This is a genomic window from Oceanobacillus saliphilus (assembly GCF_023522835.1).
Taxonomy (GTDB): domain Bacteria; phylum Bacillota; class Bacilli; order Bacillales; family Amphibacillaceae; genus Oceanobacillus; species Oceanobacillus saliphilus.
Genome location: NZ_JALCZU010000001.1, coordinates 1 through 57671 on the forward strand (window position 1 = coordinate 1; position 57671 = coordinate 57671).

General features: G+C 38.9%; 49 protein-coding genes, 1 rRNA gene, 2 pseudogenes and 1 riboswitch (1 of these 53 running past the window's edge). Of the genes and pseudogenes, 17 read left to right on the plus strand and 35 right to left on the minus strand.

The window, feature by feature from the left end:
- A 16S ribosomal RNA gene (locus MN204_RS00005) occupies window positions 1-63 on the minus strand; the annotation flags it as partial.
- 1946 nt (window positions 64-2009) lie between these two features.
- On the opposite strand from MN204_RS00005, the gene MN204_RS00010 reads away from it, so the two are divergent.
- A complete protein-coding gene (locus tag MN204_RS00010) occupies window positions 2010-3098 on the plus strand; it encodes an iron-containing alcohol dehydrogenase family protein (protein WP_249869024.1) in 1089 nt (362 codons plus the stop codon).
- Window positions 3099-3255: 157 nt separating this feature from the next.
- Here the strand turns inward: MN204_RS00010 and MN204_RS00015 are convergent, their stop codons facing one another.
- On the minus strand, window positions 3256-3648 hold the full coding sequence (locus MN204_RS00015; RefSeq protein ID WP_249869601.1) for an Hsp20/alpha crystallin family protein: 393 nt from the start codon (window positions 3646-3648) through the stop codon (window positions 3256-3258).
- Between the two features lie 761 nt (window positions 3649-4409).
- Between MN204_RS00015 and ahpC the strand changes: the two genes are divergently transcribed.
- Complete coding sequence (ahpC, locus tag MN204_RS00020) at window positions 4410-4979, plus strand: alkyl hydroperoxide reductase subunit C (RefSeq protein ID WP_249869025.1); 570 nt, start codon at window positions 4410-4412, stop codon at window positions 4977-4979.
- Window positions 4980-5072: 93 nt separating this feature from the next.
- A complete protein-coding gene (ahpF, locus tag MN204_RS00025; RefSeq protein WP_249869026.1) occupies window positions 5073-6602 on the plus strand; it encodes an alkyl hydroperoxide reductase subunit F in 1530 nt (509 codons plus the stop codon).
- Window positions 6603-6676: 74 nt separating this feature from the next.
- On the opposite strand, the gene acsA is transcribed toward ahpF, so the two are convergent.
- Genes acsA through MN204_RS00045 form a run of 4 tightly spaced genes read right to left on the minus strand, consistent with a single transcriptional unit; the run spans window position 6677 to window position 10956 of the window.
- Window positions 6677-8335: an acetate--CoA ligase gene (gene acsA, locus MN204_RS00030; protein ID WP_249869027.1), complete on the minus strand. Its 1659-nt coding sequence runs from the start codon at window positions 8333-8335 to the stop codon at window positions 6677-6679.
- A gap of 12 nt (window positions 8336-8347) precedes the next feature.
- Window positions 8348-9082 carry an ABC transporter ATP-binding protein gene (locus tag MN204_RS00035; protein ID WP_249869028.1) on the minus strand — a complete coding sequence of 245 codons (735 nt, stop codon included), beginning with the start codon at window positions 9080-9082 and terminating at the stop codon, window positions 8348-8350.
- An 18-nt stretch (window positions 9083-9100) separates the two neighbouring features.
- Window positions 9101-9952: an ABC transporter permease gene (locus MN204_RS00040; protein WP_306798536.1), complete on the minus strand. Its 852-nt coding sequence runs from the start codon at window positions 9950-9952 to the stop codon at window positions 9101-9103.
- Between the two features lie 23 nt (window positions 9953-9975).
- Window positions 9976-10956: an aliphatic sulfonate ABC transporter substrate-binding protein gene (locus MN204_RS00045; protein ID WP_249869029.1), complete on the minus strand. Its 981-nt coding sequence runs from the start codon at window positions 10954-10956 to the stop codon at window positions 9976-9978.
- Between the two features lie 198 nt (window positions 10957-11154).
- Window positions 11155-11266: riboswitch (SAM riboswitch) on the minus strand.
- A 509-nt stretch (window positions 11267-11775) separates the two neighbouring features.
- On the opposite strand from MN204_RS00045, the gene MN204_RS00050 reads away from it, so the two are divergent.
- Window positions 11776-12180 carry an NUDIX hydrolase gene (locus tag MN204_RS00050; protein ID WP_438804679.1) on the plus strand — a complete coding sequence of 135 codons (405 nt, stop codon included), beginning with the start codon at window positions 11776-11778 and terminating at the stop codon, window positions 12178-12180.
- A gap of 216 nt (window positions 12181-12396) precedes the next feature.
- Here MN204_RS00050 and MN204_RS00055 read toward each other — a convergent pair whose 3' ends face one another.
- From MN204_RS00055 to MN204_RS00075, 5 genes are all read right to left on the minus strand, one after another.
- Window positions 12397-13758: an FAD-binding oxidoreductase gene (locus tag MN204_RS00055; protein WP_249869031.1), complete on the minus strand. Its 1362-nt coding sequence runs from the start codon at window positions 13756-13758 to the stop codon at window positions 12397-12399.
- Between the two features lie 93 nt (window positions 13759-13851).
- Complete coding sequence (locus MN204_RS00060; RefSeq protein ID WP_249869032.1) at window positions 13852-14922, minus strand: DUF871 domain-containing protein; 1071 nt, start codon at window positions 14920-14922, stop codon at window positions 13852-13854.
- Between the two features lie 67 nt (window positions 14923-14989).
- Entirely contained in the window at window positions 14990-16369 is a 1380-nt protein-coding gene (locus tag MN204_RS00065) for a PTS transporter subunit EIIC (RefSeq protein ID WP_249869033.1), read from the minus strand.
- A 16-nt stretch (window positions 16370-16385) separates the two neighbouring features.
- Window positions 16386-17276: an N-acetylmuramic acid 6-phosphate etherase gene (gene murQ / locus MN204_RS00070; protein ID WP_249869034.1), complete on the minus strand. Its 891-nt coding sequence runs from the start codon at window positions 17274-17276 to the stop codon at window positions 16386-16388.
- A gap of 109 nt (window positions 17277-17385) precedes the next feature.
- A complete protein-coding gene (locus MN204_RS00075; protein WP_249869035.1) occupies window positions 17386-18237 on the minus strand; it encodes a MurR/RpiR family transcriptional regulator in 852 nt (283 codons plus the stop codon).
- Window positions 18238-18854: 617 nt separating this feature from the next.
- Here MN204_RS00075 and MN204_RS00080 point away from each other — a divergent pair.
- From MN204_RS00080 to MN204_RS00090, 3 genes are all read left to right on the plus strand, one after another.
- Window positions 18855-19910 carry an LLM class flavin-dependent oxidoreductase gene (locus MN204_RS00080; protein ID WP_249869036.1) on the plus strand — a complete coding sequence of 352 codons (1056 nt, stop codon included), beginning with the start codon at window positions 18855-18857 and terminating at the stop codon, window positions 19908-19910.
- A 356-nt stretch (window positions 19911-20266) separates the two neighbouring features.
- Window positions 20267-20422 (plus strand): hypothetical protein, encoded by a 156-nt coding sequence (locus MN204_RS00085; RefSeq protein ID WP_249869037.1) that lies wholly within the window; start codon window positions 20267-20269, stop codon window positions 20420-20422.
- A gap of 352 nt (window positions 20423-20774) precedes the next feature.
- Entirely contained in the window at window positions 20775-22058 is a 1284-nt protein-coding gene (locus tag MN204_RS00090) for a S8 family peptidase (RefSeq protein WP_249869038.1), read from the plus strand.
- A 319-nt stretch (window positions 22059-22377) separates the two neighbouring features.
- On the opposite strand, the gene MN204_RS00095 is transcribed toward MN204_RS00090, so the two are convergent.
- From MN204_RS00095 to MN204_RS00145, 11 genes are all read right to left on the minus strand, one after another.
- Entirely contained in the window at window positions 22378-22992 is a 615-nt protein-coding gene (locus MN204_RS00095; protein ID WP_249869039.1) for an acetate uptake transporter, read from the minus strand.
- A 1084-nt stretch (window positions 22993-24076) separates the two neighbouring features.
- Window positions 24077-26257: a glycoside hydrolase family 3 protein gene (locus tag MN204_RS00100; protein ID WP_249869040.1), complete on the minus strand. Its 2181-nt coding sequence runs from the start codon at window positions 26255-26257 to the stop codon at window positions 24077-24079.
- 388 nt (window positions 26258-26645) lie between these two features.
- On the minus strand, window positions 26646-27572 hold the full coding sequence (locus tag MN204_RS00105) for a type II secretion system F family protein (protein ID WP_249869041.1): 927 nt from the start codon (window positions 27570-27572) through the stop codon (window positions 26646-26648).
- A gap of 3 nt (window positions 27573-27575) precedes the next feature.
- Window positions 27576-28535, minus strand: coding sequence for a type II secretion system F family protein (locus MN204_RS00110; RefSeq protein ID WP_249869042.1), 960 nt, complete (start codon window positions 28533-28535; stop codon window positions 27576-27578).
- Window positions 28535-29869 (minus strand): TadA family conjugal transfer-associated ATPase, encoded by a 1335-nt coding sequence (locus MN204_RS00115; RefSeq protein ID WP_249869043.1) that lies wholly within the window; start codon window positions 29867-29869, stop codon window positions 28535-28537. Before MN204_RS00115 ends, MN204_RS00110 begins: the two co-directional genes overlap by 1 nt.
- Window positions 29869-31059 carry a CpaE/TadZ family protein gene (locus tag MN204_RS00120; protein WP_249869044.1) on the minus strand — a complete coding sequence of 397 codons (1191 nt, stop codon included), beginning with the start codon at window positions 31057-31059 and terminating at the stop codon, window positions 29869-29871. The genes MN204_RS00115 and MN204_RS00120 overlap by 1 nt, the downstream gene beginning before the upstream one ends.
- Window positions 31059-31655 (minus strand): Flp pilus assembly protein CpaB, encoded by a 597-nt coding sequence (gene cpaB, locus MN204_RS00125; protein WP_249869045.1) that lies wholly within the window; start codon window positions 31653-31655, stop codon window positions 31059-31061. Before cpaB ends, MN204_RS00120 begins: the two co-directional genes overlap by 1 nt.
- A gap of 22 nt (window positions 31656-31677) precedes the next feature.
- On the minus strand, window positions 31678-32655 hold the full coding sequence (locus MN204_RS00130) for a pilus assembly protein TadG-related protein (RefSeq protein WP_249869046.1): 978 nt from the start codon (window positions 32653-32655) through the stop codon (window positions 31678-31680).
- Window positions 32655-33038 carry a TadE family protein gene (locus MN204_RS00135; RefSeq protein WP_249869047.1) on the minus strand — a complete coding sequence of 128 codons (384 nt, stop codon included), beginning with the start codon at window positions 33036-33038 and terminating at the stop codon, window positions 32655-32657. Before MN204_RS00135 ends, MN204_RS00130 begins: the two co-directional genes overlap by 1 nt.
- Window positions 33035-33544: an A24 family peptidase gene (locus MN204_RS00140; RefSeq protein ID WP_249869048.1), complete on the minus strand. Its 510-nt coding sequence runs from the start codon at window positions 33542-33544 to the stop codon at window positions 33035-33037. Before MN204_RS00140 ends, MN204_RS00135 begins: the two co-directional genes overlap by 4 nt.
- Window positions 33545-33611: 67 nt before the next feature.
- Window positions 33612-33779: a Flp family type IVb pilin gene (locus MN204_RS00145; RefSeq protein ID WP_249869049.1), complete on the minus strand. Its 168-nt coding sequence runs from the start codon at window positions 33777-33779 to the stop codon at window positions 33612-33614.
- A gap of 230 nt (window positions 33780-34009) precedes the next feature.
- Between MN204_RS00145 and MN204_RS00150 the strand changes: the two genes are divergently transcribed.
- On the plus strand, window positions 34010-34336 hold the full coding sequence (locus MN204_RS00150; RefSeq protein WP_249869050.1) for a DUF192 domain-containing protein: 327 nt from the start codon (window positions 34010-34012) through the stop codon (window positions 34334-34336).
- Between the two features lie 142 nt (window positions 34337-34478).
- Here MN204_RS00150 and MN204_RS00155 read toward each other — a convergent pair whose 3' ends face one another.
- The gene (locus MN204_RS00155; RefSeq protein WP_249869051.1) at window positions 34479-34619 is read right to left on the minus strand and encodes a hypothetical protein; all 141 of its coding nucleotides are present in this window, start codon (window positions 34617-34619) and stop codon (window positions 34479-34481) included.
- Window positions 34620-34726: 107 nt separating this feature from the next.
- Between MN204_RS00155 and MN204_RS00160 the strand changes: the two genes are divergently transcribed.
- Both MN204_RS00160 and MN204_RS00165 read left to right on the plus strand, forming a co-directional pair.
- Window positions 34727-35824: a hypothetical protein gene (locus tag MN204_RS00160; protein WP_249869052.1), complete on the plus strand. Its 1098-nt coding sequence runs from the start codon at window positions 34727-34729 to the stop codon at window positions 35822-35824.
- Window position 35825: 1 nt separating this feature from the next.
- Entirely contained in the window at window positions 35826-37049 is a 1224-nt protein-coding gene (locus MN204_RS00165; RefSeq protein ID WP_249869053.1) for an amidohydrolase family protein, read from the plus strand.
- A 283-nt stretch (window positions 37050-37332) separates the two neighbouring features.
- Here the strand turns inward: MN204_RS00165 and MN204_RS00170 are convergent, their stop codons facing one another.
- Window positions 37333-38256, minus strand: a complete 924-nt coding sequence (locus MN204_RS00170) for an Rpn family recombination-promoting nuclease/putative transposase (protein WP_249869054.1) — start codon at window positions 38254-38256, stop codon at window positions 37333-37335.
- Between the two features lie 506 nt (window positions 38257-38762).
- Here MN204_RS00170 and MN204_RS00175 point away from each other — a divergent pair.
- On the plus strand, window positions 38763-39680 hold the full coding sequence (locus tag MN204_RS00175) for a peptidase U32 family protein (protein WP_438804680.1): 918 nt from the start codon (window positions 38763-38765) through the stop codon (window positions 39678-39680).
- A gap of 11 nt (window positions 39681-39691) precedes the next feature.
- Entirely contained in the window at window positions 39692-40966 is a 1275-nt protein-coding gene (locus MN204_RS00180; RefSeq protein ID WP_249869056.1) for a peptidase U32 family protein, read from the plus strand.
- 873 nt (window positions 40967-41839) lie between these two features.
- Here MN204_RS00180 and fabG (MN204_RS00185) read toward each other — a convergent pair.
- From fabG (MN204_RS00185) to phaQ, 3 genes are all read right to left on the minus strand, one after another.
- Window positions 41840-42580: a 3-oxoacyl-[acyl-carrier-protein] reductase gene (gene fabG, locus MN204_RS00185; protein ID WP_249869057.1), complete on the minus strand. Its 741-nt coding sequence runs from the start codon at window positions 42578-42580 to the stop codon at window positions 41840-41842.
- A 306-nt stretch (window positions 42581-42886) separates the two neighbouring features.
- Window positions 42887-43408, minus strand: a complete 522-nt coding sequence (gene phaP, locus MN204_RS00190) for a polyhydroxyalkanoic acid inclusion protein PhaP (RefSeq protein WP_249869058.1) — start codon at window positions 43406-43408, stop codon at window positions 42887-42889.
- Window positions 43409-43540: 132 nt separating this feature from the next.
- A complete protein-coding gene (phaQ, locus tag MN204_RS00195; RefSeq protein WP_249869059.1) occupies window positions 43541-43954 on the minus strand; it encodes a poly-beta-hydroxybutyrate-responsive repressor in 414 nt (137 codons plus the stop codon).
- Between the two features lie 283 nt (window positions 43955-44237).
- Here phaQ and MN204_RS00200 point away from each other — a divergent pair, with 283 nt between their 5' ends.
- The 5 genes and pseudogenes from MN204_RS00200 to MN204_RS21415 all read left to right on the plus strand — a co-directional run.
- Complete coding sequence (locus MN204_RS00200; RefSeq protein WP_249869060.1) at window positions 44238-44702, plus strand: poly(R)-hydroxyalkanoic acid synthase subunit PhaE; 465 nt, start codon at window positions 44238-44240, stop codon at window positions 44700-44702.
- A gap of 72 nt (window positions 44703-44774) precedes the next feature.
- Window positions 44775-45554 (plus strand): 3-oxoacyl-[acyl-carrier-protein] reductase, encoded by a 780-nt coding sequence (gene fabG, locus MN204_RS00205; RefSeq protein WP_249869603.1) that lies wholly within the window; start codon window positions 44775-44777, stop codon window positions 45552-45554.
- Between the two features lie 39 nt (window positions 45555-45593).
- Window positions 45594-46679 carry a class III poly(R)-hydroxyalkanoic acid synthase subunit PhaC gene (gene phaC / locus MN204_RS00210; protein ID WP_249869061.1) on the plus strand — a complete coding sequence of 362 codons (1086 nt, stop codon included), beginning with the start codon at window positions 45594-45596 and terminating at the stop codon, window positions 46677-46679.
- Between the two features lie 500 nt (window positions 46680-47179).
- Window positions 47180-48083 (plus strand): annotated as a pseudogene (locus tag MN204_RS21715) (peptidase U32 family protein); the annotation flags it as partial.
- Window positions 48084-48191: 108 nt separating this feature from the next.
- A pseudogene (locus MN204_RS21415) lies at window positions 48192-48359 on the plus strand (U32 family peptidase C-terminal domain-containing protein); the annotation flags it as partial.
- Between the two features lie 341 nt (window positions 48360-48700).
- On the opposite strand, the gene MN204_RS00220 reads toward MN204_RS21415, so the two are convergent.
- From MN204_RS00220 to MN204_RS00255, 8 genes are all read right to left on the minus strand, one after another.
- On the minus strand, window positions 48701-49396 hold the full coding sequence (locus MN204_RS00220) for a FadR/GntR family transcriptional regulator (protein WP_249869062.1): 696 nt from the start codon (window positions 49394-49396) through the stop codon (window positions 48701-48703).
- 180 nt (window positions 49397-49576) lie between these two features.
- Window positions 49577-50365, minus strand: coding sequence for an ornithine cyclodeaminase family protein (locus tag MN204_RS00225; protein ID WP_249869063.1), 789 nt, complete (start codon window positions 50363-50365; stop codon window positions 49577-49579).
- Between the two features lie 21 nt (window positions 50366-50386).
- Window positions 50387-51364 carry a 2-hydroxyacid dehydrogenase gene (locus MN204_RS00230; protein ID WP_249869064.1) on the minus strand — a complete coding sequence of 326 codons (978 nt, stop codon included), beginning with the start codon at window positions 51362-51364 and terminating at the stop codon, window positions 50387-50389.
- Between the two features lie 67 nt (window positions 51365-51431).
- Entirely contained in the window at window positions 51432-52805 is a 1374-nt protein-coding gene (gene gudD, locus MN204_RS00235) for a glucarate dehydratase (protein WP_249869065.1), read from the minus strand.
- Window positions 52806-52875: 70 nt separating this feature from the next.
- Window positions 52876-54345, minus strand: a complete 1470-nt coding sequence (gucD, locus tag MN204_RS00240) for an alpha-ketoglutaric semialdehyde dehydrogenase GucD (protein WP_249869066.1) — start codon at window positions 54343-54345, stop codon at window positions 52876-52878.
- Between the two features lie 17 nt (window positions 54346-54362).
- The gene (gene kdgD / locus MN204_RS00245) at window positions 54363-55298 is read right to left on the minus strand and encodes a 5-dehydro-4-deoxyglucarate dehydratase (RefSeq protein ID WP_249869067.1); all 936 of its coding nucleotides are present in this window, start codon (window positions 55296-55298) and stop codon (window positions 54363-54365) included.
- A 345-nt stretch (window positions 55299-55643) separates the two neighbouring features.
- On the minus strand, window positions 55644-57605 hold the full coding sequence (locus MN204_RS00250; RefSeq protein ID WP_249869068.1) for a TRAP transporter permease: 1962 nt from the start codon (window positions 57603-57605) through the stop codon (window positions 55644-55646).
- Window positions 57606-57643: 38 nt separating this feature from the next.
- Window positions 57644-57671 carry the end of a TAXI family TRAP transporter solute-binding subunit gene (locus MN204_RS00255; protein WP_249869069.1) on the minus strand. It continues 1031 nt past the right edge of the window, so the window shows 28 of its 1059 coding nt (coding positions 1032-1059); the start codon falls outside the window, past its right edge; it ends in the stop codon at window positions 57644-57646.

Below are 57671 nucleotides of genomic sequence, written 5' to 3' on the forward strand. Positions count from 1 at the left end.
GACTTGCATGTATTAGGCACGCCGCCAGCGTTCGTCCTGAGCCAAGATCAAACTCTCCATAAAAGTGTTTGAATTAGCTTAGTCAGAAGACTAGCTTCTATTTGTTACTTGCTTCGAAAGAAAACAGTGTTTTCTTTCTTGACATACTGGTTGTTTTGTTCAGTTTTCAAAGAGCAAATTTGTAAGTCGTTTTTTCAGCGACAAGAATTATATTATATAACATATAACCGATTAAGTCAACAATCTTTTTTCGTTGTTTCTTTTTAATCTGTGTTAGCTGTCTAAAGCGACAAGAACAATCATACCACACTATCAAACTAGAAGTCAACCATTATTTTTCTTGATTTTCTCTAGCTCTTGTGGCGGATATCTAATATAACATGGATGGAAAACGAAAGCAATATTATTCCGAATCCAATTATATCCAATTTTTATATTCTATTATAATCTAGAATTTATATCTTCCCCGCATTTCCACGGATCCCTAATAATATAGTTAGGATACACAAAATAATGATCATAAGATTGATATGAAATCAATGAGTCAGCTAACCAACAAGGCAGGAAAGAAACCTTAAAGGAGATTGCTTTCACTGTACATTATGAGTACGAAAATAGCATTAAAATCGAAAGCAATAAGTATAATGAAGATATTGGATTGTACGATTCGCTTATCGATGCCTTTAATCTATGTAATTCGAAGGAACAAAAAGATGCATTACTAGATGTTGAACCTGAACTGAACCGACACTCCACACCTAAGTCTGAAAAACGTTTTATGACGAATTTAATACCGTTATGATTTTTCAAAGAGATTAGACAACAGAGCTCTTACTTATAGAACAAACTGCTTGGATGTCCCTTATAGTTATTGGTTGGACATAGAACAGCAGGGACCTAATGAATAGCGTATGTGTGTCACTATACAAAAAAACATGATTCTATTACAGGATCATGTTTTTTACTTAACTCTTACTTTGCCTTTTTATATTTCAAACTTCATTGTCCTAGCATACCAATCGGATCATACTGTGGTGCATTGAATGAATAGGTACGTTCAGATTCACTGCTCTCTTTCGCAATAAGCTAAAAAAACTGCTTTTTCAGCGGGGTATTCCAACCCTGCGTCCACTATCTAAACTCTCTAAACCTCAATCCACTAGCACCTAACTTTCCCAATAATACTGACTCTCACCTGTTATGTGCAGAAAAACTTGAATATCCATATGTTTTTCTACAGAAAATCCAGCGTTTTCCTTAATATTTTCTATAGAACTATATAGGGAATCGGAATAAGACGTAATCTACCATTACTTTTAAATCGTTTAAACATTAGCAAAGGAGTTATCCAAGTTCGTTACAAGCTACTTAGTTAGTTGGATTTGCATCCACGCCACCCGCCATATTAATATAGACAGCATTTTTTGCACGGATTCTTTTGACTAGTTGAAAGAAATCCTTGACTATAAATTTTTAGAGTAATAAAATTAGTTCAACAACTAAACAAATTATTTAAAAGCGAGGGCCTTTCCATGACTGTTCATGTACATGCAATGATTAACGACATTATTATTACCAAGAGGATTTAGATACTGGTGTTTTATTCGTGATAATATAACCGAAAACTAAGTCCTCTTCGTGCCTGTATGAATGGGACATGGACGTGAGGCTCCCATTATATTTCAAAGAATGGGGGTTTTTTGGCTATGCAGTCGGCTATATCACGGGGAAACTAACAAAGGCAGAAACAGCCTCGACACTCGAAATTGGAATTAGAATTCTGGATTGGCTGCAAGTCTGGCACTTTAGCATTTTTCAACAATAACAGCACTCGTGGAATCAGCAGACACCATTGTACATACGTTATTCGGTACGATATATGCAAATCCGTGCAGAAAAAAATTTACGTGTTTCCACCGATATGCCTCTATCTGTTGATGCCAAATTTGTTTAACTAGGTAAACATATATACAAAACATGAAAACAACTAGAGAAAGAAGGAATCTTAAATGCGATTAAGTCAAGTAGTGCGCAGTGGTCCAGGGCAATATATTTGTGAAGCGGGGGCACTAAATTTTTTAGATGAAAAATTACGCTTATTTAAAAATCCAGTTATCATTACTGGTGAAAAATCTTATGAAGCTTTTCTGAACCATTATCGCGGTGAGCTTCGATTACCAATCTATCATTATGATGGTACAGCTTCGAATGAGGATATGGCACGTTTAGCGGCTGCTATAAAAGGAGCTGATTGTGTTGTCGGAATTGGTGGCGGTCGATTGCTAGATACTGCAAAAGGAACGGCTGCTCTGTTACATATCGACTATATCATGATTCCGACAGTCCTCGGAACCTGTGCAGCCTACACGCCTTTATCAGCTGTATATCATCCGGATCATACTTTTAAAGCTGTTGAGTATTATGAAAGAGCGGCATATCTTTGTTTAATGGATCTTCATTTACTCGTTGAATCTCCAAAGAGCTATTTTATGGGCGGTATTGGTGATACCCTCGCTAAATGGTATGAAGCCGAAGCAATTACACGTCATGTGGATGATAATGATTTGTCAGCGATGGTCCATGTCGGATTAAAAACTGCTAAATTAACGCAGGAAATTTTGCTGAATGATACGAAAGAAGCAATCGCGAGTCTGGAACGTCAAGAGGTAACGCCTGCCTTTGCTCGTGTTGCAGAAGCAGTTGTTGCTGTTGCCGGTACGGTCGGCGGATTTGCAGGGGAATATGGACGAATGGCAGGAGCACATGCAATCCACAACGGCATGTCACTCGTTCCTGAAACACATGAATCTGCTCATGGTGTTAAGGTTGCTTACGGTGTGCTCGTCCAATTAATGGCATCCGGCGATGAAGCTGAGGTGAAAAAATTAATTCCTTTCTTTGATGAAAATAACTTCCCACGTCGTCTGGAATCCTTTGGCGTTTCTAAAAACCTTCCCGAGGCGGCAGCGGAAATTGCAGAATTTGCCGCAAGTGAGCAGGAAACCTTTCATTTGGCAGTTCCACATATAACGAAAGAAGCTATTTTACAAGCAATGAAACGAGTTGAAAATTTAGGTCGGGTTGAAGTACTTCAATAAATCATGTTATTTTTTCACCCATTAAAGAAAGGCTGGACAATGTTCAGCCTTTCTTTGTTTTAAAAGCATAGAGCTATTGGCACGGTGCAACCCAATGTTTTCCCATGTTTTTGAACTTCCATAAGTTGCAAAGTCGATTTACTGATATCAATAGTCTTTAATCAAACGCTATATCAATTTTCTTTTTATCGTGCGGGACTTTCGCCATCTTAACTTCCAGGACACCATTTTTGTAAAAAGCGGATACTCCTTCTGAAGATACCGGGGACGGGAGTAGTACAGCCCTCTGAAAATCACCTGCAAAGCGCTCCCTCCTATGGATGTTATCCCCTTTTACTTCATTTGTTACATTTATTGAACCCGAAATTGTTAAAATATTATTCTGAACATCGATCTCCAAATCATCCTTTTTCTGTAATCCCGGAAGATCACAGAATGCCACCACCTCATTCTCAGTTTCATGGATATCTATACGTATCCCGTCAGATTGAAGTATCCCCTTTATCGAATAAGGTAAATCGGAAAAAAGGCTTCCGAAATCTTTTCTCATATTCCCCAGCTGCCTAAATGGATCGTAAGTCACAATTCATTACCTCCTCTTCAATATTTAACTAGCAATACAATCTAACCTATTATATGAAGGAAAAGGAAATGTTGGGACAGATGATGGCCTATTCGAGCTGTTAGGAGATACTTTTCAATATTCGGATATGGATTATATTTTAGGACAAAGGAATTCAAAGGAATACCGTTCTCTAAATGGGAAAGGTATTCCTTTTTGTTATCTTCTATTATCCAGCTGGTGTTTCTTCGGGTTTAGCTGTTGCTGGCCCTTCACCTGGATCCTCTTCCACTAGATTTTCACGGTGCTGGCTCTTCACCTGGGTCTTCAGGAACTTCTACTTGGCGATTCCGGTACTATGTCAATTGTAACGTCAGCATTTATAAGCAGTGATGATATTTTTAATTGGGTTTACCAGGTTGATTTCAAATTTACCTTTTTTCATTATCGATGGTGGCGGAATCCTCCCCCCGCCATATTAGCTTCCTTCTTATTACATAAATACAAAAAGGAAGCATGAGAACCGTCCCCATACTTCCTTTAAAGTTGTATATACTATTTATTAAAGGTTATATTTGTGAATAATTTCGCAAATCACCTGAATAAGGATTGACAAAGGATTTATTGTATATAATAATGAATGTTCGTTTAGAATTATTATAGTTAACCAACAACACTAATAATCGTCGTTATATCAGGTTACTATATAGTTCTAAGAAATAAATTATAACAGCAGGAGGAAGATGTATATGTCTCTAATCGGAAAAGAAATACAACCATTCAAAGCATCAGCATACAATAGCGGTAACGGTGAATTTATCGAAATTACCGATGAAAATTTAAAAGGTCAATGGAATGTTGTTTGCTTCTATCCAGCAGACTTTACTTTCGTTTGCCCAACAGAGCTTGAAGACCTTCAAAACCATTACGCAGAATTGAAAAAATTAGGTGTTGAAGTTTATTCTGTATCAACAGACACACATTTCACACATAAAGCATGGCACGATCATTCAGATGCGATCAGCAAGCTTGAATACATTATGATCGGTGACCCTTCACAAAAAATCTCCCGTAGCTTTGATGTGCTAGATGAAGAAGCAGGTCTTGCACAACGTGGTACGTTTATCATTGATCCAGACGGTGTTGTACAAGCAGCAGAAATTAACGCTGACGGTATTGGTCGTGACGCAAGCACGCTTGTTGGCAAAATCAAAGCAGCACAATACGTTCGTAACAACCCTGGTGAAGTTTGCCCAGCTAAATGGGAAGAGGGTTCTGAAACACTTAAACCAAGCCTTGATCTTGTAGGGAAAATATAATAGGTTGTTTGAAATCCTGATGAAAAGGACCTTTCGAATTTTTTCGGTTCTCTTCATCCTCTTTTTGAACATTTCATGTAAGGAGTAGAAGCAATGTTACTAGATGCGGATATTAAAGCACAATTAGCGCAATACCTCCAAATGATGGAGGGCGACGTACTACTTAAAGTTAGCACTGGGTCTGATGATATTTCTCGTGACATGCTATCATTGGTAGAAGAGTTAGCTGCCATGTCATCGAATATTAAAATCGAGCACACGGTATTGGAAAGAACACCAAGCTTTAGTGTCAACCGTATTGGTGAAGATACGGGTATCACATTTGCGGGGATCCCACTCGGACATGAGTTCACTTCCTTAGTACTGGCATTACTTCAAGTAAGTGGAAGAGCTCCAAAAATTGACGAAAAAGCAATCGATCAAATCAAAAACATCAAAGAAGATTATCACTTTGAATCTTACATCAGCTTAACTTGTCAAAACTGCCCAGAGGTTGTCCAAGCATTGAACGTGATGAGCGTCATAAACCCACACATCTCCCATACAATGATTGATGGTGCAGCTTATAAAGAAGAAGCAGAAGCGAAAAACATCATGGCAGTACCTACTGTTTTCTTAAACGGCGAGGAATTTGGCGGTGGCCGGATGACTGTGGAAGAAATACTTGCTAAATTAGGAAATGCTCCAGATGCATCCGAGTTTGCTGATAAAGATCCGTATGATGTACTTGTTGTTGGAGGCGGACCAGGTGGATCGAGCGCAGCTATTTATGCAGCACGAAAAGGTATCCGTACAGGTATTGTTGCAGAACGCTTCGGTGGTCAAATCTTGGATACGGCAAGTATCGAAAACTTTATCAGTGTAAACCGCACGGAAGGACCTAAGCTTGCAGCAAATCTAGAAGAGCATGTCAAAGAATATAATATTGATGTCATGAACTTACAGCGTGCGACTCGTTTAGAAAAGAAAGATATGATTGAAATTGAGCTTGAAAACGGTGCTGTTCTTAAGAGTAAATCCGTGATCCTTGCAACAGGAGCTCGTTGGCGTAATATTGGTGTTCCTGGCGAAGCTGAATTCAAGAACAAAGGGGTAGCATACTGCCCACATTGTGATGGTCCCTTGTTTGAAGGAAAAGATGTAGCTGTTATCGGTGGCGGTAACTCCGGTATTGAAGCAGCCATTGACCTTGCTGGGATCGTTAATCATGTAACCGTACTTGAATTTGCGTCAGAACTGAAAGCCGATTCAGTACTTCAAGACCGTCTCAACAGTCTGCCAAATGTCACTGTGATTAAAAACGCTCAAACAAAAGAAATTACCGGAACAGATAACGTAAACGGTATTTCCTATGTTGAACGTGAAACAGGTGAAGAAAAGCATATTGAACTATCCGGTGTATTCGTTCAAATCGGCCTTGTACCAAACACTGACTGGTTAGGCGATGTCGTTGAACGCAATAAATTTGGTGAAATCGTAATCGATAACCGCGGCGCTACAAACGTCCCTGGTGTATTTGCTGCTGGAGACTGTACGACAGAACCATTTAAGCAAATTATCATATCCATGGGATCCGCTGCAACAGCAGCTTTAAGTGCTTTTGATTATCTTGTAAGAAATTAATCTAGAAGAAGCATGGGGACCGTTCTTTTGCTTCCTGAAAAGGAAGCATGAGAACCGTCCCCATGCTTCTTTTCTTACCTTTTTTTCAATTCTCTCCTCAATATTTTGCCGCTTATTTTTGTTTTCGGTAGTTCATCGAGTATTTCGATTTCTCTTGGTGCTACATGGGCTGCTAGGTTTTTTTTTACGAAGACACGAATCTCTTCCAATAACTCATCAGACGCTATATATCCGCTACGGAGTGTAATAAATGCTTTTACAACTTCTCCCCGAAGAGCGTCTGGTTTTCCGATGACACCTGCTTCACCAACAGCCGGATGTTCAATTAACTTACTTTCCACTTCAAATGGGCTAATTCTTTCTCCAGAGGAATTAATGATATCATCACTCCTACTTTGGAAAAATACATAATCATCCTCATCTTGTACCGCTAAATCACCTGATAGATACCAGCCATCGTGTTTAAAGTAATTCGCAAACTTTTCTTTATTCCCCCATATTTCCTTCATTAATCCCGGCCATGGCGTTCGAACAGCAAGCTGACCGACGGAGCCGCGTGGTAATTCGTTTCCTTCCTCATCTAAAATACCGACCGTTATTCCTGGAAATGGCCTGCCCATCGAACCAGGCTTGATATTCTCTGATGGAAAATTCACAACTAAATGTCCACCGGTCTCGGTCATCCACCATGTATCATGAATCCGAACGCCTAATTTTTCCCATGCCCAATAAATAACTTCAGGATTTAAAGGTTCCCCGACACTTAATACATGCCGGACAGAAGATAAATCGTATTTTTCCACTAAATCCTTTTGAGACAGGAGCATACGGAAAGCAGTTGGAGCACTATACCATATCGTTATTTTTAACTCTTCTATTAATTGATACCAGCTTTCTGCTTTAAAACGTCCTCCTTGAATCACAATGGTAGCTCTATTTAACCATGGTGCAAATAATCCATAGACACTACCAGTAATCCAGCCTGGGTGAGAGGTACACCAATACACATCATCTTCTTTTATATCTAACACCCATTTTCCGGAAATATAATGATGAGCAACCGCACGATGCGCATGCAATACGCCTTTTGGTTTACCTGTTGAACCGCTTGTATAATGAATAATTAAACCATCTTCTGGATCGACCCATTCCACGATATTCTCAGTCTTAGTGTCAACTGGCAGATTTTCAATTTCTTCCACGAATAATATCTTTTCCAGTGAGGGAATTTCGTCTTGTGGCACTCTTTGCACCATCTCTTTATCTGTAATAAGTACCGTACCGTTGCAGTCGTTGATTCGCTCTTTCACCGCCTCACGCATAAACGCCTCAAATAAAGGTCCAGCAATTGCCCCGATTTTAATGATGGCTAGGATGGAAATATAGCAAGCCGGTGTTTTTGGCAAGAAGACAAACACTCTATCCCCTTTTTTTACACCAACTTTTTTTAGCAGCCTTGCATAATGATCCGTTTTTTCTTTTACCTCTTTAAATGTATAGGTTTGCTTTTCATCCCCATTTACATAGTGAAGCGCTATTTTATCGCCATATCCATCCTCAACATGTCGGTCAATCGTTTCATATGCGGCATTAACTTTCCCGTCTTCTCTAATAAAAATCTTTTCAATAACATCCCATGAAAATTCACCTTTTATCTGATTATAGTTAGGTAAATTGTATGAATGATTTTTTAGGGGGGAAATTCGTTTACTTGCTTGTATAATTGCTGACATCGATATCTCTCCTTAGGAAGTTTTTACATTCAAATCAAGACTTTCTAAAATCTCTGCTTTATAAGCTGCTAACTGCTTGCTTGCCCGGTTACGTGGACGAGGTTCCTTTATTTTAATTTCTTTATGCAATTCCCCCGGCTGTCCGCGTAAAATAATAATCCGATTGCATAAATACATTGCTTCATCAATGTCATGTGTCACTAAAACGATTGTGGATTGATATTCTTTCCAAACATCTAACAGCAAATCCTGTAACTGCATTTTCGTAAAGGCATCCAGGGCACTAAAAGGTTCATCTAACAAGAGGATTTCTGGAGAAGTGACGAGTGCTCTTGCAATCGCTACACGCTGAGCCATTCCACCGGATAGTTGCCTTGGATAAAGTCCCCCGCTTTCATCTAGACCAACATTCTTTAAATACACTTTGGCGCGGGCAATTTTGTCTTTTTTATCTCCCTTCAACCCAAAGGTGACATTATCCAGTACCGTTAGCCACGGAAATAATCTCGGTTCTTGAAATATAAATCCGGTTGTATCCTGTATTTCCTTTTCCACATTTCCGTTAATAGCGATATCCCCGTCATAGCCTCTATCCAGTCCAGAAATTGCTCGCAATACGGTACTTTTCCCGCTACCGCTCGTTCCCAGAATTCCGATAATTTCACCAGGTTCTGCAAAAAAAGAGATGTTGTTCACCGCTTGCTTCCCATCGAATGACCGACTAACATTTCTAACTTCCAAACTCATTTCATCTGCCTCCTATCCCTATGATTGAACAAGACTGTCCTGCCATCTTAAAGCTCGTTTTTCAACCAATTTTAATATCCAATCCGAGAGTTTTCCGATAATCGCAAACAAAATAATACTTGCAATGATAGTTTCAGGTGATAGTGTATTTTGTCCGAGCACAAGCAAGTAGCCTAATCCTTTACTCGCACCCATCAGTTCAGCCGCAACAACAAACATCCATCCTAAACCGAGACCACTGCGTAATCCAACAAGAAAAGAAGGTAAAGCAGCTGGAAGGATAACTCGTTTGATTAACTGAAATGTATTTAAACCATACATTTTACCAACTTCGATTAATTTGCGGTCCACCCCAGTAATCCCACTCACCAGATTTAAATAAACGGGGAAAAATACGCCGACTGCAATCATCGTTACTTTTGATGGTTCGCCAATACCCATCCACAGAATAAATAACGGAACCCAGGCAAGAGATGGTATTGACCGGAACGCTTGGATCATCGGATCAAATAACTGTTCAGCCCTTTTGTAAAATCCAACAAGCGAGCCTAAAATAATTGCAGCTATGGTTCCAAATACAAACCCTAAGAACACCCGAAATGTCGTTATCCCAATGTGGTTCCACAAGCTACCATCCTGCGCCATTCCCCGTATCGTTTCCAAAATCGTTGTCGGTGCTGGGAGCTGATAAGCAGGAAACACTCCGATCCTACTTAAAATCTCCCAAACGATGACAAGCGCTATTGGAATGATACTTCCTAAAATCAGCGCCTCTCCTCCTCTAAAATCCCGTTTGGTTCTTTCACCTTTCTTTTCATTTATTCGATTGGTAACTACAACTGTTGATGTGAGCTCTCCTTTATGTTTCATGATCTTCTCTCCTCCAAAGCGTATTATTCACTCCCGATTATCTCCTCTGCAAAGGATGGATCAATGAGTTCAGAAGTAAGTTCCTCTATATCCACTGCCCCATCAATTACGCCACCTTCCTGCAGAATCTTGCCAGCTTCCACTAATGCTTCATGGTGAATGTTACCAGGTATCGGTTCTGAAAAATCATTCCGTTCCAATTGTTTCTTAGCCACATCAATCTCAATACTTGCCTCTTCCGCTAAAATTTCTGCTGCTTCCTCAGGGTTCTCTTCTATCCATTCTCTTGCACGCTCATAAACCCCGATTACCCGATTGACATAGTCGGGATAATGATTTGAAAAATCCTCTCTTACATTTAAAAAACCGTACGTATTAAAATCCGGATTGCGATAAAATAATTCAGCATCAGATTCAAGTTCCAGCCTTGCCATATGCGGATCAAGCCCTGCCCATGCATCAACAGAACCAGTTGTTAATGCAGATGCCCCGTCTCCATGCTGAAGGTTTACAATTTCCACATCATCGGCTGAAATCCCTTCTTCATTTAAGGACCGAAGCAAAAAGATATAAGGGTCTGTTCCTAGCGTCGCAGCCACTTGTTTTCCTACCAAGTCCTGTACAGAATTCACATTAGAATCTGGATTCGTTACCAGTGCGGTCCATTCCGGCTTTGAAAAAATATACACATTTTTGATAGGCGCCCCATTCCCTTTTGACATTAAGGAAGCAGCACCAGCAGCTGACCCAAAATCAACACTATTGCTATTTAGAAATTCCAGAGCCTTATTACTTCCATGGCTTAAAACCCATTCAATTCCGATTCCTTCCTCACTAAACTCCTCTTCCAGCCAACCGAATTCTTTTAAAACTAAACTCGTTGGAGAATAATACGCATAATCTAGTCTAATTTTCTCCGGCTTCCCTCCCGAACTTGCCTCCGAACATCCTGCAAGCCATACAATAGCTATAATCCCAACAGCCAAATACATTAATTTTTTCACTTTCCATAACCTCCTATTATTTTTGACCAAGGGAACAGATCGTCCCTAACCTCATACAATGATACTTTAACTATGTATACGACACCCTTGTAAATCAGGGAATAGCGACACATCAAATCTTCCTCTTTTTTATCTCAATAATTTCAATAAAAAAACCCCCTTCCAATAAGAAGAGAGTTATCATCTATGTATCCACTCCTCTTATCTGCCAGGATCATCTCCTGCAGGAATTAGCACCTTACTTTGGCAAAATAGCCAAGTAGGTTGCCGGGCATCGTCGGGCCAGTCCCTCCGCCACTCTTGATAAGAAAAAACTAAAATATCTATTTATTTTTAATCTTGAGATACAGATTAACATGAAGATTTTTTATTGTCAATAACTTTTAATGGGGCGATTTCTAGCTAAGAAGCTTAAATGTTGTGTTCCTCATGAAAAATAAATTGCTGATTCTATAGCATGACAACACATACGGAAACGCTTTATTTGCTAAAAATAAGCCCCTTCCCCTATGATAAAAGAAAATCAACGGGAAGCACGGGGACGGTTCGAGACCACTGAAAAAGTCTCTCTCTAAAAAACACAAAAAATCAATTCCCAAAATCACAAGATAAATTATCATATTTGTGGGGTTTCAATGTCCAATTTAACACCAAAAGACGATTGCCTGTGGGGACTAATTAGCATTGATTTTCAAACTTTTTACTTTTTCACTGGTCTCGGACGGTTCTACTGCTTCCTGAAAAAGGAAGCATGAGAACCGTCCCCATGCTTCCGTATCTAAAAACAAGAGGGTGTTTTCATTGACAAATCCCAATAAAATGGTTGTTGCTCTTAAAGGTGTCATTGTGAATAATGGAAAGGTTTTAATCGTACAACGGGCAGAAAATGACGAAATTGGTGGAGGAACGTGGGAATGTGTTGGGGGTAAAATAGAATTTGGAGAAGATTTAGAAGCCGCACTATTGCGAGAAATTAAAGAAGAAATAGGTTTGTCTGTTACGATAGAGAAGATTTTATATGCAACTACATTCAAGACTGACCCAGCAAGACAAGTTGTTCTTTTGACCTATTTATGTAGGAGCAATAGTAAAGAAGTTATTCTATCCAAGGAACACTCTAATTACAAATGGGCAACGAAAGACCAATTGAGATTATTATTGACTCCAGAAATAATTAGAGATTTCGAGAAAAACAATGTTTTCTCGTTAGAAGTCTTAAAATGAGATGCCTTAGTTACGAACAAAATTCAGCTATCTTATATCTATATATTTCCTATATGGCCAATGGAATATAGGACAACGGATTTCAACAAACCGAACCTATCCATGACACACTTAGTTGGACTTATGCAAGCAAGAATGTTTATTTCTTAGTTGCCAAAAAAGCCGGGATTTTGAGTTCTCCCGGCTTTTTTGGGGACAAGCTTTCCCCACGTCCAACTAAAATATTTTCCCTCGGTTTAGTAGATTGTTTGGGTCGATGGCGTTTTTTATTTTTCTCATTAAATCAAGTTCAACTGGATGACGCATTTTTTCTAAATAGCCTTTCTTTATAATTCCAATGCCGTGCTCTGCAGAAGGTAATCCACCCAATTCAGCGACTTTGTCATACAAATCATCTAACAAAGCTTTACGTTTCGTCTGCCAAGTGACATCATCAAGATCTTCTTTCATTAAAACCGTATGGATATTTCCGTCTCCTGCATGTCCGAAATTAATTACCTTCAACCCATGCTTTTCTTGTAATTCTTTCGTATAGTTGATCATTTCAGCAAATTTATTAATAGGTACAACTTCATCCAGCATCTCAAACTCTGTAAACTGCATGAGCGCAACTAGAATATTATCTCGAAGGAACCATGCCTTTTCCTCTTCTTCTTGCGTAAGTAGTGGAATAATTTCTAATGCTTGATTTGTTAAGATGCTTTTTACAATATCTAGTTTACGTGAGATTGTTTCCTCTTCGTTACTATCAATTGTCATAAGTAAATACGCATCACCCTTTTGACTTTGCAAAGCAATATTCGTAAACCTTTCACTGTATTCAATTGTACTTCTTTCAAATAATTCTAAAGCCGTTGGTTCAATACTGTTTTGGAGAATCGTTAACACACCATTTGTCGCGTCCTTTAATGATTGGAAAGCCAATAAAACCGATTTCTTAAATTTGGGTAGTGGTAATACCTTTAGTTTTATTTTCGTTGTTATTCCTAACGTCCCTTCTGAACCTATAAAAAGGTTCTTCAAGTCGTACCCGGAGCTGCTTTTAATGTTTAGGCTACCTAGGGTAACTTTTTCACCGTCTGGCAGCACAACCTCCAATTCACGAACATAGTCTCTCGTTGTACCATATTTTACTGCACGCATTCCGCCTGCATTTGTAGCGATATTTCCTCCAATGGTTGAGTTTTTGGAACCTGGATCAGGTGGGTAAAAATAACCTTTACTTTCTACAAATGTTTGAATTTCATTTAATTGAACACCTGGTTCCACAGTTAATGTCATCGTCTCCTCATCTAATTCCAGAATACGATTCATATTTTGCACATCAATAATTAATTCCCCGCCATTTATCGGAACTTGGGAACCCGCCACCCCTGTCCCTGATCCACGAGCAATAATGGGAAGAGCTTCTTCATTTGCAAATTTTACTAATCCCATTACTTCTTCGGTTGTATTCGGTCGTGCAACAGCATGCACTTTGGCAACTTTTTGATAGGAGTAATCCGTTTTATATACTTCTGGGACTTCGTTATTTAGAAAAAGACGTCCTTTATCAGGAATGATATCTTGTAATTGCATTTAAAAATCCTCCTAATCTTTTCTCCAATTATAAATTTATTTAGTATTGTCATACGTCCTCGTGCGCAGACAAATAATTCTATCTCTGTATCATCACACCCACTTAATCCGAAACTTCTGTTTCCCCTTAATCCAGTAAAGCAACGGTAAATCAGCCGGAATAACGCGGCCCAGGACATTTACTCGTTCATCTGCTGGTAAATCAGTTAATGTTAGTTGGATTTCCCCTTGATAACGCATATATTTTTCATTATCTATCGTAACCGAGCCAACGGGACGTTCTACACAATTAATTGGATGAACAACTAACTTCCCATACTGTGCATAGCTTCTCGATTCAACAGAGCGTATGCAGTCCCTAGCATTATCAGCTCTGTTTGTAAAAGGTTCTGTAGATTTTCTTCGTATTTCCTTATCTGCACGTTCGTTAGGTATTGCACGGACTACGATTTCGTTTTGTTTGTAAGCACGAAATTGTTCAAGGGAAGTATCGCTAATTGCCACATCACCAACGATGATTTTATCGACGCCAGCAACTTTTTCTAATTCTAAAAAAGCAGCGAACGGAGAAAGCTGTCGATGCTGTTCCAAGGTTGGTAATCTCTCATAAAGCGGTCCTCTTAATTTCTCGTCTCCTGGGATAAATGCCATTACCGTTATTCCTGCTTCTTTTAGTTCTTTATTTTTTTGAATAAAATCACTTAATCCGAGTCCTGTTTCAGGTCGTGGGTAATAATTATGCCATGCTTCAACAGCCTTAACATTTAGACCTTTTTCTTGCATTCGAATTAATTCGTTTTTTGTAATCGTACTCGCATTTAATGCAATACGCATTTTATGAGATAAATCAATGATCGTCTGCTCATCTACGCCATAATCAATTCGTAGACCCGAAAGCCCCCAGTTTAGCAATTGATCTGCATTTTCCCAATCATAGCCAAGTGCTTCTAATGAATGGGGCGATATATCAGCCATCAATTCCATCTCAAATTCGGCAGCTACTTTTCCAAGTGCTTGAAGCTGTCCCTTATAAAGTGTTTGATCATCCTCTGGAATATGTAAGGACGTGAAGATGGACTGGAATCCTCTTTCCTTCATTTTACGAATATAGGATGTCTGCTGATCAATCGGTTCATTTCCTAAATAAATTGAAATTCCTAACACGCTTATCCCTCCAGTTATCGTGTAATAAAAGAAAGGAGGTCATAAAACCTCCTAATCTTGGAAACTATTAAATTCCATCCGCCATACTTTCTTTGAAGCCAAACGTATACGTGAAAATGAAACCAAATGTATACGAAATGACGAGACCTAAGAAGTAGGTGAAATATTGCCCATTTGTAATAAGTGGGATTAAGGATAACCCAGAAACGCCAATTCCTGAAGAAGCGGTACTCATTACTGCTTGGAATGCTCCACCAACCGAAGCCCCTAAACAAGCTGTTAAAAATGGTCGTCCTAATGGTAACGTTACACCGTACATTAACGGTTCACCAATTCCTAGGAATCCTACTGGTGTACTCCCTTTGATAATATTCCGTAAGCGTTTATTTTTTGTTTTCACATAGATTGCAATTGCTGCACCAACTTGTCCAGCTCCACCCATAGCTAAAATAGTTAATAATGCTGTTTCTCCATAAACATTGATCAATTCCAGATGGATTGGTGTTAAGCCGTGGTGTAAACCAACCATAACTAATGGTAGGAAGAATCCAGCCAGAACTGCACCAGCAATCGCTCCACCTGTGTCAATTAAGGAAGTTAGCCCTATTGTGATACCGTCTGAGAGCACTCCGGCTACTGGCATAATGGCATATAATGATGTAAATCCAACAACGAGTAATGTAATTAATGGTGTGAAGATAATATCAACTGCATCAGGCATTACTTTTCGGACATTTTTCTCCACAAAGGTCATTAACCAAGCGGCAAAGATAACACCAAATAAACCACCTCTACCTGGGATTAACGGTTCTCCATAAATGGTAATGTCTGCTAGTAACGGACTAAATAAGATCATCCCTGCAATCGCACCCAATACTGGTGTCCCACCAAATTCTTTTGCGGTATTCCAACCAACTAAGATTCCTAATGAAGCAAAGACAACGCTTCCAAATAAGAGTAAAATTTGCATCCATGTTTGCTCTCTGTCTACCCCCGCGTTTACTGCAAAGTTAGCGACTCCATTAATAATCCCTGATGCTACTAGCCCGGGAATTAATGGAATAAATATATTCCCAAGTTTACGTAAAAAGTTTTTAAATGGTGTCCTATTCTTAGATTTGATTCTATCTTTATCAAGCGCCGCCTTTTCTTCAAAAGTTAGATCTTCATCATCTAGACTTGCTTCTTCCCCGATTCCAAGCCCTGTGATTTTACTCATTTCAGCAGCAACTTTATTTACGGTACCTGGCCCAATAACAACTTGGAGTGTCTCATCATCGACTACCCCCATCACACCATCAACTTGCTTCAATCCATCCAAATTTACTTTTGAATCGTCTTTTAATGACAACCGTAACCGTGTCATACAGTGAGCGACGCGTTGAATATTTTCCTTACCGCCGATATCATTTAAAATCTCACTGGCCATTCTTTCTTCTTTCTTCATTTTAAACCCTCCCATTTTAGTTGGTTAATGCACGGCGAACAAAACCATCAGAGCTTTTGATTTTGCTCCTAGCATCTTCGTAGGAGCATTGCAATAAAATCATAACGATAGCAACCTTCACTTGATGCTTTGATTTTTCAAGATACGTGTTAGCGGTTTCATAATCGACCCCAGTAATTTCCATGATGTTACGTTTAGATCTTTCTTGTAATTTTTCATTTGTTGGTTTTAAATCTACCATAAAGTTTTGATACACTTTTCCAATCCCAACCATCGCTGCAGTAGAAATCATATTTAATACCATTTTCTGAGAAGTTCCCGCTTTTAATCTCGTAGAACCTGTTAAAACCTCTGCTCCTGTTTCTAGTTCAATAGATACCTGACTATGTTGGCTCATTGCTGCATTTTTATTACAGGATATACTCACTGTGCTGGCATTTTTTGAGTTCGCGTATTGCAATGCGCCGATGACATATGGCGTGCGCCCGCTTGCGGCAATTCCAATTACTGTATCATTATGTGACAGCTGAATGTTCTTTAAATCATTTGCGCCAAGATCCGGGTCATCTTCTGCTCCTTCCGCCGCCTCATAAAGCGCTTTTATTCCTCCCGCAATTATTCCTTGTACCATCTCTTTTGATGTACCAAATGTAGGTACACATTCAACAGCATCTAGTACTCCTAACCTGCCACTTGTACCAGCTCCTACATAAATAAGTCTTCCATTGTTCTTAAAGGATTCAATTGAATATTGGACAGCCTTTTCTATATTTGGTAATTGTTCCTGAATTGCGCTTAAAACCTTTTCATCTTCTTTGTTCATCGTTCTCAATATTTCCATGATAGACATTTCATCTAAATGCATTGTTTGTTGATTTCGCGCTTCTGTCGTTAACTTTTCTAGCATTACATCAGCTCCTCTCTTATATTTCTATCGTATCTCATTTTGAATTTAAAAGTCAATGTAATATTCATTTTTAATGAAATTTAATTTCATTTATGACAAAAAAAAGAACTTATCTTCTTAATTCCACTACATGATCCCTCGCTTCTTGAAATTCATCTAGAACATTCTCACCGATGATGTTAAAAATACTAATATATAAGCTGTCCACAATTGTCAATTGCGTCATTCTTGAAGTGATGCTTCCAATGCGAAAGTCCTGTTCCACATTTGGTGTCGCTAATCGAATATCTGCTTTTTTATAGAGTGGTGATTTATTCATATTTGTAATGGCTATGACCTTTGCTCCTTTTTCTTGAGATAATTTAGCTAAATCTAGGATATCTTTCGTTCGCCCAGACATACTAATAGCTACAAAAACATCCTCGCTATTTAAATGTGGAACCCTTGACAGCATGTAATGAAAATCCAAATTAAATTCAACCTGAAACCCTAGCTTTGTAAATTTGTATAGCGCATCCATGGCAGCTATGGCAGAACCCCCAACTCCATAGAATACAATTTTTCTAGCGTTTTTAAGAGCAGTGACAGCTTCTTCCAACTCTTTTTTGTCTACGGATTCCATTGTTGACTCTATTGCATTTTTATTTACATGAACTACCTTCTGAAACATTTCATACGGTGAATCCTTTTTTTGTAAAATCGAAAAGTCTGTAATATACTCCTCTTTTACTGCTAATTCCTGTGCTAAAACAATTTTAAATGTTTTAAAGCTACCAATTCCGATTTTTTTTGGAAACCGGATAACACTTGCTTCACTAACATCTGCTTTGTTCGCTAATTCCTTTGTTGTCATGTTCGGAATTAACTCTGCATGATTTAAAATATAGGTAGAGATCTTCTTCTCTGTTTTGGAAAATTGATTTATTTGCTCGTTTATTCTGGCTAGTAATGTGCTTGCCATATCGATCTCCCCTGTCCTTTTGAATCATTTCCCTCACTCCTTCATTAGTATAGCAAAAATGAAAGGAGGGTACTATTTTTAAACAGAAGTAACATGTTAAACAGCGGGGGGAAGGGCTCCTATAAGGACAGGAAGAAGTTTCGACCCATTGGAATCCATAAAGATAAACTAGGAGAATACAAGATTGATAGCAACTTGATCCACTACCAAAGACTTATTTCTATTTAAGCGATCTCCTTAAGATTTCCAAAGCAAAGCCTGGATAGTCCCAAATTCAACATGTGGTTTTAACTCCATATGGTATCTTTGCCAATGAAACGAATAAATATCTAGCAATCATAGGCATATAAATGAGAAGTTCTATACCCATTACATGAATGTTTGTAGATTTATCAAACCTATTTTGTTAACATTCCACCATATTCGTATTGATGGGTTTAGGAACGTGTTTGCTAATTCCTTAAAAAACATGTGAAGTTAAGTGAGTTATATTACCTAATGCAATGTTAGTCCTGCCATGGCAATATTCACGAAACGCTTTATTTGCCAAAAATAAGCTCCTTCCCCTATGATAAAAGAAATCAATAGATATGGATTTCACATTGGAGGAGACCAACATGGAAATTGGCATTACTACATTTGTAGAAACAACACCACATATAGATACAGGGAAAGTAACCAGTCATGCAGAACGAATTCGTGAGGTAGTAGACGAAATTGTCTTGGCAGACCAGGTTGGGTTGGATGTATTCGGGGTCGGGGAGCATCACAGGAAAGACTATGCTTCCTCAGCACCGGCTGTAATTCTTGCAGCTGCTGCATCCAAGACAAAACGAATCCGATTGACTAGCGCCGTTACAGTTTTATCGTCTGATGATCCGGTGCGTGTATTTCAGGATTTTTCAACCGTTGATGCGATTTCAAATGGACGTGCAGAAATTATGGCAGGACGCGGTTCGTTTATTGAATCATTTCCGTTATTCGGATACGACCTCCAAGACTATCATGAGCTTTATGACGAAAAACTGGATTTGTTATTAAACATATGTAAGTCGGAAATCGTCACTTGGAATGGAAAGCATCGTCCAAGTATCGATGGCCGCGGTGTGTATCCTAGACCCGTTCAGGATCCGCTTCCGGTCTGGATTGCCAGCGGAGGTACACCGGAATCAGTGGCTAGGGCCGGAGTTCTCGGGCTCCCGCTTGTACTCGCAATCATTGGCGGAAGCCCGCTCCAGTTTGCCCCGCTCGTTGAATTGTATAAACGGACGGCAAAACGGAATGGACACGATCCAACCAAATTGACGGTTGCCTCCCATTCACATGGTTTTGTCGCAAAAAGTACAGACGAGGCAATAGAGAAATTTTTCCCGTCAACTCAAGCAGCAATGAATGTGATTGGAAAAGAGCGAGGTTGGGGACCGTATACACGCTCGACCTTTGATCATGCACGCAGCCTGGAAGGTGCTCTTTACACTGGGGATGTAGAAACAGTAGCTGAAAAAATTATCTTTTTAAGAAAAAATGTCGGTATTACAAGGTTTATGCTTCATGTTCCAGTTGGTTCCATGCCGCATAAAGACGTCATGAAATCCATTGAATTATTAGGGAAAGAAGTCGCACCGATTGTTCGTGCGGAAGTTGCAAAATGGGAAGAGCAGGAGAATATATAAATCATCGTAATCGTCCACATCTTAGGTGTGGACTTTTTACGTTTGCAAGAAGTGTTTGTAATGATGAGTCCAGGCTATAGAGACAGGTTAACTTTCTATACTTTAAAAATGGACCAAGGAACCTGTCCTTGAGATCCTGTTTTCAATAGAGCAAACGAATGAAATTCTAACCAATACGTTTTACCTATTTATGATAGTTCAAAATACTTGCCTTATCTCTATATAAAGTTCAAATTAGTCTAATAGTATTAAGAATGATTTGACTATTTTCAGTATTTAAACAATAAATTTATATTAACTTAATAAAACTATTTTATAATAAAAGAGTAACAAATATGTTAGAAGAGGTGATTGTGTTGACGTTTAAAAAATTAACATTATCCATGATGATCGCTATCCTTTCTGCTGGATTATTGGTCGGATGTGGATCTGATGAAGAAAGCCCAGAGGAACCAGCAACCGAAGATTCAACTGAACAACCTGCAGAGACAGAGGAAGAAGAGCAAGAATAAACATAGTGTGTGGATTAAGGGGACAGGTTTACTGGCCAAACTATGAGGCAGTGTCTTTTCCCTGGTCCCTCTCCACTTAGCAAGCTGAATGACATATCATTTATCGTTTGGAGCCTTGCTGTTTTGGCATCGCTTTTTTTGTTTGTCTTTGATACAAGGTACTTTTATAGAAATTTCTAAACTACTAAACTATAATAATTCAGGTCTCCAATCCAATAACTAGAAGAAATACTTCAAGTTATCCAAGAAAAGCATAGTTATCTACCTCTTTTTATGTTTACTATACGATTTAACTACTCTCCTTTCTGACAGTTTACGTACAATAACGTAAATCTATGAAAGGAGGAATTTGATGTTAAATTTTTCAATGATTGAATTGGTCCGGCGCAATGGAAAGAAAATGGACAAAAAAATATGGCAAGAAATGATTAACTTTTATCGACCATTTCGTTACGTTCCGTGTTTTCTGCAAAGCCCGATAGAACGAATGAGGAAGAAGACGAAGAAACTACCGGTTGTCATCAAGTTTAAGCCAGGTTCCTTTGCTGATGGTTTAAATGAGGTTAAGAAAACAAAATGCAAGTCACTTCGCGAATTTCCTTCGATTTCATGTTGTTCAGGAAAATTATCTGTAGAAGATATCGAGCATTTAGTGAAAAACTGCAACCACATCCAAAAAATCTATTATGATAGAAAGATGACAACTTTACTTGATACTGCATCTCCAGCAATAAAATCAGATGTATTACAAGATCATGGATTAACAGGAAAAGGCGTCACGATTGCAGTGATTGATACTGGTATACATCCGCACGAGGATTTACAAGGTCGTATCATTGGTTTTGTAGATTTTATTAATGGTAGAAATGATTCATATGATGATAATGGGCATGGTACCCATTGTGCTGGGGATGCAGCAGGTAATGGTTTATTATCTAGCGGAAAATACCAAGGTCCAGCACCTGATGCTAACTTAGTTGGTGTTAAAGTTCTAAATAAAATGGGTTTCGGTTCATTATCAACTGTTATGGAAGGTATTGATTGGTGCATCCAACATCAGTCAGAATATAATATTAATATCCTCTCCCTTTCACTTGGTTCCGATGCTATAGAATCTGCAGCAGATGATCCTGTAGTGAATGCTGTTGAAATGGCGTGGGATAACGGAATGGTTGTTTGTGTAGCTGCTGGTAACTCAGGTCCTTCAGAGCAAACCATTGCAAGTCCTGGTATAAGCCCTAAAGTCATTACAGTTGGTGCAACAGACGATAATAATACTGTCGACCGTTCTGATGATTACGTAGCTGATTTTTCAAGCAGAGGTCCGACCATTGACGGTCTAACGAAACCAGATGTAGTAACGCCAGGGGTAGCTATTATTTCTTTACGGTCACCCAGATCTTTCCTCGATAAAACCAATAAAGCTGCACGCGTCGATGAACACTATATGTCCTTATCCGGAACTTCCATGGCTACACCGATATGTGCAGGAGTAGTTGCACAGTTACTTCAACGTACTTCTAATCTTACCCCTGACCAAGTAAAAGAACAGCTTATGAACGCATGTGAAGATTTGGGACAATCCCCTTATGCCCAAGGTGCTGGGTATTTGAATGCTGCTAATTTGATTCGTTAATACAAAATTATTAAATGATTCTGTGGAGAAAGCTAGTGAGGAATTTGTCATTTGTTTGTTGTATTCATAGATTATCTGTATGGATTTTGAAATGTCACTAAGTCTTATTACGTACGTATTTATATTAATTTATATTAGGAAAGTTGCCAATCTATAAATAGAAAATCCACCAAGTAGCTGTATAATCCTCATAAGCTTTTACTCGGTGGATTTTTGGTATGGCTGTCTATCATGTTCTTTCTGCACTGTTAAAGACCGCATTAAGGAATTGACAATGACAAGAAGTATAATGCCCCCAACTAGTGGAGGACACGCAAACTTACTTAAATATGCCGAATGGTTTTCCTACTGGTAAAACAACTTTTCCAAAATGTACGTTTAACACAGCAGCTGCTGCACCATAAAATGATAGTAAAGCAATAAGCAATTCTGAGATTGCTGCTAGCATATGCGAAAATTCGTACATAATGCCAAATGAACTTAAGGACAATCCGATAAATAAGAAATCAATAAACACGAAGATGAAAAATAATACTTTATGGGTTTCCATTGCTCCAACTGTCATAAATAAGCTAAAGATTAAGTAGCCGACGAATGCGACACCTAACTGTTTAGGATCTGCGTTCACAAGCAAGGTCTCACCAAATGCTCCCATTTGGATCATCCACGTCGTTCCAACACCTAACCAAAATAGACCAAATCCTCCGAATGCCGTTGTGCCAAATACATTATTATGCTTTGAATCTAAAAAACTCGCATATAATTGGCCTAGACCACCTAAAAAGAAAGCCCATGGCAATATTAATGAAGTTCCGTCTGTGAAGCCTAATTTTTCTGATGATGCTACTAACGTAACCATTGCTAAACCAAACAACCCTATTGCAGATGGATCAGCTGTCACGATTTTTACTGATTTATGATCTTGATTATTCATTGATGTTATTTCCTCCTTGATGACATACCTATTTAGGATACATAAGTTAGTCTCATTTGTCTATGGGAATTCGACAATTTTGGCAAGAAATATTAGGAAATGGATAGGTTTCTGGATTCGACTTGAAGTGGCACTATACCTTATCCCCTTTACTTAGCATGCTGAACATATTTTTTATATACCTGTTGTGTTTGGTAACTTTCTTTGTGATTGCGTTTTGCTCTTCATCGCCTTGATGAAGTTCATTTACACGGTTTGTCATGCTTACTTTGATCTTCATTGTCTGGATGAAGGTCATTTACACGGCTTATCCTGCTTACTTTGACCTTCATCGCCTTGTTGAAGTTCATTTCCACGGCTTTTCCTGATTACTTTGATCTTCATTGCCTTGATGAAGGTCATTTCCATGGATTGTCATGCTTACTTTGATCTTCATTGTCTGGATGAAGGTCATTTACACGGCTTTTCCTGCTTACTTTGACCTTCATCGCCTTGATGAAGGTCATTTACACGGTTTGTCATGCTTACTTTGATCTTCATTGCCTTGATGAAGTTCATTTACATAGCTTGTCCTGATTACTTTGATCTTCATTGCGTGGATGAAGTTCATTTACATGGCTTGTCCTGCTTACTTTGATCTTCATTGCCTTGATGAAGTTCGTTTCTACGGCTTGTCCTGCTTACTTTGATCTTCATTACCTTTTTGAAGTTCATTTCCACGGCTTATCCTGCTTAATTTGATCTTCATTGCCTTGATGAAGTTCATTTCTACGGCTTCAATGCGCTTTGACCTTCATCGCCTTGATGAACGCGCAACCGTCTATCAAACTTTTATTATAACCTTTTATTTCAAGCAAAAAAAATAGACCAAGTGCTGCCAACACACTTCGTCTAACCTACCAAAAACCAGCCCGCGTCACCTGTATATAGGGTTCTTGCAGCAAGTCTGATCCCACGAAATAAATATAATAAAGTAAAACTTCAATCCGTCAAAAAAAAGATGATTCCAGTTTAGTACCGAAATCATCTTTTCTCTTTATTTATTTGTCAACATTAGTGATACGACTCAAGTTTTCAATATTTATTAGTTTGCTGCATGTGCAGGCTTTCCAGGTTTCCCTGCGTGATCGGGTTTTCCTTTTCCTTTATCGTAAGACAGACCGAAATCATATCCATAAGCATCTCCATGTTTATTTACATAAACATAAGACGGATCCTCATCGTATCCAGGAACATCTCCCGCTTCATTTTCAACAGCTTCCATATTTGCTGGAATTGTAAATGGCATTTTACCAGTTGGATTATACTTGCCACGAATAACATCCACGATAGCCTCTGGTTTGACATTAAATGTGCTGATTACAGCTGCTGCGTTTGGCTCAATATCTTCAATAATCCATGGGCTTGTCATGTTTATCGCAAGAATGGTTGGAACAGCATCTTGAATCGCATTGATTCGTTCTACATCATTAATTCCTGTTTCTGGCCCAACTTTAATTTGTGGGGAAGCAGTTGATGTTCTAGGACGCACCCATAGAAAAGCGTGTGTTGCTTCTTCCAGGTTATCGGTAATTGTTATTTTGTGATCGTATTCTGTGATTGTCTTTTTAAGTCCGTTTGTAATGTTTTCGGCATTACTAGCAGCGAAAACCTCTACATAAAGCTTCACATCTTTAATTTCCTTATTTTCTAAAGGTAATAGGTTATCATCGTTACGCATTAGAACAACAGACTGACGGTGTGCTTCATCCGCTTTTTTCTGTGTTTTTTGATCATTTACTACTTCAATCGCTTTCTCAGGGTCTACATAAGGATTTTCAAATAAACCAAGCTGCATCATTTCCGTTAAGAGGTAGTCAATCGATTCGTTGACACTTTCCTCTTCTACTAATCCATTATTCACCGCATTAACAAGATAAGTTGGATCTGGTTCACCAGAGAAAATATTTACCCCAGCATTTATTCCATATGCAATTCTTTCTTCTCTCGTTAGATCCTCTACACCCCAAGGCATAGCTGTCGTAATACCAGTATCCGTATTGATATACCCTTTAAATCCTAACTCACCGCGTAAATAGTCGGTTATAAGCGCGCGGTTGTATGCAAAACCAACTTCTTCAAACTGTTCTGTTTCGCTATACCATGGTAATCCTTGATCAACGCTAAACTCATTGCTTGGATATGCATAGTAAGGCATTATCGACGACGTACCAGCCTCTATCGCAGCCAAAAATGGTGGGATATGATATTTCTCAAGACTTCCTTCTGTCGGATATGGATTGAAGTTTCCATCTAAATAGTGCGGATCTTTTCCATCATCGCGAGCTCCACCACCTGGAAAATGCTTCGTTGTTAAGGAAACACTATTTTCACTAAGTTCATCCCCTTGGAACCCTTTTACAATTGCATAGATCATTTCTGCAGCAAGGTCAGGGTGTTCGCCGAATGTCCCACTCGTTCTTCCCCAAAGTGGATCGGTTATAATATCAGCCATATACATATAGCCCTTATGAATACCAGTCGCTCGCCATTCTTTCGCTGCGATTTCTGCATATTCTTTTACCATTTCCGCATCACGGGATGCCGCAAAACCTAATTCTCCTGGCCACGCAGAAAATACCCCTGATGACTCCGAAAATCCGAAAGCCAAATTATCATTAATATGATTTCTTGGATTGGAAGTAATCACAGCTGGAATACCCAATCTAGAGCTTTCTGCCACTTCTTGAATTTGATTTAACCAAATTGCAAGCTCATCCGCTTGTGGATTTTCACGTAAGATGAAGTGACGTAAATTACGGTCCAATATTCCTTCTGTAGTGCCTGATGCATCAAGGACAGGTGCATCGAATTCATAGTTTGGATCACCAGGCTGTGCCCACCTATTCGTTGTATCCCATACATCTGATTCACATAATTTATCATACTGTTCATTGAATTCCGTACAACTTGCCCGATTTGCACTGTAATGAGAGGAAATAAACATCAAACCGGCCTTTTCCTCTAACGTCATCTGCGATATTAAGTCATCTACACGTTCTTCAACGGGCAATCTCCAGTCTTCATAGGCATCCAATATTCCGTTATTATTTAAATCTCTAAATTCATAATTATCGACAACTAAAATTCCATTTATTTTAGATTCTACTTCCGGTGGATTCTTGATTTTCTTTTCTGCAGCGAATACAGGTTGCAATACTAATGGTATGGCTAATATTAATGCTAATGATATAAACATAATTTTTCTAAAACGTTTTTGAATCATCTTAATTTCTGCCTCCCTAATTAGATTAAACGCTTACAAACATTTTTAAAAATCAACTTTCTCTCCCTTCTATATATGGATATTCCTAATTTGTTTACTGAACAAACTAAGAATATAAAACAATTATAGCAACAAAATAAAGCGTTTACAATATATTTATCTGATAATTAGGAAAATGGATAATAGTATCTATATTTTACCTGGTTATAGTACATAGAAATAGGACCGATGTCTCAGCCCTATTAACCTAGCACATGTGAGCGTAACTTTTAATGACTAGATTTTACCAACCTAAACATCCACAATGAAAATCCCTCCTATTAACAATCCCAACAACGATTCGACGAAATTCTTGGAGTGACAGTTCACTGTTCGGTCCTCTCCATGACTAAATTGTCTCAAGCAAATAGATTACTAGTGGTCCCAGTAAGACGATAAACATGGATGGGAAAATAAATAATAACATGGGAAAGACCATTTTTACAGGTGCTTTCATCGCTTGTTCGCGTGCCAATTGTGTGCGCTGCTCTCGGATTCTTTCGGTTAGGGAACGAATAACCTTGGCCATTCCGACACCTAATAGATCTGCTTGAATAAGTGAGGTGATGATACTTTGAAACTGGTGAACGGGAACACGACTTCTTAAATCGGAGAATGCTTCTCTTCTTGATTTTCCTAACTTCATGTCCTCAAGCGTTTGGAGGAATTCCTCCGATAATGCTCCCTTCGATTGTTTGCAAACTTTCAGCAATGATGCATCAAGTCCCATTCCAGCCTCAATGGATAGATTGACCATATCAAAAAAATCCGGCATGCTTTTTAAAATTTCCTGTCTTCGTTTTTTAATGATGACACTTAAGTAAAAGGAGGGGAAATACATACCAAGGACACTGACAACGCCAGCCAGAAATATGCTGGATAGGAAGCCTGTATCGCCATTTCCTACTAACGTATACATGCCAATCATGATAATGAGTCCAATTAAGATTTGGAGAAACCGAAAATCAATCGGTGACATGTTAAGCGGATAGCCTGCTTCACGCAATCGCTGTTCTAATTCCTTCTTTTTGGAAGTAGGCATTCGCTGACCGACAAAATACTTTCCTTGATCACTCATTTTTTTCAATAACGTAAAATGAGGTGTCGTCTTTCTTCTTTGCTTTTTTTCGCGCTTTATCTTTTCTTCATCGATACCAAAATAATCCATCGTTCTAGCGGAAATCACCAGCTGCTTTTTGAAAATCTGGATTAGGATTGCTCCCGTTATTAATGTGAAAAAAAGCATACTAAATAAAAGATAGTATAATGAAATCATCTGTTACACCTCAATTTGTACAATTTTTCGAATGAAGAGCCATCCGAGAATAATGTTGATGGATCCGAAAATGACCATCGCCCAGCCTAATGGGTGAGAAAAGAGCATTTGAAAATATTCTGGGTTTACAAGTTGAACATAAAATGCCAAAGCAATCGGTAATAGGGTAATGATGACTGAAGACATCTTCCCCTGGGCGGTTAACGATTTCACTTCCCCCTTCACCCGAGAACGATCGATAATTGTTTCCTGCATCGTTTCAAGTAAAAAGGCAAGATTCCCACCGCTGGAACGTTGGATGATCAGTGTGTTTAACACAATTTCAAGTTCTTTATCTGGTAATCGCTCCAATAAACGTTCGAATGCATCTTCAACGGATACACCGTAATTAATTTCCTGTAATGCTTTTAAAAATTCTGGACCTAATGGGGCTTCAATTTCTTTTGCAACCATCTGCATCGCTTGCATAAAACTAAAGCCAGCCCGTAGTGCATTCGCCATTGTACCAAGGGCTTCCCCAAGCTGCTCCGAGCATTTTGCCAAACGCACTTTCCTTTTGTTTCTTATATAAAAAAGAGGTAACTGATAACCAATAATTCCAATCAGAATCAGCCATACGACATGTAAGCCATAGAAGTACCCAATTGTTATAAGTAATAATGCTACTACCAATCTACCGATAAATAATTCCCCAACGGTGAGCTCTACACCAGATTGGATCAGAACCTGTTGATGCTTTTTTAAATGAAAAGCCGATTCAATGGCTTTGCTCACATTTGTCAGAAGGGGACTTTTTTGTTTTTCTCGCTTTTCATCCTTTTTTTGTACTGGAGTAATGACGACGTATTTTTTCAAGCGTTTTTCATATTTTCCTTTATTTATAATGGAAGTGATTAGTAACTTGAAAATGATCGTTATGAGAATAAAGGTACCGATCAGAAGATAAAGCTGTGTTGATGTCATTACCATTCCTCCCTAAACAGTTCGTTAACATCTTGCCCAGCTAACTCGAGCTTTTCGACACAATGAGGGCGGATCCCGGTTGCTTGGAAGGAGCCCGTTGCTTTTCCTGTGGCTATGTTTTTTTGCTCTTTATATACGAAAATATCTTGAAGAACAATCGTATCTCCTTCAAGACCTAGTACCTCTGTAACTCTCGTGATCTTTCTGGAACCATCCTTCAGACGAGCTTGCTGCACAATGATATCAAGTGCACTTGCGATTTGTTCACGGATTGCCCGTACAGGTAAATCAAATCCGGCCATCAGGACCATCGTTTCGAGCCGCGCCAATAAATCTCTTGGTGAATTCGCATGCCCTGTCCCAAGACTGCCATCGTGGCCGGTATTCATCGCTTGCAGCATATCAAGTGCCTCAGCGCTACGAACCTCCCCGACAATAATACGATCAGGACGCATCCTTAAGGCATTCCGGACCAAATCCCGAATCGTAATTTCCCCTTGTCCTTCTACATTCTGTGGTCGCGATTCCAATGAAACGATATGCTCCTGGGATAATTTAAGCTCTGCAGCATCCTCAATCGTCACAATTCTCTCTTTGCGTGGAATAAAAGAGGACAATACATTCAGTGTGCTCGTCTTCCCTGAACCTGTTCCACCACTAATAAATACATTGAGTTTCGATTCAACAGCCGCTTTTAAAAAATTTGCCATATTTTTGTTTAAGGTTCCCATGCGTAATAAATCATAAATGGTGAACGGTGTCTCCGAAAATTTCCGAATTGTAATTGTTGGTCCATTTAGTGCAAGTGGAGGGATAATCGCATTAACACGAGATCCATCAGGTAACCTTGCATCAACCATCGGTACACTTTCATCAATTCTCCTTCCAAGTGGGGAAACGATTTTTTCGATGACACGAAGTACATGTAAATTATCCCGAAAAGTAACCCCTGTTTTTTCAATTTTTCCATCAATCTCCATGTAAACAGCTGTTGGACCATTCACCATGACCTCGGTAACGTTTGGATTAGCAAGAAGGGGTGAAATCGGTCCATACCCTGTTAACTCATTGGTCGTATCATGAATAATTTGCTTTTTTTCCTCGAATGTAAGGTTTCTGCCTTCAACTTCAAAAAAATCCTCAGCAATTTTCTCAATAAGCGGTTCGATTTCTCTGTTTTGATTAACAGGCCTTTTAAGTTCCTCCACAAGTAAATTGTGTAACTTGATTTCCAAATCAGTATCTGTCGATTTTTTAATAGTGTCCAAAGCCTTTATTGCTGGTGCTGTCCCGTCTTCTTGTTTTTCTCCTCCAAGGCGAGCCAATAATGACATTATGCATGCCCCCCTACATCAGCCAGCTTTTTCAGTTGTTGCTTATTTTTCTTTGCATTTTTCTTTGTCATGGGCTGTCCTGTCTGGTGCAATGCTTCAGCCATTTTAAAAATTCCCTTGGAAAATTTTGTTCTCGGGTTGGAATAGGTGATTGGCTGCCCTTCATTGACAGATGTAATCAATAACTTATCCATTGCTGGTAGGGACGTGAATATTTCCTGACCAAGTACTTTTTCAGCTGTTTCATTCTTCATTCCTTTTACTTTCATTTGCCGATTTAAAATAAGCTTTACTTTGGATTCCATTTCTAAAGAAACGAAGGTATCCATTAATAGTTTTGTGTTTTTTAATGTTGGCAAATCCAGATATGTCATCACTAAAATATCATCGGAACTTTCTAAAGCGACAATTATTTTTTCATCCATCGTAACGGACGCGTCAATGACAACGATGTCATAATGTTTCTTGAGTGAATCAATTGCTTTTTGAACATGGCTTCCAGTAATGACCTCAGCAAATTCTGGCCGTTGTGGTGCTGCCAAAACGGAAATGCCATCTTTATAAGTTGTCATAAAGTTTTCAATTTGTGTTCCTGTATGGTCCTCTTTGATCCAATCATAAATAGTTCGCTTCGGCTTCATATCGAGGAATAATGCCACATCTCCAAACTGTAAATCCAAGTCAACAATCGCAACTTTTTGCAGTTTCTTTCCAAAGGATGCAGCGATATTTACTGCAATCGTTGTTTTACCAATCCCACCTTTTGTACTTGCAACGGTGATGACCTTCGCATCTTTCGTAGAACCTGATTGTGTCTGTTCGTACATTTTTTTCTCACTGTTTTCGATGGCCAAGTGAATATCTTCTTTAATTCTAGAAGAGGGAGCTGACAAAAAGATAACATCGCCAGCACCTGCTCTAATTACCTTTTTCATATTTACGTCTGCTTCATCTTCGAAAAATAATAGAACGCTTGCTTTTGGAAATTCCTGTATGATCGTTGTACATAGACTGTAGATGTCATAGGAAGAAGAATCCGGTAATAGAACTACACTATGCTTTTCTGGTTGCAGTTTGTCCTTAAGTGTAGAAACAGCTGAAACCCAGTTGATTTGATAGGCTTCATTTACCGCCTTTTCTAACGTGGATGTGAATCTATCATTATCTGCTATGGAATATAAGCTTAACATTAGCGAAACACCCCTTCGTGTAAATCGTCTTCATGGACATGTGTATGATCGGGCTCAAGCAAATCATCGCCTTCTTCACGCAGCAAGAGATACAGTTCATGTTTGGTTGCAAAACCTAAAGAAAGGCCTTCTTTCGGTGTCACTTCGATGGTTACCATCTGATAACGCTTCATTGTTTCTTCATCATCTGCAGCATGGCCAATTGCTAGTACTTTTACATTTTGCAGTAGAAGGGTAGCGGAATCATGTTGGGTCTCTGCATGTTCTTCTGGTACTTGCATAATTGCAACAATATCGACAAACGAACCTGGATCGATAAATCCTGCCACTCCTTGGTTATCTGTAACTGCAACGGTTATTGCCCGGTTCCCTTCTGTAATGGGTAATAATTCATTGCTGAACTTCTCGACGGGTTCCGTTGCCGCTTCGGCTGCGGTGGTCGATTCCACCTCTTGTTCCTCAACTCCTTCTTCCGGTTCGGTCGTAGTTGCTTGTCCGACTGTTTCGTTTTGATCACTTACGACCATTACATACATTAGCCCTGCAGCAATGATTCCGAAGAGCATAGCTGTAAACCATATTTTTCTTGTATTCATGCTTTCACCTTCTTCTAAAATTTTAGTTTACGAGTTTTACTCCCGATATTCCGAAATCTTTTCCACCTTCAGCGAATTCTCCACCTCGGACAAAGTCGATGAATTTACCTATGATCCGCCTATCATTTCCATCATCGATTACTTTTTCTACATAAAAGGCTGCAAATCCGATTATCTTTACAGTTGATTTCCCTTCCACTTCTTCATAAGTTTCAATGATTGGTACCGTAATTACTCTACTACATGAATTATCAGCTGTTACACTTCCATCTTCATTCGGTTGACAGTGATCTTTATCCTTATCTGCTTTGACCCGATCATCGAAGCCCTTACTTACTTGCCCCCAAGAAAATCCTGTCTTCGTTAATACTTCATCTGTGTGCAGTGTGACACCATTTTCAATATCGTCACGTAGATTTTTCCCATTACTTTCAACATCCAGGAATCCAAAGTTGCCTTTAACGGAATTTTTCCCCGGTTGAAAGTGCATTGTATAAGACTCTCCAGCTACATATTCCCATCTTTCACAATCTTCCTCTTCTTCAGCTTCTTCTCCTTCAATACATGCTCCTTGTTCAATACCAATTGGAACAATATCATCCCCTGAATCTAGTGAGTTCATAATTTCAGCGCGAGCAGTAGCTGCCACAGCCGCATCATTAAACCCTAATACTCTAGCAAATGTCAGATCTTTATTTACCGTTTTATGTATCTGAATAAAGGTACTGCCAGTTTCTACCTCATCTAGTGACACCGGAAAGTCGTTTTTCGTAGCAAGTTCCACTGCAACTTCTTCTGCTTTGGCCTCAGATATCGTTAATACTTGCGCCCCACCAAGAACGGCTGCATCGAGTGCCTTCTGCAAACGACTTTTTTCAAAATATAACCCGCCAGCATCAACAACGATAGCCGTAAATCCTACAAAAATAAAAAGGCATAGTGCAACAAGTATCATCGCAACACCATCCTGATCTCTAACAATCGCTTTTCTTTTCCTCATCATTCCACCCTCATTACCGTTGTATTTTCCAAATCAAATTCGTCCACTACCCAACCTACAAATGGTGTTAAAAATTCAACAGGATAGGTCAAGGTAATTGTCACATCACTTCCGCTTGGTCGATTTTCCTTACCAACAGGCAAAATAGTAATATTTAGTTCTTCTTCAATCAGTCCACTCGTTGCCTCTCTAATTTTCGTTTTAATTAAATTATCCTCGGCCCCTACCGTTGCGACCCGAGCAGCTTCTCTCCCAGCATGATCCAATGTCAAATAGGCATGAAAGATCCTACCAAAATCCGTTATTCCAAATATAATCATTAAAAGAATAGGAAGAATTAATGCCGTTTCAACTAAAGACTGTCCTTTTTCTCCTTTTTTCATAGAAAACGCTCCATGACAAAGGTTAAGAGTGTGCCAAGTGCGATTGGAATCGCGTATGGAATAGATACGGACTGATCATCGTTACTGGAAATCTGTAAGGATCCTTTTGTTCCTTTTAAAAAGAATAAAGAAAAGAGCATACTTTTAATTGTTAATCCAAGCTGTTTTTTCTTGATTAGAATGACAAGTGCTATCAGTCCACCGATGATTGCGGCATAGATTCCGGTATAAAGTATAAACATCGTTCCTTTCCAAGCTCCAATAGCTGCTAACAGTTTTACATCTCCTGCCCCAATGCCACCCATGATAAATGGGATGAACAATAATCCAAGACCGACCAAAAATCCGAGTCCACTGAAAGCGAAACCTTCAAAACCAGCTGTGAGGCAATGATAGATGAGTGCAACTACAATTGCTGGTAGTGTTATAATGTTTAAGATTTTTCGTGACTTTAGATCGGTTATGACGGAGATGGTAAGGATGAGGATGAGTGCTAGGTTTGTCATTGTGATTTTCCTTTCTTAGGTAAAGTTTAGCCCTGCAGGTGCAGGGCTAAAAAGTGATTGATATTTTTTAAATCTTAGCAAGTTCGTCTTTAATAGTTGTAAAAACTGCTTCTAATTCATCACCAACTAGAACTAACGCACCGATAACCGCAACTGCTATCAACCCTACCAACAACCCATACTCCGTCATTGCTTGTCCTTCTTCTTCTTTTAAAAGTCTAACTAAATGATTCATTCTAATTCCTCCTGATTTTTTAATTTTATTTGTTCTCGATTAAGAACTTAAGTGAAGTATATATCGAACCGAATTAATTGAAAAGTCCCATATTAGGCGATTTGACCTATATAAAGGGCAAATTACTTCAAAAACCTTTCTTTTTCATGCATTATCTTAAAATATTGTTTTTTATTTAGAACATAAAATACTTTATAATGAACACAACAATTAAAGGAGGGGGGAAGCTAATGGCTAAAGAAATTAACCTGCTATTGAAGATTAGATTTGCAAATACATATTGGACGCGGTTTAAGGGGCTTTTGTTTCACAAGCATCCAATAGTAGAGGAAGGACTGCTAATTACACCATGTAATTCGGTTCATATGTTTTTCATGCGATTTCCAATTGATGTCGTCTTTCTAGATCAATCCAATACGATTGTAAAAGTAGTAGAGGAATTAAAACCTTGGAAATTGGTGGCACCTGTCCATGGAGCAATGAAAGCATTAGAACTGCCTGTTGGAACGATCTCTAACAGTAAGATGTTCGTTGGGGATACGATTAATATTGTTTAATTGCCAGGAAGAAGCATGGTGACGCTTCTCATGCTTCCTTTTTGTCTCAGATTGCTAATAATTCAATTCAGAAAGCAAAAAATTCCCGTTATTGTATGTACGGGATTTTTTTATAGCTAATATTTATAGTTCATGACTGCTCTCATTCACCAGATTGTTTTTCAATATACTCTTCCACTTTCTCATTTAAATTTAAACAGGTATCAAAAATTCCACTAATAAAATTGAATTCTACTAAATTAAATTCCATTCGCACAACCATTTTTAAAAATTCATTGTTCACTTCTACCTTCTCTTCTTCGCTATACCTCATTTTAATCCAATCAAACTAGGCATACACACATTTTTTATCTCCATCATAATATATATAAAATTCCTGGAGGAGAGCTGATGGATAAAGAACAAAAGACAGGTTCACAAGTTCCGAACAACCGCTCAAAATGGCACTTGTTTGAAGTCATAGGTGTCTTGATTGTTATTTTTTCACTCACCGTACTTTTTCTTGCCCCTGACTCGCTATCACAACTATTCGATACCATCATCAAAGAAGTAAAACCTGTAGTTGTAGACACCTTTTTAACAAGCGAGGTTGGTATTGCTGTCATCGTCAGTGTAATCGTTGGTCGAATTTTGGAACGCTTCGGGTTTACAGATGGCTTAATCCGTCTTTTCGTACCAATCATGCGTTGGTTTAAAATCAATCCGTCTGTCATCATTCCCAGTGCATATAACATACTGGGGGATATTAATGCAGCCGGAAGAATTGCAGGTCCTATCCTTTTAAAAGCAAAAGCAACTAAAGCGGAACAAAAGATAGCAGTCGCTACCATGATTCAATCACCACAGTCTTTCGCCACATTTGTACTCGGCCTAATCGCCTTATCAATCTTTGGTATAAACGCATTTCCACTCATACTTTTATCGATATTTGCACCATTAATCGTTGTTCCACTCTTCTTATCTAAGACAATTTATCATGATACTAAAAAAGTTACCCTTGATGTATTACCACGTTTCACACCTAATACAAGGCTGTTAAATACGATTTTTTCTTCTGCTAAAGAAGGAACGGAATTACTCTTTTTAACCATTATTCCAGCTGTAACAGTTGTATTTATTCTAATAGGAATATTAAAATTCGCAGGAATATGGGATTCAATTGAAGCAAGTATGGCTTCCATCCTTACTTTAATCAGCATTGAACCTAATACGGGGATTGTTTCTTTTCTGGTTGCACCTACTCTCGCTGTAGCTCAACTTGCTGATTTAGCCGCTACCATTGATCCACGTTTAATTGTTGGCTCCTTTGTCCTCGCAAACTCCGGTCTTCCTATATACGTTATCGTCGGTCAGATTCCCGCCATCTGGGCTGAATCAACTGACTTACGTGAGAAAGAAGTCATTATCGCGGCTCTAATTGGCATGATTATCAGGATTGCAACAGCTTGCATTCTTGCATATTTTTTAACTCCGTTTTTGGTGGTGTAAAATGAATAACAATTTTTTAGTTCGAGCAGGCAAAATAGTAACTGTAAGCAGCTTAGGTACTATTTACGAAGGAGCGATGATCATAAAGGATGGAAGAATAGCTGAGGTTGGGAATTGGAATACGTTACAAAGCCAGTTCCACTCCTTGCCTGTCATCGACTATTCCGATTATGTCATTACACCTTCCTTGGTAGACTGCCATACGCACCTGCTGGAATTTGCTCCATCATCGTTATATCCAGTTACACCAGCAACCCATTTACTGACAGGAAAATCAATCCTTCTTCATGCACTAAGATCGGGTATCACAGCACTTGGTGAACAGATATGCGGGCATCCGAACAGTGACTTTTCTATTACTGATTATCGTCATGCTGTGAAGGATATTCCGCTTGATATTTCATTCGCTACCACAAGTATCTCAATTGGATTTAAGGAAATGGTGCATTATACAGGTGTAACGAAATCAAAACGAGTTCGTCATGCAGACTTATCTGACCCGAGTTTAGTAAAAGAGATTGCAAGACAATCTGATTACCCGGGTGAAAACCTATTTCTAAATGCGACACCAGCAAACTTTACAGCTGATGAGGTACCGCGTGCTGGGGAAATCATTTATACACTTGAGGAATTAAAATGTATCGTAAAAATATATCATCAATATGAAAAACAAGTTGGCGTACATGTCGCTGGTGAGGAAGCGATTGAATTGGCATTGGAGGCAGGTGTCGATGTTCTGCATCATGCACACGGTATCACGAATGATCAGATTAAAAAGGCAAACCTACAAGGAACGAAGATAGTGACAACACCGATGGGTGGAACCCATTTAGAACCAAATTCTCCGGAAAATATATTGAAATTGATTCAAAATAAAATTGATGTCTCCATAGCAACCGATGCCTATTTACCACCATATCCAAGCGTTAGTTGGTTACCGTTTAAAGATCAATCCTTATTGGGACCGGATGTTTATATGAAAATTGCTCATCCTGGAATGAAGCTTTTACAAGAGAATGGGTTTGATGAAAACAAGATACTTGCATTGCTGACCGCAAATCCTTCCGCTGTTTTGGGGAAAGGAGATAAATTTGGTAAATTGCAACAAGGTATGGATGCGAATTTTGTAGTGACAGCTGGGATTCCCGGATTGGAGATTACGGATGTGGAGGATGTTAAGGCTGTTTATTTTCGGGGGGATAGAGTTGTTGACAGGTTGAAGTAGGAAGCATGGGGACGGTTCTCATGCTTCCTTTTTGTCGATCATCAGGTTGTAACGTCTAAAAAAATCCCGTTATTGTTAATCTACGGGATTTTTTATAATTCTTTTTAAAATTCATTGACTGCTCTCATTGTCAAATTGTTTTCTAATACTGACGGGCGGAAAGGTATAGTATAGGAATATTGTCTACAGTTCCCTTCATACGTGGCGTTCTGAGATTAACTCCCACTCTGATTCCTCTTTTTTTCACCATAGGTTCATCAAAGCTACTGCTTGTTCCAAAGTATTACAGATCCTTCTGCAGTTCCTCAACTTCTTCCCTTGTCATGTGTGTGACTTTTGCTATTAATTCCGTTGCTAATCCTTCTTTCAAGAGTTCCAAGGCGATATTTCTGCGCTCTTCCTTTTTCCCCATCGATCGTCCTTCTTGACGTCCTTCTTCACGCCCTGCCTCTCTCCCCCTCCTCTCCCAGGAGTTCGAAAGCTCGAAAATCTCTTCCGCGTTATCCATTTGTTGGATTTCTTCCATCAGTTGCTCCTCCTCTTTTTCATTTAATATTAAATAGGTATCAAAAAATCCGCTAATAAATCTGGATTCTGCTGGATTTAATTTCATTCGCACAACCATTTTTAGAAATTCCTTCTTCACTTCTACCTTCTCTTCTTTGCTATACCCCATTTTGCTTAGCAATGCTGCAGCTGCCGGATTATTTGATTTCATATAAGTACGCCAATTCTTTTTCCGCAACTCCAGTATTAGGAAGTTAAAGGTCAATACATGAAAGAAAGGAAACTGCATGGTGAATTTATCTTGTTCATTTCTTTTTTCATCATAACTGAAAACAGCAATCGGCAAAATTGGCTTTCGATACTTATTATACAATAGACTGAAATAGTGATACATGCGCTCGTGGAATTTTTTTTCAAAATAGCTTTGTGGCTCGACATGAGTGATTATAATCGTATCTTCACCTTTCAACTTTGTCTCAATTACAATGTCCAACCTTCTAGCTGTGCCTTTCAATACATCTGTATACACTTCTTCCGACACTGGATTTATCGCCGTAAAATCGACATTCCTATGAACTTCCGGAAAAAATGCTTCTAGGAATTCTGCAAAGAAGTTGTTAATGAGTTCTTTAAATAGTTGGTCATGCTTCGTGTAGGTGTACTTGGTGGAATCGTCTTTTACTATAGTAGTTAGGAGCATCGAAACACATCCCCTTTGGGTAGTAATGAGGGAAAAACGCGGTGTGAGTACTATCCTTATTTTACTAAATATTCTTATAAGGAACAACTATTTTTTCAACAACAACATGCTTGAAAAATCGGCTGAATAAGTGAAGTAGTTTTTCGAAGCAGCTCATCTAACTTTTTGATTTTTATTGCCTTGATGTAGTTCATTTCTATAGCTTTTCCAGATGTTTTAATCTTCATCGTCTTGATGATGTTCATTTTTATGGTTTTTCCAGCTCACTTTGAACTTCAACATCTGGATGAAATTCATTTCTATAGCTTTACCACCGCACTTTGATCTTCAGCATTCGGATGAAGATCATTTCTATCTCTTTCCCTGTTCACTTTGAACTTCATCGCCTTGATGAACACAGCACCAATCCCCTCCCCATATTTGTCACAAATTTCACAAACTCATCCCCCTTGATTTGTGGTAGGATAAAGACTTACCGAGTAAAATGGAGAGGTGTTATGTGAATGATTGAACTTGTAGCAACTGCAGAATCAACTATCCAAGCAAAAGCGTTACTTGCTGCTGGTGTTGATACGTTATATATAGGAGAAGAACGCTTTGGCTTACGACTGCCAAATGCTTTTACACGTGAAGAAATAGCAGAACTAACCGAATGGGCACATCGTCATAACAAACAAATTCGCGTCGCCGTTAATGCAATTATGCATAATGACATGATCAAGGACGTTATTCCTTATCTAGCGTTTTTAGAAGAGATTGGTGTGGATTCAATTACCGTAGGCGATCCCGGTGTTATCCATTTGTTAAGAACAAAAGGAATTTCATTGCCTTATCAATACGATGCTCAAACACTAGTTACAAGCTCTAACCAAATTAATTTTTGGGCAAAACGAGGTGCGATTGGAGCTGTACTTGCGAGAGAATTGACGGCTGTAGAGTTGAAGGAAATCGCTGCACAAGTTACGGTTCCGGTAGAGGTGCTCGTATACGGTGCGACCTGTATTCATCAATCGAAACGTAACCTTCTTAAAAATTATTTTGGCTTTGTTGAACAGGCGTATGCGACGGAGAAAGAACGCGGGTTATTTATTTCGGAACCGAAAAATAAAGACACGCATTATTCCATTTATGAAGACCTCCATGGCACACATATTTTTGCAACGAATGATATTAGCTTAATGGACAAATTAGGTGAATTGGCAGAAGCTGGATTAACTCAGTGGAAGCTCGATGGTATTTTTACGAAGGGTGACGATTTCGTATCGATTGCGAAGCTTTTTGTGGAAGCAAAAGAAGCAATTACCTCTGAAAAATATACCGAGGATTTATACGAAAAATTAGCTATGCAATTAAAAACCTTCCATCCAGCAGAACGTGGTTTGGATGAAGGATTCTATGAAAAAGACCCAAGTGAGATTCAGTGAGGAGGATGAACATGCGAATAATAACGAAAAAACCTGAAGTACTCGCACCAGCTGGCACATTAGAAAAACTAAAAACAGCAATTCGCTATGGTGCGGATGCCGTATATATTGGTGGAAATGCATATGGATTAAGGAGTCGTGCTGGGAATTTTACCTATGATGAAATGCGGGAAGGCGTCGCATTTGCAAATGAGCATCATGCAAAAGTCTATGTTGCAGCAAATATGGTAACCCATGAAGGTGACGCTAAAGGAGCGGGAGAATTTTTCCGTACGTTACGGGATATCGGGATTCATGCGGTGATTGTATCGGACCCTGCTTTAATCGAGATTTGCGCAACCGAAGCAGAGGGATTACCGATTCATTTATCCACACAAGCGTCCGCAACGAATTACGAAACCTTGAATTTCTGGAAAGCAGAGGGCTTGGAACGTGTTGTGTTAGGTCGAGAAGTAAGTATGGCTGAAATCAAAGAAATCCGTGAAAAAACAGAAGTTGAAATTGAGACATTTATTCATGGCGCGATGTGTATTTCTTATTCTGGACGCTGTACGTTATCGAATCATATGTCCAATCGCGATGCAAACCGTGGAGGCTGCTCGCAATCTTGTCGCTGGAAATATGGTCTCTTTGATATGGACCTTCCAGATGAACGTCATTCGCTGCTTGCAGGAGATCCCGAAGAAGCATTTTCCATGAGCGCTGTCGACTTGTCCATGATTCACCATATTCCAGATCTTGTGGAAAATGGCATCGATAGCTTAAAAATTGAAGGACGAATGAAATCCATTCACTATGTATCTACTGTTTCCAGTGTGTATCGAGCGGCGATTGATGCTTACTGTGCCGACCCAGACCATTATGAATTCCAACAAGAATGGGAAGACGAATTATGGAAAGTCGCCCAGCGTGATTTAGCTACCGGATTTTATTACGGCACCCCAACAGAAGATGAGCAGCTATTTGGAGATAAAAGGAAAATCCCAGCGTACACCTTCGTCGGCCAAGTATTAGCCTATGATGAAGCAACGCAAATGGCAACAATCCAACAACGGAATAATTTCGGAGTTGGCGATGAAATTGAATTCTATGGTCCAGGATTTAGACATTTTACCCAAACCATAGAAAATTTATGGGATGAAAAAGGTGTACCAATCGAAAGGGCTAAAAGTGCGATGATGACCATTCAAATGAAAGTAGAACAACCCGTTAAGCCTTTTGATATGATGCGTAAAAAGAAGGCTGAAAAGAAATTAGAAATGGAAGTAAAACAGCAGCTAGCATAGGCATAGAATAGAAGGCGGACACATTTCTGTGGCTTGTCTTTCTCATTTTGACCTTCATCACTTGGATGAAGGTCATTTCTATGGCTTTTCAAGCTCGTTTTAATCTTCATCGCCTGGATGAAGTTCATTTCTTTGGCTTTTCCATCTCAATTTGATCTTCATCGCTTGGATGAAGTTCATTTCTTTGGCTTTTCCATCTCACTTTGACCTTCATCGCTTGGATGAAGATCATTTCTTCGGATTTTCTATCTCACTTTGATCTTCATCGCCTTCATGAAGGTCATTTCTTCGGCTTTCTCTGCCCAATTTGATCTTCATCGCCTGCATGAGCATCATTTCTTGGGATTTTCCATCTCACTTTGACCTTCATCGCTTGAATGAAGTTCATTTCTTCGGATTTTCCATCTCACTTTGACCTTCATCACTTCGATGAAGGTCATTTCTATAGATTCCCCAGAAAACCTCTTCTCTGAAAGGAAATCTCACTTGAAAAATCATCTTTTCAACAACTTCAACCTGTCCCCGCGTCCTTGCAAGGCTAGGAATAGGCAGACTTTAACAGCTCCCTAAGCCATTAACCTATCAAATATTCCACAAAGGAAGCAAAAGAACCGTCCCCATGCTTCCCCCCGGTCGATTTATTTATCTTCTATCTTTGATTATAAAATACTTTTAACTTTCTTTCCTTGACCTAGAATAAATTTACGAAGTTTGTATTAAAACTTTACTATGCTTACCTTACCAGTGGAGTTTGGGCCGGTGCACCTGATCCCTTGGTCCACTCCGAGCCCCTTGAGAGGGTAGATTGTTTGATGAAAAATTGTATTCTAGGCACTCGTAAAATGAAAAGAAATCATATGCAATTAGCGACGATTAAATAACGGTTCCACCATCAATACTTAAAACCGTACCCGTAATATATTGGGCTTCATCGGAAGCGAGAAATGTATAACCGGCAGCTATTTCCTCAGGTCTTCCCATGCGGTTGAGAACAGATTTACTTTTCATCATATCTTTCACTTTCGCAGGCATTTTTTCTACCATTGGGGTGGAAATAAATCCGGGGGCAATTGCATTGACACGGATATTATACTTTCCTAATTCCTTTGCCCATGACTTAGTCATCCCATTTACACCCCATTTTGTTGCAGCATAGTTTGTTTGGCCAAAATTCCCATAGATGCCAACAATAGAAGATGCATTTAAAATGACACCACTATTCTGTTCCATCATTACTTTGGCAGCAGCCTGCGCAACATTGAATACTCCTTTTAAATTTACATCAATCACGCTATCCCATTGCTGTTCTGTCATTTTTACTAACTTGGCATCCTGGGTTATTCCTGCATTATTAATGACAATATCGACCTGCCCGAAATGTTCTACAGCTGTTTTAAATAATTGGTCCACCTTTTCACGATCTGTAACATCCGCTACAACCCTTATGCATTCCCCACCAAGACCCTTGATTTCTGCTACGGTCCTGTCAACAGCCGCCTGTTCCAAGTCTATTAAAACAAGTTTTGCACCTTCAGAGGCAAATTTCTTCGCCGTTGCTTCACCAATTCCACTAGCCGCACCTGTCACAACTGCAACTTTGTCTTTTAATCTCATTTAATTCCCTCCTACTATTAATTATTACCCATGCTTATGCAATAGAAAAGCTATTCGTGCATTCCAAAAAAAGGCCATATTTGCAAATTAAATGATGGTATCGTTTGCAAATATGGCTCGATATAAATGATGCAAGGAGTGCATAAACAAGGTATGATTTACAAATGAAAGTCATCAAAAGAAAAGAATAGAAAGGGAAAGCAGCAAATTCCAATTGGGGCTAATTCTTCGGCGACACTTGCTTGCTCGCCAAATAAATTTCCTCATTTATCGTCTCCTGCCTTATTCCCATCCTATTCACCTTAGTTACTTCGATACACCAGGGTTGAGTTGAAAAAATTGTAGCATTACCTTTTGTGTTTGTTTCCATTGTTCCACAACACCATCAAATGCTTTTGTCGCTTCTTCACGAGTCTTTCTGTTCTGATCAATCACTTTTACAACTGTATCCTCTAATTGATCCGTTGATTTTGATAGAACTTCAAGCGTTGTCTTTCCTGGAAGAAAGGCAATGGAATAAGACTTATGACCAACTTCCTCCAGTTTATTTAACCATTCCTGGTAGTCTCCTAAAGGAAGGATACTTTTATTATTCCCCAAGAAAGATTCAGCACCCGTTTTCCACTCTGATGCCAGTTTTTTTGTATTGTCTTCAAGTTGACAATATTGTTCGTTTGTTCCTTTAATCCATTCTTTTTGACTTTCAATGTTCTTTAATGATTGATATTCAACCGTTTTAAAAAATTCACCTTGATTCAACCAAGCACCCCACAAACTATCCACTACATTTTCACTCTTTGACTTATTGCTAGCCTTTTTTTCTACCATCTAAAATCCCTCCATAAATTTATTTATTACTTAAAGCCACTGGTGGCCTTAGTATCAGAACATAAACGTTTGAAACTCACGTTTATGTTACTAAATATTTCTGGTGACTTGTCAAAGATGCGCTTGCTTCTATTAGTCCTCGCTATCTTCTCTCTTCGATGTGAAACTAGGTGGGGAGAAGAAATTACTGTACATGTTGAAGAATTGGTCAAGCATCTTCTGATATTGCCCTAGTGTACCTGCCCAGATGTCTAAGTAGTTCTCTCCAGCCTTTGTAATAGAATAAATTCGTTTGGCTGGACCTGATGATGTCGTATCCCACTCAGAATTAACTAAGTCATCCTTTTCAAGTTGACGGAGGATGCGATAGAAATTCCCTTTGTCCACAGATTCAAATCCGAATACCGTGAGTTTTTGCATTAATTCATATCCATGTGCATTCCAATCCTTTAGTAACAACAGGAGCATTGGAATCATAAGATTCTTTGGAGTACTCACTCCAGGTTCTTTGTTCTTTTGATCATTGCTATTCGATTTAGATGTCATCTTATCACCTTCCATATTACATGATAACTATATGCAATTTACATCTATATATGTAATTTACACCTATGTGTGATGAATGTCAACCCTATACGATTGATTTAAAAACTTCATTTTCTGCCAAAATACCCCAAATAATTCCTTTTTTTCTTGATTATCCTGCTATTTTTGTCTGACTTCGATGAAAATTGTAGTTATTTTACGAACGATGCTTACCCAAGAACTGTTTCATATGCCTTATTATGGTATTGAGAGTTTTCAAAAAATGTAATCAGGAGGAAATGTTGTGACAAATCCAAGTATGTTAGACCCATTTTCATTATGGAAAACGATGTATGAACAAACAGAGACCAATTTTAGTGAGGCGATTCATGAAACACTTGGAAAAGAGGAATATGCTGAATTATTGGGACAAGTACAAAATGGGTTCCTTCAGTATCAAGACTTAATTCAGAAAACAACGGATACTTATTTGAAGCAAATGAATATACCTACTCGAGAGGAAATCTCAAGTGTAGCCTCACTTATTATTAATTTAGAAGAAAAAGTGGAGAGTTTAGATGAGAAACTCGATGATGCAGACTTAAACCAGAAGACACTCCAAGAAATAAGTAAATTAAAAACAAGTATCACAAGGTTAGATAAGAAAATGAATCAAATCCTGCAAGCATTATCAACGAATAAAGATCAAGAATCTCCATCAACCGAACCAGAGAAAACGACAACAGAAAAACCGACACCAAAAAAATAGCTAATGAACGCCATCAAGAAGCGCTACATAAATACCTAATTTTAAAAAACTAAAAGTTCGGAGGTAATTATAATCGGAACTACTTTAAATACAGCGGTTAAAAAGACTACTACTTCAAACTTACAAGGAAAAGTGGCAATCGTAACAGGCGGTTCTCGTGGTATTGGTTCCATCATTGCTAAAGAATTAGCGAGAAATGGAGCAGAAGTGGTTATCAACTACAACTCTAACGTAGAGGCTGCAAGTGAAGTGGCACAAGAGATTGAGGATTTCGGAGGAAAAGCTAGCTTTTTTCAAGCAGACGTATCTAATTCTGAAGAGGCTCGCTCTTTGGTTGAAAAGACGATAGAATCCTATGGAAAAGTAGATATACTTGTTAATAATGCAGGGATCACAAGAGACCGAACGTTTAAGAAGCTTAGTGAAAAAGAATGGAATGAAGTTATTAACGTAAACTTAAACAGTGTATTTAATACAACTTCAACCGTTATCAATGCAATGCTTGAACAAGGATTTGGCCGAGTAATAAATATCAGTTCTATTATTGGTCAGGCTGGCGGTTTCGGTCAAACAAATTACGCAGCATCCAAAGCAGGGATCATTGGTTTCACAAAGTCGCTCGCTTTAGAAACAGCAAGAAAAGGAATTACAGTGAATGCTATATGTCCTGGATTTATCGCAACGGAAATGGTTGAAGCAATGCCTGAAAAAGTTCTAGATAATATAATTGCTACCATTCCGATGAACCGTCTTGGTCAAACAGATGAAATTGCCGATACAGTCCTTTTCTTAATAAATAATAGCTATATTACAGGCCAATGCATTAACGTAAATGGCGGATTATATATGTAAGACGCTTTCTAGCTTGATTAGATACGAGGGGGATTATAAATGGTTAATACCAAAGAGTCGATTGAATCATTCATCGACAACATGCCTGAGGATTACAAAAATGAGTATAAACGTTATAAACGAGTAATGAATATCCTCACAAGGGAACCTGAGCCAGAAGTAGGCCAAACTCCGAAAGAAGTAATTTGGACGAAAAATAAAGCAAAGTTATATCGCTATCAACCGAATAAACAAAAGACAAAAAAAGTACCAATTTTAATGATTTATGCTTTGATTAATAAACCGTACATTTTAGACTTGACACCTGGAAGCAGCCTAATCGAATATCTAACCGATAGAGGCCATGATGTTTACTTGCTAGACTGGGGCATTCCAGGTCATGAGGATCGGCATATGAAATTTGATGACTATGTGATGGATTATATTCCTCGTGCTATAAAGAAGGTTCTTAAAAAATCGGAACAGGATGAAATTAGTTTACTGGGCTATTGCATTGGTGGTACTTTGACATCTATAGCTGCAGCGCTCCATCCAAATTTACCAATCCGTAATCTAGTATTTATGACAAGCCCATTTGATTTTAGTGATGCAGGATTATTTTCGAATTGGCTGGACGAACGGTATTTTAATTTAGATCTCATGGTCGATACGTTGGGGAACATCCCTGCGGAAACGATAGACTTCGGAAATAAATTACTAAAGCCAATCACCAATTACTTTGGACCCTATGTTGCGCTTGCCAATCGAGCAGATGATGATGAGTTTGTTAAAAACTGGAGCCTTCTGCAAAAATGGGTAGAAGATGGTGTCCCATTTCCAGGTGAAGCATATAGACAATGGATCCGGGAATTTTATCAACAAAATAAATTAATTAATGATGAATTATATATTCGTGGACAACAGGTTAAATTAAGTAATATTAAAGCAAATGTTTTAAACATTGCAGCGAATCGTGATCACATTGCAATACCTAAGCAAACAGAAAAGTTAATGGATAAAATCTCAAGCAAGGATAAAACGTACGAACTCGTTTCTGCTGGGCATGTTTCCGTAACTGTAGGTAAAAAAGCTCCTACAACGACCTATCCATTAATTGAAGAATGGCTAGCAAAACGTTCCAATTAGGAAGCATGGGGACGGTTCGAGACCACTGAAAAAGTCTCTCTCTAAAAAATACAAAAAATCAATTCCCAAAATCACAAGATAAATTATCATATTTGTGGGGTTTCAATGTCCAATTTAACACCAAAAGACGATTGCCTGTGGGGACTAATTAGCATTGATTTTCAAACTTTTTACTTTTTCACTGGTCTCAGACGGTTCTCATGCTTCCTTTTTATCTCAGGTTGTAAATAATTCAATTAAGAAAGCATAAAAAAATCCTGTTTGGGTTTAATCTACGGGATTTTTTTATAGATAATATTTTTATTCATTGACTGCTCTCATTCATTCATCAGATTGTTTTCTTATACTCCTCCACTTTCTCATTTGTCTCAGCTATGAAAAGCTTACGGAGGCCGCATTGTCCCCACCCCCCATTTGTCACAAATTTCACAAACTCATACCCCTTAATTTGTGTTACGATAAAGACTTACCGAGTAAAATGGAGAGGTGTTATGTGAATAATTGAACTTGTAGCAACTGCAGAATCAACTACCCAAGCAAAAGCGTTACTTGCAGCTGGGGTTGATACGTTATATATAGGAGAAGAACGCTTCGGCTTACGACTGCCAAATGCTTTTACACGTGAAGAAATAGCAGAACTAACCGAATGGGCCCATCGTTATAACAAACAAATACGCGTTGCCGTTAATGCAATTATGCATAATGACATGATCAAGGACGTTATTCCTTATCTAGCGTTTTTAGAAGAAATTGGTGTGGATTCGATTACCGTTGGCGATCCCGGTGTCATCCATTTGTTAAGAACCAAAGGAATTTCATTGCCTTATCTATATGATGGCCAAACACTAGTCACGAGTTCCAACCAAATTAATTTTTTGGGCAAAACGAGGTGCGATTGGGGCTATACTTGCGAGAGAATTGACGGCTGTAGAGTTGAAGGAAATCACTGCACAAGGTACGGTTCCAGTAGAGGTGCTCGTATACGGTGCGACCTGTATTCATCAATCAAAACGTAACCTTCTTAAAAATTATTTTGGATTTGTTGAACAGGCAGGTGCGACGGAAAAAGAACGAGGGTTATTTATTTCGGAACCGAAAAATAAAGACACGCATTATTCCATTTATGAAGACCTCCATGGCACACATATTTTTGCAACAAATGATATTAGCTTAATGGACAAATTAGGTGAATTGGCAGAAGCTGGATTAACTCAGTGGAAGCTCGATGGTATTTTTACGAAGGGTGACGATTTCGTATCGATTGCGAAGCTTTTTGTGGAAGCAAAAGAAGCGATTGCCTCTGGTAAATATACCGAGGATTTATACGAACAATTAGCTATACAATTAAAAACCTTCCATCCAGCAGAACGTGGATTGGATGAAGGATTTTATGAAAAAGACCCAAGTGTAGCCTATGATGAAGCAACGCAAATGGCAACCATCCAGCAACGGAATAATTTCGGAGTTAGCGATGAAATTGAATTCTTTGGTCCATGATTTAGACATTTCACCCAAACCATAGAAAATTTATGGGATGAAAAAGGTATACCAATCGAAAGGGCCAAAAGTGCGATGATGACCATTCAAATGAAAGTAGAACAACCCGTTAAGCCTTTTGATATGATGCGTAAAAAGAAGGCCGAAAAGAAGTCGGAAATAGATGTACAACAGCTAGCATAGGCAGAGAAATAAGGAGAGAAGCATGCGGATGTGGCGACAGGTGCCACGGCCTTTTTCCCCATTTCCGTGGCTTTTCTTTCTCATTTTGATCTTCATTGCCATGCTTGTCTGGTTTGCAAAGGGATTTAATAATCTATCTGCTTTTTCATTCCGTTTTTACTGATTCTTATGATGGTAAAAAATATGTAAATTGAAGCTTACAAGGATTAATGGGATTAACTCCCATCGGCCCCCTGTAGCTTTTAGATAATAATTTAACTTTGCGCTTTAAAGTGGTAGGGCAGGCATGGCCTCTATATGTTTTCTCTTCTACAACAACCGTTATAAAGTACTTTAATTGATCAAATCTTTTTGTCCGCTTCGTAATCGTCCAGTAGCTTTTTTCTTACAAAAGACAAATGCCTATACATCTGATTGAATGACTCATGCGGATCTCTTTTCTTTAGCGCTTCGTAAATTGCTAGGTGATGTTCAACCGTAATACCAGGTTCCCGATAAGGAATCAAGCTATCAGTTTTCTCATGTGCAATGAGAAGGGAATCAATCATTCCTTCAACAATGGGGTTGTTTGCGCTTTTCGCTATAATACTGTGAAATTCCTTATCCAAACGGCCATAGTTACTATCCGCGTTTGCTTGGATTTGTTCAATGGTTTCTTTTAATTTTTCAAGTTGACCACGCGATATTTTCTCAGCTGCAATCGCGACAAGCCCTAACTCTAGTGACATTCGAGCTTCAATAACCGCGGGAACATTATTAATGGATAATGCGAGCATCGCCTCAAATGGATTACTTCCAACTTTTTTATTCACGTATGTACCACCACGTGGTCTTCTTGTAATTATCTCTAGGGTTTCTAATGAACTAAGGGCTTCACGTAATACAGGCCTGCTCACGTCAAACCGTTCGATCAATGTCATCTCCGAGGGTAACTTATCACCTGGGTTCAGTTGCCCATTCATTATAAGATGGATGATCCGCTCCAACACTTGTTGTGATAATGTACTTCTACGTATTGTGTTCATTTTATAGTCCATCACATTATCCCCCTTTCTTTAATTAATATTACTAAAGTACAACTTTTATATCTCTCGTAAATCAATTTTGCTGTAAGGATATCAAAAATATAAACCCCTACTGATTTGAATATAGTTACTCCTTCTTTCATCTCATTTTGTCCTTTTTGAACAAGAGTTTTCAGCTCAGGAACGGTCCCCTCACTGTGACCCATTTATTGCATTGATTATTTCACCGCATTCGAAAAAAGCTGCGTGTGTATCCACATATATATGATCCGCTTCCTTGATAATTGAATCAGGAATTTCTTGCATAAATGATTTGAACGCTCCTGAACCAGCAAAGTGTTTTCCAGTCAGTTCAACTTGCCCATCATAAGCAATGACTGGTTCTACTGATGTCGTTGTCGTTATAATAATTTGTGCTTCTTTTAGAATTATGACTGGATTTGAAACTTCAAAGCGAATGGAAGGATACTTTTGCTTCGCTTTTTCCATAAATTGATTAAGTCTACCCTTGCTTCTATTATACACTAAAACTCGTTGTACGTACCTCACCGCACACGCTTCCTCCAGATGACTCCATCCTTGGTCACCAGTACCAATAATGCCAATTGTCTCGGTTTCTTTAGATGCTAAGTATTTCATGCCTAAACCACTAACTGCTCCAGTACGCATAGCGGAAATGGTGCGAGCATCCATAATAACGAGCGGTTTCATCGTCTTTCTATCATTTAATAGAAATATACCTCTTAAAGTCACTTCTCCAATTTCCGCATTTCCTGGTGCAATTCCAATCAATTTTGTACCGTAATAATCCTCGTAAAACGAAGGCATTAAAAGCGCAGAGTTATCGTCATCGTTAATAAATAATCGTTCCGGTACAAAAGATTCTTTCTCGCCGTCATTCAAATAATAATCTTCTATTGTATCAATAATATCCTTCGCCGAAATAAGTTCTCTAATTTCTTGGTCGTTTATAAAATGCATACTGACCCTCCTAAAATAGTACTAGTTTATATTCGCTGTCTCATTTAGCACATTAGTTGGAATCTCTCCCGCAAGCACTTTTAGTATTGAATTCGCGGCCAGCATACCCATCTTTAATCGTGTTTCTATCGTTGCCGATCCTATATGTGGTGTCGTAACAACATTCTGTAACTTTAACAACGGATGTTCGACATCAATAGGTTCTTTTTTATAGACATCCAATCCAGCACCTGCAATTTCCTTGTTGATCAGAGCCTCATACAAGGCATCCTCGTCTACTACTGCACCACGTGAACCATTAATGAAAATGGCACTTTTTTTCATCATGTTAAATTCCTCCTTACTAAATAAGTCTTTTGTCACATTACTATGTGGCACCATACTGCAAACAAAGTCCGATTGCTTCAAAAGATCAGGTAAATTGCAATACGCTGCGTTAAAAACCGATTCAGCCTCTTCATTCCGACTACGATTATGATAGAGGACATCCATACCAAATCCGAAATGAGCGCGCTTAGCAATTGCTGTTCCGATTCCCCCCATCCCAACAATCCCAATGACTTTGCCATGAACATCGAGTCCGAATAATTCCTCAGTGATGGTCGCATCCCACTTACCGTCTTTAACATATGCGTCCAGTTCGGGAATTCTTCTTGCTGCCGATAGTAATACTCCAAACACTGCGTCTGCTACGGTCTCATTTAATACTCCGGGTGTGTTTGTCGCCACTATATTACGTTCTGTCAGCAATGATAAATCCAAATTATCATAGCCAACAGAGATATTACTTACCATTTTCAATTGTGGACATTTGTCCAATAACTCCTCATCTATCTTCAAACCGGAGCCCATAAGGACATGTGTATCTTTGAGATGTGCCTCAAAACTCGGATATGACGAATCATCTAACTGGTCAAAATAAATAACTTCACATTTTTGGCGAAGATAGTCTAAAACCTTCGAATTTACTTTCCTATAAACAACGATTTTATGTTTCATTAAGCTCCCCCTAGTTAAAATAGTATAAAGACAATTTCCCCAATCGTTCATCTCAATTTGTAACAAATCACCGTACTAAACAAGGACGTTTACTGTCGAATTTCCATCCAGGAATTAAGTATTGCATGCCGATAGAGTCATCACGGGCACCAAGTTTTTGATCGACATACAGTTTGTTTGCTTTCTCAATCTGCTCCATATCTATTTGAATACCCAAACCTGGCACTGTTGGAACGTCAATTTTACCTTGTTTAATTTGTAATGGTTCTTTTGTCAACCGTTGTCCGTCTTGCCAAATCCAATGCGTGTCAATTGCTGTAATATCTCCAGGTGCTGCCGCGGCAACATGTGTAAACATTGCAAGGGAGATATCAAAATGGTTATTAGAGTGTGAACCCCATGTCAATCCCCAATCATGACACATTTGTGCGACTCGGACAGAGCCTTGCATCGTCCAAAAATGCGGATCCGCTAAAGGGATGTCAACTGCATGAAGTTGAATCGCATGTCCCATCTCTCTCCAATCTGTTGCAATCATATTGGTGGCTGTCGGTAGTCCTGTTGCCCGTCGGAACTCCGCCATCACTTCGCGTGCCGAGTATCCATTTTCCGCTCCGCATGGATCCTCAGCATAAGCAAGTACATCGTGTTGATTTTTACAAAGGTCGATTGCTTCCGCAAGCGACCACGCACCATTTGGATCCAACGTAATTCTGGCGTTTGGAAAACGTTTTGCGAGTGCTGTTACTGCTGCAATTTCTTCCTCACCAGCAAGCACCCCGCCTTTCAACTTAAAATCATTGAAACCATATCGTTCATAAGCAGCTTCCGCAAGGGCAACAATCGAATCCGGTGTCAACGCCTCTTCATGTCTCAATTTAAACCAATCATCTGTGGCGTTTGGATCACTTAAATAAGGCAAATCTGTTTTGTTTCGATCACCAACATAAAACAGATAACCAAGCATTTCTACACTTTTGCGCTGCTGTCCTTCCCCAAGCAATTCAGCTACGGGAACGTCAAGAAACTTACCGAGTAAATCCAACAACGCAGCTTCAAGAGCTGTCACGACATGGATTGTTGTTCGTAAATCATACGTTTGTGCACCGCGCCCGCCTGCATCTCTTGTCGCGAATTTTTTACGTACTTGATTTAGGATTGAATTGTATGTTCCGATGGATTCCCCAATGGCAAGCGACTTGGCTTCTTCCAATGTTTGGCGGATTGCCTCTCCTCCCGGCACTTCTCCAACGCCCTGATTCCCATGATTGTCTTCTAGAATCACAATATTTCTCGTGAAATAAGGACTATGTGCGCCGCTTAGGTTCAACAGCATACTATCATGACCAGCAACAGGTATCACATTCATTTTTCGGATTATTGGCGTACTTGATTGTTTTCTTACCGCATTAACACTTTCTTTCGTCACATCTTTTAGCATAAAAAGACCCCCTATTTTTTTGATAAAGAAGGAGTTAAGCTTGTTATGGCATAACTCCCCTTCATTCATCTTATTTGACAAACACTGTCTTAATCGACGTATAAAATTCCTTTGCTGCTTGCCCTTGTTCACGAGTATGCGAACTGGACTGCTTCATACCACCAAATGGAGCTTGAAGTTCGACTCCTGCACTTTCTGCGTTAATACGTACTAACCCAGCATCCATTTCATTGATAAATGAAAGCATATTAGCAATTTTCGTAGTGAATATGGAAGCACTTAGTCCGTATTCTGAATCATTTGCAGTCTCAAGCGCTTCTTCCATTGTATTCACTTTCATAAGTGCAAGGACTGGTCCGAAAATTTCTTCTCGTGCAAGTACCATATCTGGTGTTACACCTTCAAATACAGCTGGTTCTACATAATAACCGTTTAAGCCACCTTTACCGTCTAGCTTATTTCCACCATAGAGTAATGTAGCACCTTCTTTTTTCCCTTTTTCAATATAAGAAAGAACTGTATTTAACTGACCTTCCGTTACGCTAGGACCCATCCATGTACCTTTATCCATCCCGTTACCGACAGTTATTTTTGCCACTTCTGTGAGTAGTTTCTCTTTGAATGCTTCATATACATCTTTTTGAACAATGACACGGCTCGTCGCTGTACACTTTTGCCCAGATGATTTTAATCCGCCACTTATTGTTGCTTCAACTGCTAAATCAAGATCCGCATCATTTGCAACAATTACTGGATTTTTCCCACCCATTTCAAGTTGGTATTTAATCCCTCTTTCAACCGCTATTTTTGCCAGTTGTTTTCCAACGGTGTTTGAACCTGTAAACGTAATCGCATCAACTTTTTTGTGGTTTGCCATTTCAGGTCCTATTAGAGAACCAGACCCCGTTACTAAGTTCACAACACCTGCTGGAATTCCCGCATCGTGTAGACACTCTACTATTTTCGCGCTAGTAACAGCTGTCTCACTTGCAGGTTTAAACACGACTGCGTTCCCATAAATAAGAGCCGGGGCCATTTTCCACATCGGAATAGCAACCGGGAAGTTCCAGGGTGTAATAACGCCGACAACACCTAATGGAACTCTTGTTGTAAACATTAGTGCGTCGCTATCTGTCGAAGGAATTACATCACCAACTGAGCGCATTCCTTCCCCTGCAAAATAACGTAAAATAGCTACGCCGCGCATCGTCTCCCCTTTTGCTTCTGGAAATGTCTTACCCATTTCCAGTGTCATAGCTTCCCCGATATCATCGGCACGTTCTTCCATAATAGAAGCAGCTTTCAATAAATAATCGCCACGAACGTTTCCGGTAAGTTTTTTCCATGCATTTTGAGCCTGTCGAGCAGAAGTAGCAGCTTTGTCAAGATCATTACTTGAGGATAGTTGATAAACACCTACAACCTCATCTTTCTTTGCAGGATTTTTACTAACACCTGTCTTACCTGTTTCAGAAGTAACCCATTCACCATTAACATAGTTTAAATACGTCTTTGTTTTTGCTTCAGTTGTTGTAGTCATTTAAATTCCTCCCATTATTAAACAAGTTCCGCTTTGATTTGAGCAGGATACTTTTCCAACGCATTCTCAATAATAAGTTTTAATTCTTTATAATGCCCGTCTTCAACAGGTGCAATTGGTCCTCTAACATTCGTTGTAATAGGAAGACCTACAATTTGCATACCTGCTTTGATAAGAGAAACAGCATAACCTTTCTTCTGTTTGCGAATACGATGAATCGGAAATATCACACCTTTATATATCGCATGTACTACTTCCCTATCTCCATTTAGAAGTGCTTCATAATACTTTGCAGAAATATGAGGGATGTAGTTTGATATCGCTGATGAATAGGAAGTAAATCCAAGATTCACATACGCTGCCATTGTCACTTCCGCTAACGGCATGCCGTTAATCCAATCAAGACGATCACCGATAACTTGTGTAAACTCAACGTTGTTTTCCATATTCCCTACACCATCTTTATACCCAACAAGTTGTGGTAACTCGCATAGTTCCTGCAACGTCTTTAGCTCTAAAATACAGTTATCACGCTGGTACACAATTGCGTTCAAATCTGTACTTTGAATAATTGTACTCAAATAGTTATAGAGCCCATCTTGGGAGGGATCAATTAAATACGGTGGTAAAATCAAGTATCCTTCTGCTCCAAGTTCTTCGGAAATGGCAGCTTGCTCTAACGCGTGTGTAATATTCCCACCGACACCTGTATATAATGGAACTTTACCCTTTGTTTTTTCCACAGCCACTTCCACCATCGATCTGTATTCTTCGTTACTAATCGCATGCATCTCCCCAGCTCCGCATGCTACAAACACGGAAGATAATCCGTTTTCCACTAGAAATTCTATATTTTTTCCTAGTCCTTCTAAATCTAGTTTTCCTTCATCATCCATCGGAGCAACTGGAAATCCTAAGATTCCTTTTGGCGTCTGTCTTCTTTTCGTCGTCATTTAAATTCCACCCTTCAAATAGTTGTTTTCTTAAGTATTATTGTAAGACAATTAAATTTATCTGTCAACTTAAATTCTATTTAGTCTGAAAATTGGCTTTAGATTGTGGAGAAGTTTCAGTTGCTTCAATTCAATTCTGTTAAAACTAACAGATTCTTTTGTAATTCACCCTTTACTATTGCGTGTCTCATTGAAACTAATCCAATAATAATTACTACAACTGTGGTTGCCTATAAAACTTGTCTTCTTACGAATAGAATTTCTATCAGTTCATATTGTTTTATTTTTGGGTCCCCGCTTCAATATACTTCATCTTATCTATCAATTATTAGGCTGAATAAGAATTTATTTTATATTTTCTATCGGATCAATTTCTTCATTTTTATCATCTGGGTAATTTTGCTCCTTTTTCTGTTGAAAAGCAATAAACCCAAAAGTTAGACAACTTAAGGTAGTCAAAATATATCCGCTATCAATCACCAATAGAGTTGCAATTATTAGTAATGCCGCTTTCTCCCACAGCTTCAGGTCTCTAAATAAATAACCAATCAACACTGATGCAAGGGCTATAATCCCCAAAGTAGCAGTGAATATATTGACTATAATTGCAACAGGCTCACCAACTAATAATAACTCGTTATGGAACACAAAAATGTATGGAACAATAAACGCCGCAGATCCTAATTTAGCGGCCAATACACCCGTTAACATCGGCCTAGCTCCAGCGATTCCAGCTGCTGTATATGCTGCAATTGCTACAGGAGGGGTAATGTTTGATACAACTGCAAAATATAATGCAAAAAGATGAGCTGCTAAAGGGAGAACATCTAATTGAACTAATGCTGGTACCGCAATAGCAGCAACCATTATATATGCAGCTGTTGTCGGAATTCCCATTCCAAGAATTATAGCCGCAATCATTACTAATGGAAGGGCAATGTATAGATTATCCTGAGAAAAACTAATAACTATTGAAGCAAATCTCGCTCCAAGACCAGTCTGACTTGCTATTCCTACGATTATTCCCGCACATGCACAAGTAACAGCGATAACAATACTAGCTTGCGCACCGTTACTCATCGCCTTTACAATATCTTTTACAGACATCCTAGTACTAGCAGATAAAAAACTAACAACAAGAACTGAAAATAAACCTAATCCAGCCGCTACATAGGGTGTGTATCCATATACTAGGACAACTACAATAACAGCTAAAGGGATAGCTAAATGCCCTCTTTTAAATAGAACCTCTTTCCAATCCGGTAAGTCTTCTTTAGGTAATCCCTTCAAATTCATCTTTCCAGCTTGAAAATGGACCATGGATAGAACTCCCAAGTAAAACAGGATTGCAGGTATTAACGCTGCAAGGGCTAGATTGATATACGGCATACCAATAAATTCCGCTATAATAAAAGCTGCCGCACCCATGATTGGCGGCATGATTTGACCACCAGTTGAAGCCGCAGCTTCAACTGCCCCCGCAAATGGGCGGGTATACCCTACTTTTCTCATTAGGGGAATGGTATATACCCCCGTAGAAGCAACATTACCAACAGCACTTCCGGAAACTGTCCCCATTAATGCACTTGACAAAACAGCCATTTTCGCAGGCCCACCTTTACTGGTACCTGTTAGTGAAAAAGCTAAATCAATAAAAAATTTTCCAGCTCCTGATCTCAGTAAAAACTCTCCAAATAATACAAAGAGAAAAATAAATGTAGCTGAGGCACCAAGAGGTATTCCGAATATTCCTTGAGAAGTAAATACTAAATGATCAATTGTCCTTGAGAATGAAAAGCCTGCATGTGCTAGAATTCCCGGCAAATTTTCTCCGAATAAACCGTATAGAAGGGCAATACACGTAATAATCACTAAAGCAGTACCAACAACCCTACGAGTCGCCTCTAATATACTTGCTATCAAAACTACTCCGACTATTATATCTAATGTTGAAAGCTGGTCTATATAGGCAATCCGTGAAATAAAACGGTCATATTCAATCACACTTAAATACAATACAGATATTAATGAACTAGCAAAGAAAGCAAAGTCTACAATACTTATTCTCTTTCTAGAAGATTTCTTCCTTGCTGGATACAACAGAAATGTTAGTGGTAGCAAAAAACCTAGGTGAATAGCCCTCATCTTAAAAGATTCTAGTACACCAGTAAAAATTAGCAGTACATGAAATATTGATGCGGCCAATGCGATTAGAAAGACTATTTTTGAACCATAACCAAGTAGCTCCCTCTTTTGAAGAAAATCTGACTCTAGTACCTCTCCCTGTACCTTTTCTTGTGTACTCATACTCACTCACCCGCCTCTCTCAAAACATTATATTTATCTTAATCTATTATCCCCGCATCTTTGTAA

Bases quoted from the DNA above. Each gene is read 5' to 3' on its own strand.
- MN204_RS00010 (WP_249869024.1), top strand. From the start codon at position 2,010: ATGCGATTAAGTCAAGTAGTGCGCAGTGGTCCAGGGCAATATATTTGT.
- MN204_RS00015 (WP_249869601.1), bottom strand. From the start codon at position 3,648: ATGAGAAAAGATTTCGGAAGCCTTTTTTCCGATTTACCTTATTCGATA.
- ahpC (WP_249869025.1), top strand. From the start codon at position 4,410: ATGTCTCTAATCGGAAAAGAAATACAACCATTCAAAGCATCAGCATAC.
- ahpF (WP_249869026.1), top strand. From the start codon at position 5,073: ATGTTACTAGATGCGGATATTAAAGCACAATTAGCGCAATACCTCCAA.
- acsA (WP_249869027.1), bottom strand. From the start codon at position 8,335: ATGTCAGCAATTATACAAGCAAGTAAACGAATTTCCCCCCTAAAAAAT.
- MN204_RS00035 (WP_249869028.1), bottom strand. From the start codon at position 9,082: ATGAGTTTGGAAGTTAGAAATGTTAGTCGGTCATTCGATGGGAAGCAA.
- MN204_RS00040 (WP_306798536.1), bottom strand. From the start codon at position 9,952: ATGAAACATAAAGGAGAGCTCACATCAACAGTTGTAGTTACCAATCGA.
- MN204_RS00050 (WP_438804679.1), top strand. From the start codon at position 11,776: ATGGTTGTTGCTCTTAAAGGTGTCATTGTGAATAATGGAAAGGTTTTA.
- MN204_RS00055 (WP_249869031.1), bottom strand. From the start codon at position 13,758: ATGCAATTACAAGATATCATTCCTGATAAAGGACGTCTTTTTCTAAAT.
- MN204_RS00065 (WP_249869033.1), bottom strand. From the start codon at position 16,369: ATGAAGAAAGAAGAAAGAATGGCCAGTGAGATTTTAAATGATATCGGC.
- murQ (WP_249869034.1), bottom strand. From the start codon at position 17,276: ATGCTAGAAAAGTTAACGACAGAAGCGCGAAATCAACAAACAATGCAT.
- MN204_RS00075 (WP_249869035.1), bottom strand. From the start codon at position 18,237: ATGGCAAGCACATTACTAGCCAGAATAAACGAGCAAATAAATCAATTT.
- MN204_RS00080 (WP_249869036.1), top strand. From the start codon at position 18,855: ATGGAAATTGGCATTACTACATTTGTAGAAACAACACCACATATAGAT.
- MN204_RS00090 (WP_249869038.1), top strand. From the start codon at position 20,775: ATGTTAAATTTTTCAATGATTGAATTGGTCCGGCGCAATGGAAAGAAA.
- MN204_RS00095 (WP_249869039.1), bottom strand. From the start codon at position 22,992: ATGAATAATCAAGATCATAAATCAGTAAAAATCGTGACAGCTGATCCA.
- MN204_RS00100 (WP_249869040.1), bottom strand. From the start codon at position 26,257: ATGATTCAAAAACGTTTTAGAAAAATTATGTTTATATCATTAGCATTA.
- MN204_RS00105 (WP_249869041.1), bottom strand. From the start codon at position 27,572: ATGATTTCATTATACTATCTTTTATTTAGTATGCTTTTTTTCACATTA.
- MN204_RS00110 (WP_249869042.1), bottom strand. From the start codon at position 28,535: ATGACATCAACACAGCTTTATCTTCTGATCGGTACCTTTATTCTCATA.
- MN204_RS00115 (WP_249869043.1), bottom strand. From the start codon at position 29,869: ATGTCATTATTGGCTCGCCTTGGAGGAGAAAAACAAGAAGACGGGACA.
- MN204_RS00120 (WP_249869044.1), bottom strand. From the start codon at position 31,059: ATGTTAAGCTTATATTCCATAGCAGATAATGATAGATTCACATCCACG.
- cpaB (WP_249869045.1), bottom strand. From the start codon at position 31,655: ATGAATACAAGAAAAATATGGTTTACAGCTATGCTCTTCGGAATCATT.
- MN204_RS00130 (WP_249869046.1), bottom strand. From the start codon at position 32,655: ATGAGGAAAAGAAAAGCGATTGTTAGAGATCAGGATGGTGTTGCGATG.
- MN204_RS00135 (WP_249869047.1), bottom strand. From the start codon at position 33,038: ATGAAAAAAGGAGAAAAAGGACAGTCTTTAGTTGAAACGGCATTAATT.
- MN204_RS00140 (WP_249869048.1), bottom strand. From the start codon at position 33,544: ATGACAAACCTAGCACTCATCCTCATCCTTACCATCTCCGTCATAACC.
- MN204_RS00145 (WP_249869049.1), bottom strand. From the start codon at position 33,779: ATGAATCATTTAGTTAGACTTTTAAAAGAAGAAGAAGGACAAGCAATG.
- MN204_RS00150 (WP_249869050.1), top strand. From the start codon at position 34,010: ATGGCTAAAGAAATTAACCTGCTATTGAAGATTAGATTTGCAAATACA.
- MN204_RS00160 (WP_249869052.1), top strand. From the start codon at position 34,727: ATGGATAAAGAACAAAAGACAGGTTCACAAGTTCCGAACAACCGCTCA.
- MN204_RS00165 (WP_249869053.1), top strand. From the start codon at position 35,826: ATGAATAACAATTTTTTAGTTCGAGCAGGCAAAATAGTAACTGTAAGC.
- MN204_RS00170 (WP_249869054.1), bottom strand. From the start codon at position 38,256: ATGCTCCTAACTACTATAGTAAAAGACGATTCCACCAAGTACACCTAC.
- MN204_RS00180 (WP_249869056.1), top strand. From the start codon at position 39,692: ATGCGAATAATAACGAAAAAACCTGAAGTACTCGCACCAGCTGGCACA.
- fabG (WP_249869057.1), bottom strand. From the start codon at position 42,580: ATGAGATTAAAAGACAAAGTTGCAGTTGTGACAGGTGCGGCTAGTGGA.
- phaP (WP_249869058.1), bottom strand. From the start codon at position 43,408: ATGGTAGAAAAAAAGGCTAGCAATAAGTCAAAGAGTGAAAATGTAGTG.
- phaQ (WP_249869059.1), bottom strand. From the start codon at position 43,954: ATGACATCTAAATCGAATAGCAATGATCAAAAGAACAAAGAACCTGGA.
- phaC (WP_249869061.1), top strand. From the start codon at position 45,594: ATGGTTAATACCAAAGAGTCGATTGAATCATTCATCGACAACATGCCT.
- MN204_RS00220 (WP_249869062.1), bottom strand. From the start codon at position 49,396: ATGGACTATAAAATGAACACAATACGTAGAAGTACATTATCACAACAA.
- MN204_RS00225 (WP_249869063.1), bottom strand. From the start codon at position 50,365: ATGCATTTTATAAACGACCAAGAAATTAGAGAACTTATTTCGGCGAAG.
- MN204_RS00230 (WP_249869064.1), bottom strand. From the start codon at position 51,364: ATGAAACATAAAATCGTTGTTTATAGGAAAGTAAATTCGAAGGTTTTA.
- gudD (WP_249869065.1), bottom strand. From the start codon at position 52,805: ATGCTAAAAGATGTGACGAAAGAAAGTGTTAATGCGGTAAGAAAACAA.
- gucD (WP_249869066.1), bottom strand. From the start codon at position 54,345: ATGACTACAACAACTGAAGCAAAAACAAAGACGTATTTAAACTATGTT.
- kdgD (WP_249869067.1), bottom strand. From the start codon at position 55,298: ATGACGACGAAAAGAAGACAGACGCCAAAAGGAATCTTAGGATTTCCA.
- MN204_RS00250 (WP_249869068.1), bottom strand. From the start codon at position 57,605: ATGAGTACACAAGAAAAGGTACAGGGAGAGGTACTAGAGTCAGATTTT.